We start from the raw sequence: 55,954 nt of genomic DNA on the forward strand, positions 1-55,954 counted from the left end.
GCTCGGACTCCTTCGAGGCGTTCCTCGGCGAGCACGAGCTATCGGTCTCGTTCGCTGACGGGGAGTTCCGCACGGAGCTCTCGATCACGGACTCGGACGGGGAGAGCGTCGAGGTGGTCGTCGCCGACCTCGACGTTCGCGGGACGGCCGACGACCGCCAGAAGGGGACGATCCCGGTCCACGTCCCGAGCGACGAGGCGTTCAACCCGACCGCGCTCGACCCCGATACGGTTCGCTTCGGAACGCCCGAGGCAGTCAACGCGGGCGAGGGAGCCACGCCCCGTTCAGACGAGATCGCGGGCGACGGCCGAAAGGGATGTCTGTTCCACTTCGATGCCGACGAGAGCGCCCTCGAGGGCGGCGTGGCGATGCTGTCCGGACGGACCGAGGACGGCCGGCTCGTCGTCGGCTTCGATCGGTACTGACCCTTTTCGATCCCCCGGCCCCGCCGTATCACCGCCCGATATTATGGAATGATTTATAATGCAGAGGTCCTACGATAAAACGAAGCCATGCGAGAAGAGAACATAGATCACTCGGCGGGTAGCGACGGCGACGTCTCGGGTCTCGACCGGCGACTGTTCCTGGGCATGCTGGGAGCGCTCGGGGCCGGCGGAAGTCTAAGCGGGGTAGCCGGGGCCGACGACGGGGGCGAACCGGGGGACGACTGGGAGGCGGCAGCCGACGACCGCATTCACGAGCATCGGACTGCGGAGCTCGAGGTATCGATCGCCGACGGCGACGGCGACGCCGTCGAGACGGAGGTGGACGTCGAGATGCTCGAACACGAGTTCACCTTCGGGACGGCCGTGGACGCGAACCGGCTCCAGGAGGAGGGCGAGGACGCCGACCGGTATCGCGAGGTCGTGACGGAGCTGTTCAACACCGCCGTCCTCGAGAACCACCACAAGTGGCGCTTCTGGGAGGACGACCAGGAGCTGGCGGACGAGGCCACCGAGTGGGTACTCGAGGAGGGGCTCGACATCCGGGGCCATGCGGCCCTCTGGGCGGCCGTCGACTCCTGGGCGGTGCCGCCGGACGTCGTCAGCGCGATGGGCGTCGAGTGGGAGGACAACGACGTCACTGATCCCGAGTTCGATCCTGAACACGTCGAGGAGCGCTCGTTCGAGCACCTCGAGACGATCATCGAGCACTACGGCGAGGACATGCTCCACTGGGACGTCGTCAACGAGGTGATCCACGAGCCCGAGATGATCCAGGCGATCGACGGCGAGGACGTCGACCCCGTCGAGGCGCCCGTGCTGGCCGAGTGGTATCGCACCGCGACGGAGGTCGCCCCCGAGGCCGTCGACCTCGACGTCAACGACTACAACACGCTCGCGGGCCCCTACGAGGACACCCGCGACGACTACGAGCGCCAGATCGAGTTCCTCGCCAACGAAGAAGGAGCCGACCTCGACGGGGTCGGCATGCAGTGTCACTTCAGCGAGGCCGAGACGCTGACGCCCGAACAGACCATGGAGGGGCTCGATCGGTACACCGGGTACGGCGCGGACCTCCGGATCACCGAGTTCGACATGGCCGACGAGGAGTGGGACGAGAAGGAGAAGGCGGAGTTCTTCGAGGGGTTCCTCAGGACGATATTCAGCCACCCCGACGTCGAGGACTTCCTCATGTGGGGCTTCTGGGACGACGAGCACTGGCTGGACGACGCACCGCTGTTCTTCGAGGACTGGGAGGAGAAACCCAGCTACGACGTCTACACCGACCTCGTCTTCGGGGAGTGGTGGACCGACGAATCGGGCACGACGGCGGACGGCTCGGGCTCCTTCGAGCCGTTCCTCGGCGAGCACGAGCTGACGATCTCGTTCGAGGACGGCGAGTTCCGAACCGAACTTTCGATCACGGACTCGGACGGGGAGAGCGTCGAGGTGGTCGTCGCCGACGTCGACGTCCGCGGCGCGGCGGGCGGGCGCCGCCAGGGAACGCTCCCGGTCCACGTTTCGGGCGGCGAGGCCTTCGACCCGAGGACGCTCGACCCCCAGACGATTCGCTTCGGGACCCCCGAGGCGGTCGACACGGGCGAAGGAGCCACGCCCCGCTCCGAGGAGCTCTCGGGTGGCCGGAACGGCTGTATGATCCACTTCGACGCCGGCGAGAGCACTCTCGAAGGAGGCGTGGCGATGCTTCACGGACGGACCGAGGACGGCAAGCTTGTCGTCGGCTTCGAGCGCTACTGATCGGGGAATCGCCCGACCAACCGCCGACCGACCCTCACCGAGCCCCACGTCAGAAACACTAAGACGGATGGCTCCGAGGGTGGTGGTGTGAGACGATCTACCCAACGGGAGGCCGGCGACCAGCCGGCCTCGGCCAAGAACCGGGTCGAGGAGCTCCTCGAACGGATGACCGTGGAGGAGAAGGCCGCGCAGCTGGGTTCGGTGAACGCCGACCGCGTGATCGAGGACGGCGAGGTCGACCGCGAGGCGGCGGCCGAGTGGCTCGAACACGGGATCGGTCACCTGACCCGGATCGGCGGCGAGGGGAGCCTCTCGCCGGCCGACGCGGCGCGCGTGACGAACGATCTGCAGGACCTTCTGGAGGAGGAGACTCGCCTCGGGCTCCCGGCGATCCCCCACGAGGAGTGTCTGAGCGGCTATATGGGTCCGGAGGCGACGACGTTCCCCCAGATGATCGGGATGGCGAGCACGTGGAACCCGGAGCTGCTCGAGGACGTCACCGAAACGATCCGCGGCGAGCTCCAGGCGCTCGGGACGACCCACGCGCTCTCGCCGGTGCTCGACGTGGCCCGCGACCTCCGCTGGGGGCGCGTCGAGGAGACGTTCGGCGAGGACCCGCTGCTGGTCGCGTCGATGGCCTGCGCGTACGTCTCGGGGCTGCAGGGCGAGGGCCGCTCCGATGGGATCTCGGCCACGCTGAAACACTTCGTCGGCCACGGGGCCACGGATGGAGGAAAGAACCGCTCCTCGCTCAACGTCGGCCCCCGGGAGCTCCGGGAGGTCCACCTGTTCCCCTACGAGGCGGCGATCAGCGAGGCCAACGCCGAGTCGGTGATGAACGCCTATCACGACATCGACGGGATCCCGTGTGCCAGCTCCGAGTGGCTGCTCACCGACGTTCTCAGGGGCGAGTTCGGCTTCGACGGCACCGTCGTCTCCGACTACTACAGCGTCAGGCATCTGGTGACCGAACACGGAACCGCGAACACCAAGCCCGAGGCCGCGACCCAGGCATTAGAGGCCGGCCTCGACGTTGAGCTGCCCTACACCGACTACTACGGCGAGTTCCTCGTCGAGGCCGTCGAGAACGGCGACCTCTCGGAGGCGACCCTCGACGAGTCCGTCCGCCGGGTGCTCCGCGAGAAGGCCCGCAAGGGCGTCCTCGACGACCCGACCGTCGACGCCGAGGCTGCCGCCGACGCGTTCCACACCGACGAGGCCGCAGAGGTCAATCGGAAAGCCGCGTGCCAGTCGATGACGCTGTTGAAGAACGAGGACGACCTCCTGCCGCTCGACGTCGACTCGGTGGCGGTCGTCGGCCCGAAGGCCGACGCGAAGAAGGAGCTGCTCGGCGATTACGCCTACGCCGCCCACTACCCCGAGGAGGAGTACGAGTCCGATGCCACGACCCCGCTTTCGGCGCTCGAATCGCGCGACGGGCTCGACGTGCACTACGAAGAGGGCTGTACGATCTCCGGACCCTCGACCGAGGGGTTCGATTCGGCCGTCGACGCCGCGAGCGACGCGGACGTGACGCTCGCGTTCGTCGGCGCCCGCTCGGCGGTCGACTTCTCGGACGTCGACGCCGAGAAGGAGAACAAACTGAGCGTGCCGACCAGCGGCGAGGGCTGTGACGTCACCGACCTCGGCCTCCCCGGCGTGCAGGAGGAGCTGGTCGATCAGCTCCTCGAAACCGACACGCCCGTGGTCGTCGTGGTCGTCAGCGGCAAGCCCCACTCGATCGAGGAAATCGCAGAGGAGGCACCAGCAGTGTTGTACGCCTGGCTGCCCGGCGACGAGGGCGGGCCCGCCATCGCGGACGTCCTCCTCGGCGAGCACAACCCCGGCGGCCGGCTGCCCGTCTCGCTGCCGAAATCCGTCGGCCAGCTCCCCGTCTACTACAACCGGAAGGCCAACACCGCGAACAAGGGCTACGTCTACACCGACAGCGAGCCCGTCTACCCCTTCGGCCACGGGTTGAGCTACACCGAGTTCGAGTACGCAGACCTCGAGCTCTCCGAGGAAAGCGTCCCGCCGCTCGGCACCCTTACCGCGAGCGTCACCGTAACGAACACGGGCGAGCGGGCCGGCAGCGAGGTTGTCCAGCTCTACACCCACGCGGCGAACCCGAGCCAGGCTCGACCCGTCCAGGAGCTGACCGGCTTCGAGCGCCTCTCGCTCGATCCGGGCGAGTCCGCACGCGTCTCCTTCGAGCTTTCACCCACTCAGCTGGCCTTCCACGACGAGTCGATGGACCTCGCCGTCGAGGAGGGCCCCTACGAGGTCAGGATCGGCCGCTCGGCGAGCGATATCGTGGCAAGCGAGGAACTGGAGGTGAGTGCGTCGAAAGTCGTGCCGAAGACGGCCCGGCGATACTTCGCCGAGACGACCGTCGAGAGCGAGTAGGCCGAACGGAGTTCCTTTAGATCTCGACCCGTTCGCCGCTCTCGGCGCTCTCGTAGACGGCCGCGAGCGTCCGCATGTCGACCAGTCCGTGTTCGGGCATCCCCTCCGGCTCGCGACCCGCGAGCAGGCAGTCCGCGAAGTAGTCGAACTCCTCCTCCATCTGGTCGACCCCCGGGGTGTCGACCTCGACGGTCGTGTTCCCGACCGTCAGTTCGAGGTCGCTCTCGCCGTGGAAGGCGGGCTCGATCAGGATCGTCCCCTCGCTGCCGGTGATCCGGAGGTGGCTGCTCATGTGGGCGTTCTGGCTCGCGGTACAGGTCGCGTAGACGTCGTCCTCGAGGGCGACGGTGAAGGCCGCGACCTCGTCGGGGACCTCCGAGAAGTACTCGTGGTCGCTGTGCATGGTCGACTGTGCGGCGACCGGGTCGCGATCGAGGACGAACCGGGTCGTGTTGATCGAGTAGATCCCCAGGTCCATCACGCTCGTCCCGTAGCCCGCGAGCTCGGGGTCGAGGCGCCACTGGTCGGCCCCCCAGCCGACGATCCCCTGGGACATGTCGCCATGGACGTGGACCGGTTCGCCGATCGCGCCGGCCCGCACCAGCTCCCGGGCCCGCCTGATGGTCGGCTCGGTGTGCATCCGGTAGGCGACCATCGCCGTGGCGTCGCCCTCACGGCAGGCCTCGACGATCGCCTCGCTCCGCTCGACCGACGCCTCCATGGGCTTCTCACAGAGGACGGCCTTCCCGCGCTCGGCGGCCGCCTCGACGTGTTCGAGGTGTTTCGCGTTCGGGGTGCAGACGTAGACCGCGTCGTAGGCGTCGCTCGCCTCACCGTCCTGAAACTCCTCGTAGGTCAGCCCGGCCTCGACGGTCTCATGTTCGTTCACCACCTCCTCTGCCTTCTCCGCCGAGCCGCTGACGACGACCGTCGTCTCGCAGAACGTCGACTCCTCGACGGCCGGCATCGCCTCGTCACGGGTCCACCAGCCCAACCCGACCATCGCGAACCGGACCGGGCCCTCCTCCTCGTCCGATTCCTGCCAGTCGCGGTGTGAGAACGAGTCGAGATACGAGCGGACGTCGTCTGGTTCCATGTGCCTCGGTTGCGCGAGCGAGCTAATAAATCACGGTGATGGCCGGCGTCGGGGATGGCACTTCCCGAAACCTACGCGAAGGCCTCCGACTCCTCGAGCACCGCCGATCCCTCGAGATCCCAGCCCTCGAGATAGCCTTCCTCGGCGACGATCAGCTCCGCGAACATTTCGCGGGCGTCCTCCGTCCCGAGGGTACGGACCTGCTGATCGATGAGAAAGCCCTCGAACGCCGCGTCGACGTCGCCGGTTCGGGAGGCCTCTATGACCGTCTCGATCGTGTCGACGTGTCCTCGAATCAGGCTCTCGACGGGCCGGGGAAAGCCGCCCGCGGCGATCGGTTTCACCTCGCCGGCCCGGATCAGCGCGTTGGTCTCGACGACGGCGTCCTCCTGGAGGCCGTCGACCTGGCCGACGTTCGGGAGGTTGACGTTCGTGGTGTAGGTCCCCTCGCCGACGAGCGCGCGCAGGATGTCGACGAACGTCTCGTTTGACTCGGTGAGCTCGAACTCTTTTTCTCCCTCCAGCCACGCCTCGACGTCGGTGGTCTGGTCGGACTCGGCGGGCGTCCAGTGTTTCGCGCGGTAGTCGCTGCCCGTGCGTTTGACCCCCCAACGGTTGAGCTCCTCCCGACCGCCCTGCATGAACCAGGTCGCGTACTCGATCAGGTGGCGGTCGCCCGCGGCGGGCAGGACGCCGAACCGGCGAAAGAGCTCCCAGGTCACCTGCCAGTTGTCGACGAAGACGCTCTCGCCCTCGATCTCCTCGGGCGTGAACCGCCGGTGGCCGTGTTCGCTATCGCGGAGCTCCTCGAGGACCGGCCAGAGATCGACGCCCTGACAGCGCGCCTCGTCGACCCACGTGAAGTGGTTGATCCCCTTGACGTTGACCGAGACGTCCGATCGCTCGGCGTCCATGTCGAGCTCCTCGCGGGCGTAGCGCGCCAGCCGGTGGCGCGTGCCGAGCACCTCGTGACAGAGGCCGATGGCGTTGATCCCGGGGTACTCGTCGTAGAGCGCGCGGGTGACGAAGTGGACCGGGTTGGTGTAGTTGAACACCCACGCATCGGGACAGTGCTCGGCGATCGCCGCGGCGAACTCGCGGTACTGGGGGATCGTCCGCATCGCCCGGAGGATCCCGCCGGGACCGATCGTCGCCGCGACCGCCCCGTAGATGCCGTACTCCTTCGGGACGTCCAGATCGTGGACGAACGTCTCGGCGGGGTCGTACTGCGTGGAGATGATGACGACGTCGGCCCCCGTGAGCGTCGTCTCGAGGGTATCCGTCGCCTCGTAGCTCCATTCAGCGACCGCACCGTCCTGCTCTTGGACCCAGTTCCCGAAGCGGGCGTTCCGCTCGGCACTCTCCGGATGGGCGTCGTAGAGCCGGACCTCGCCGTCGAGCTCCGACTGCGCGAGGTCCTGGATGAGGTTCGGCGCCCACTGGCGGCTGCCGCCGCCGATGTAGGCGATGGTCACGTGATCCGAACTGGGCGCTGTCCGCACCTGTGTCGAGGCGAGTGTCATCGACTATCACTCACGCCCGGCCGGTAAATAAGTACGGGCCGCGGTAGTCCGCAGGGGAGAGTCCCGGCGGCCGGGATTCCACAAGAGTTTTCGTAGCACGATTGAACGGGGGAGTATGGCACACCAGTCGGAGTGTACGGTCAGCGTCGCGGACAAGTCGGCGGTCGTGATCGGCGGCTCGACCGGGATCGGCCGGGCGATCGCCCGCAGCTTCGCCGAGGAGGGCGCTGACGTCATCGCGACCAGCCGCAGCGAGGAAAACGTCGAGGACGCCACCGAGGAGCTGCGCTCGCTCGGCGCGACGACCACCGCCGTCACCTGCGACGTCCGTGACGACGACTCCATCGAGAACCTGTGGGAGGTCGCCGAGGAGACGCTGGGCGGCGTCGACGTGCTCGTCAACTCGGCGGGCTCGGTCGCGCGCGCGCCGGTGACGGAGATGACCGACGAGCAGTGGGCCCAGGACATCGACGTCTGTCTGACCGGCGTCTTCAGGGCCTGTCGGGCCTTCGGGCAGGGGATGAACGAGGGCGGGAGCATCGTCAACATCTCCTCGATGTCCGCGGGTCAGGCCCGCGAGAACCGCGGGGCGTACTGTGCGGCCAAAAGCGGCGTGAACGGGCTGACCCGCGCGGCCGCCGCCGACCTCGCGCCCGAGATCCGCGTCAACGCGATCGCCCCCGGGTTCGTCAAGACGGAGATGGCCGGCGGCGCGTTCGACGAGGGCACCGAGACCCGGGAGGCGATCGACGAACGCACGCCGATGGAGCGGGTCGCGACGCCCGACGAGATCGCCGGCGCGGCGGTCTACCTCGCGAGCGACGCCGCCTCCTTCACCACGGGTGAGATCATCACGATCGACGGCGCCTACGACGACAGCGCGTTCTAACTCCGGTGTTCCGTTCGCAGGGTGGCGGGTGACCCGGTATCGTTATATCCGCCGGCGAGAGTCGATCGGTATGGCAGAGCGCCCACCAGAAGCGAGTACCGAGCGGTTCGACGAGCTCCCGATGCGCGTCGGCCTCGGGCAGTTCATGCAGCCGACGCGCGAACGCCTCCGGTACATCTCCCAGCTCGGCGTCGAGCACGTTCTGTTGAACATGTACGCGACGCCGCTTCTGAGCGACACGGAGGTCCCGCTCACCGGCGAGAAGGAGTGGGCGTTCGACGAGCTCGTCCAGCTGCGGAACCGGGTGGAGGACGCCGGCCTCAGGCTGAACGCGATCGAGAACATTCCGATCAGTTTCTACGATGACGTGATGCTCGGCGGGCCGGGACGCGACGAGCAGCTCGAGCACGTCAAGAACACGATCCGCAACATGGGTCGGGCGGGGATTCCCGTGCTCGGCTACCACTGGTCGCCCAGCGGCGTCTGGCGCACCTCGACCTCCCGCAGAGTGCGCGGCGGGGCCGAATCGACGGGGCTGGACGCCGCGGAGCTTGAGAACGCGCCCCTGAGCCACGGCCGCGAGTACACCGAGGAGGAGCTCTGGAAGAACTACGAACGCTTTCTGGAGGCAGTGCTCCCGGTCGCCGAGGAGGCAGATGTGACCCTCGCGCTCCATCCGAACGACCCGCCGCTCGAGCGCGTCGCCGGGATGCCGTTCCTGTTCCGGGACTTCGAGAGCTTCCGGCGCGCGATGGAGCTCGTTCCGAGCGAGAACCACGGCCTCGAGTTCTGTCTCGGCACCTGGGCCGAGATGGGCGAGGACCTCTTCGAGGCCATCGAGCACTTCGGCGGGCGCGACGAGCTGGTCTACGTCCACTTCCGGAACGTCGAGGGGACGATCCCCTCCTTCACGGAGACGTTCATCGACGAGGGCGACTACGACCCGTACGCGATCCTCGAAGCGCTCGACGAGGCCGGCTTCTCCGGGATGATGATTCCCGATCACGTCCCGCGCCTGGAGGGCGACGACGACTGGAAGGACCGCGGGCGGGCCTACACGGTCGGCTACATGAAGGGGATGCTCCGCGGGATCCGCTGACGACCCTTCCGCTCCGAACCCTCGATACACCATCCCTCCATCGAAACGATGGGTGCTCGAGTGAACTCTTACCCGGACATACAGAACGAAGTTCTGCCGATCCCATTCTCGACGCGCTACGCTCTACCCACACCGACGGCCCGTGCATTACAAACGCACGTTTGTCAGTCCACGGAGTCGCTACCGGAACCCCAGTGAGCGTCCGGTAACAAACCTCCGGAGACACGGGGACGTGCGAGGGGTAACGGATCGAACGTGTCCGGTCGGTTCCGGTCTCGGAACCGCGTTCTATACTGCAGAACGACCGGGGGGAAGGAAACGAGGGTTCGAGAGTGGAGTCGTCGCGACGGGACCGTGCTATCCGTCGAGGTTCCCCTTCGAGTCCCAGATGTCGGTCACGAGGTCGGCGAACACCCGCGTTCGAGCGCGGGCGCCCTCGCTCGCCTCCTCGTCGGGCGGGCTCCGCTTCACGTCCTCGACGAAGGCGTCCGTGTACTCCCACTGCTCGAGCTCCTGGCGGACGTCGAGCGTGATCGTGTCGTCGGCGTCGGTCGCCAACCAGGAGACCGCGCTCTGTCGGGAGGTGTACTCGAGCGTGTACGTCTCCCCGCCGATGTGTTCCACGATGGTGTCCATCGGCCCGACCTCGACCCGGTCACCCTCCCGGGCGAGGTAGAACGTCCCCCCGTCGATCCGCGCCCCGTAGCGTGCGTCGCTCATGATCCCATCACCTACGTGTGGCCCCTCGCTATATCTGTCTTCGGCTACGGTCACTTCTCGGGCCGTCGAGGCCGAAGCCGGCGATGCGTGTTCCCGATCCGAACCGACCCGACTCGAACGCCTTCGATCGTGACACCCGCTACCCTGCAAGATCAACCCCGTCGTCGGTGATCGATCGCGCTGCCCGGGGGACAGGAAATGTATGGAGCTTACAGCAGTGGCTAGTAGTCCGTTCTACACAGATGGTATTAAGTGTGGTGATACACCACACCGTGACCGCTTCGGACGGGCGTCGAACGGGGACGAGCGCGCGCCGGGCGAGGTCGGGTAGTCCGGTCCCCCGACGCCGGTCCGCTACGCCCATGAGTGCAAGCCACACCACTAAGCGCCCCGCCGGGATCGTGCTAGACGGGATCAGCATGTCCGATGACAGCACGCGGACCGACGAGACGAGGATGACGACCGATCACGGGACGATCAGGAACTGGATCGAGAGCAACGACCTGGCCGTCGCACGGACGGCCGAGACGGCCCGGAACCGGTCGGGCGGTCTCACCGTCGTCACCGAAGGGCGGACCGACGACTCGATCAAGGAGGTCTCCTGGGACGAGTTCTTCGAGACCTTCGAGGACGAGGGGCTGGCCTTCGTCTATCGGACGGAGACGATGGGCCCCGAGGAGCAGCTCTACTACGAGTTCGTCCCCCGCGAGGACGCGGAGGGCGCCACCGACGGGACGAGCACGACCGAGGCCACGGGGCTCGATACCCTCGCGAAACTGGAGGGAAGGACGACCGGCGCGGAGTCGCCGACGGGTGAGGAGCCGTTGGGCGCCGGCGAGGTCGACGAAGAGGAGATCGTCGCGGGCGAAACGACGAACCGGCGGGAGACGCAGGACGACGGACTCGGCGAGGGAACGGATCCCGTTGGCGAGGACGTACCCGAAACCGAGCCGAGTGATGAGGAACCGGGCGACGGGAACGACACGTCGACTGCCGAGGAGTCCGACGGGGACGAAGCGGCCGGAATCGAGGGCGACGACGCCGATCCGTCGGGCAACGAAGCAACGGAGCAACGGGAGAGGGACGAGGACGATAGCTGATCGGCGATCGCCTCGACGGATCGTATGAAGGCGATCTCACGCTCGAAAGGCACCCCGTCGAGCCTCCAGGGGACCTACTCAGCTAGGTGGCTCATCATCATCTCGGCGCTCGAGCGGTTCGTCGCGACCGGGACGTCGTGAACGTCACAGACCCGCAACAAGGCCATGATGTCCGGCTCGTGTGGCTTTGCGGTCAGCGGGTCACGGAGGAATATCACGCCGTCGCAGTCGCCCGTAGCGACCGCCGCCCCGACCATCATGTCGCCGCCGTGTGATCCCGATTCGACCCGTTCGACCCCGAGTCCGGTCTCCTCCTCGAGCCGTTCGCCGGTCGAACCGGTCGCCAGACAGTCGAACCCGTCGAGTAGCTCGATGTGTTCGTCGACGAGGTCGATCAGGGCGGCCTTCCGTTCGTCATGAGCGATGAATGCGATGCGCATCGTCCGTTCGTTCGGGATTGGCGGACGTCAATCCACCCGTTGCACCGATCGGGTTCACGGCCGTCCGTCAAGCCACACGTCCGACGGCCTTCGAAACGACGCGCAGGTACAGTGGGAGTACCGAGCACCCGAACAGTCCCCCGTCCCGTTCTCGTTACCAGCCGAAATCCACGGGGCGGCAACACGACCGGGGGAGCGTCGGAGACCTACCCCGACTGCCGGATCTCCCGCCGAACCCGTTCGACCACGTCATCGATGTCGCCCGTGTTCTCGACCGAGATCACGGTGGTTCGAGTCGCCAGCAGATCGCACACCCGGGCACAGCTCTCCCGGTGGTGCCTCTGGAGCTCGGCGGGGTCGTCCGGTCCCCACTCGTTGGTGACGACCCTCCCGCGGCGGCGCTGTCGCTCGAGACAGACGTCGTCGGGGGCCTCGACGTGGATCAGTACGTCGGGAACCGGCACGGCGTCGAAGTACTCCTCGAGGGAGAACGAGTCGGCTGGCCGCCGCCACAGAACGGAGACGGCCCGCTGGACGAACCCCTCGTCCAGACAGAGGGCCTCGTCGTCCCCGATGGCAGTCATACCCAGCTGGTACTGCTCGGCGATCGGCTGACAGAGGGGGCGTATCCGCTCCGCGTCGTGGGCCACGGCCGCCTCGGCGACCGACAGGAGATGCGGGAAGTCGGGGTAGTTCTCGAGGAACTCCGACAGCGCGCGGTATCTGAGTCGGTACTCAAGGAACTCGCTCTCGACGACCGAGCGGGGACGCGAGGGCATCGCCTGGTACGCTATCCGCCCTTTGAGGCCCGACCGCTTCCGGAAGACGGTGCCGATAGCCTCGTCCGTGTCGCCCCCGAAGAGACCGGGGTCCTCCGTCAGCGCCGCGTGGATCACCGATTTCCCGGCGCCGGGCGGGCCGACGAACTCGATATGGACCGCGTCCGCACCCCCTGGTTCCCGAGCCGACGATCCGCTCTCGGCAGGGGGACGGACCATCGAACCCGCCGACGCATCGGCGGCTCCGGCCGATCGGTGCCGTTGGAACGGGACGGCCGCGGACAACACGACCACCCCGCCACCCAACCCCCCGACGAGGAACAGCCGTCCCGGCTCGCCGACGGGCGTCCCGGTGAGGTGCTGGAGGGCGACGTACCCGCCGACGAACACGTCTATGAGGAGGGCCCCACAGAGCACACCGCCGGCGACGACCCAGCGACCGGCCCGGTTCAGGGGCCGCGTCGAGAGCCAGTGTCCCGCATAGAGGATGATCGCCGCCGGCACGACGATCAGCGCGAGCTCGAGGAGCCAGATCGTCATCGGTTCCGGGTGGACGGCCTGGTAGACGACCCCGATCAGTCCGAGGCCGAGTGCGAAGGCCAGCAGGACCCCTGACGGCGCATCGTATCGGGTCGCCGTCCGTTCGAGGCTGTCCGTTGCCACGCCAGGCGTTCGGCGTCGAGGTATAAAAACCCGAGCGATGCAGTAGCCAGGGTGCCGGACGGTCGCCGAGAAAACGTTCCGGAAGGTGATACGAAACGTCTCGGTAGGTTTAATTCGAAACCCCCTCATGCAGGGATATGGGTGTCCGAAACGAGTTCTGGGCGATCTATCGGGAAGCGCTTCCGGTGTTGCTGGTCGCGCTCGGCGGCGGCCTCTTCGCCGGGCTAGTGCTCGAGGAGATCCTAGAGAGCGTCGAGCGCTTCCCGGGCCTGCTCGTGATGGTACCGGTGTTCTTAGCCACGCGAGGGAACGTCTACGGCGCGCTCGGCGGGCGGATCGCGAGCGGCCTCCATCAAGGGCTGATCGAGCCGCGGTTCGAGCGCGACGAGCGCCTCGTCAACGCCGTCGTCGCCTCCTTCATCAACGGGATCGGCATCTCCGTCGTGATCGGCGTCATCACGTGGCTCGCGCTTCTGGTGCTGGGCTGGGAGTCCGCCGCGCTCTACGAGTTCGTCGGGATCATGCTGATCGCCGGCACGCTGACCTCGATCGTCATGATCGTCGGGCTGCTGGTGTTGATCTTCGCGGGCTACGAGTACGGCTACGATCCCGACAACCTCGTCGGCCCGGCGGTCACGACGCTCGGTGACATCTTCGGCATGCTCTTTCTCCTGCTCTCGGTGGGCCTCGTCGAGGTGATCCTCTGATGGTCGTCCCACAGGGCTCGCTCGGGACGTGGGAGACCAGTAGCATCGTCGGGAACATGTTCCCCCTACTGGTGGTGCTCTCGATCATCGTCCTCTGGGCCGGCATCACCCTCGAGGACGCCGAGGAGCTGCTCGAACAGTACGGCATCCTCGCGGTGATGGTCCCGACGATGGTCGACATGGGCGGGAACCTCGGGGCGATCCTCTCCTCGCGCCTCTCCTCACGTCTGCACCTCGGGACGACGGAGTTCGACCCCCGCGATCGGGTGCTGTGGGCGAACGTCGCCGCGGTCCTCGCGCTCGCGGCGACGATCTTCACCGCGCTCGCCGTCGGCGCATACCTGCTGGGGGCGTTCCTGGGAATCGGACTGCCGCTGACCACCCTGCTGATCATCTCGCTGATCAGCGGGATGTCCGTCGCCGTGATCGCGGTCGTCTTCAGCTTCGCGGCGACCTACGCCTCCTACCGGCTGGGGGTCGACCCCGACGACACCACGATCCCGATCGTCACGAACGTCGTCGACGTCTTCGGGATGGTCATCTTCATCGGCGTCTCGGCGCTCGTGCTCGGCTTCTGAGTCGTGGACCGAGGAATCATCGGGTGTGACGGGTGGCTCGCTACCCGGTCAGCACTTCGAGCCTCGCGCCGCCCGCCTCGCCCTCCTCGATCGCGAGCTCCCAGCCGTGCGCGTCGACGATGTCTCGGATGACCTTGAACCCGAAGCGGACGTCGCCCTCCGAGGGGTCCCCCTCGAGGAACCGCTCGCGGTGGTCGGGGTCGATCCCGGGGCCGTCGTCCTCGACGTAGAACCCTCCGTCGATCGCCCCGACGCGGACGGTGACGCCCGGTCCGCCGTGTTCAACGCTGTTTCGGAACGCGTTCTCGAACAGCCGCTGGAGCCACCCGAGCTCGGCGGTTATCTCCCGGTCGGTCTCGATCCGAAGCGAGGCGTCCTCCGTCTCGACCGAGGACCACGCCTCGCGCGCCAGCCGGGCGATCGTCCCCTCCTCGAACTCGTCGAACCCCTGTCCGGTCCGCGCGAGCGCGAGCAGGCCCTCGACGATCGTCACCACCCGTTCGATGCTGTTCTCGACGGGCGTGAGGTGCTCCATGTCGCCCGTCTCGCGCACGAGCTTCGCGTACTCCGATGCGATGTTGAGCGGGTTCCGGAGGTCGTGCGCCAGGACGCCGGCGAACTCCTCCAGCCGCTCGTTTTTCGCCTGTATCTGTCGTTCGCGGCCGACTCTGTCCAGCGTGCTCTGGATCATCCCGCCGAGGATCGTCGCGAACTTGCGGTCGTGGTCGTCGAACGCGCGGGGTTCGGTCGAGCCGGCGAGCAGCACCCCGTACTCGCCGACCGGGACGGCGATCTCGCTCTCGATGGCGCTGTCGGGGTTGTGGGCGTCGGGATCGGCGCCGACGTCCTCGACCATCCGCACCTCGCCGGTCGCGTACGCCCGCCAGGCGATCCCCGACCCGCGCTCGATCGCCGCCGGGTCCCCGAGCAGGTCGGTCGTCTCCTCGGTCGTCACGACCGGCCGGAGCACGCCCTCCTGCTTCTCGTGCTCCAGGAGGGCCGTGACCGGGAGATTGAGGGCGGAGTTCGCGGTGGAGACGGCGACCGAGCCGATCTCCTCGGTCGTCCGACACTCAAGCAGTCGGGGCCCGGCCTCGGCCAGCGCCCGCATGCTCTCCTCGTGTTTCTTCTGTTCGGTGATCTCGGTGGCGATCCCGTAGATTGCGTACGGCTCGCAGTCGCCGTCGAACAGGGGGACCCGCGTGTTCAGGTAGACCCGGCGCTCGCCATCGAACTCGAGCTCCTCGACGTGCTCGACCGGCTCCTCGCGCCGGAAGGCCTCGTTGTCCATCGCTTCGATCCGTTCGGCGTTCGCGTCCGGGTGGACGTCCCCTGTCCGCTTGCCGAGCGCCTCCTCCCGGGAGTGACCGACGACGCGCTCGAAGGCCGGGTTGACGTACTGGTATCGCCCCTCCGAGTCCTTCATGTAGATCACCGCCGGCGTGTTCTCGAGGATCGCCCGCAGGTGATCGCGCGTCCTGTTCAGCTCGTCGGTCCGCTCCTTGCGGTCCGTGATGTCGGTCGTGACGCCGACGACCTCGGAGACCTCGCCCGAAGGGGTATGCACCGGGAAGATCCGGGTCTCGACCCACCGACACTCGCCGTCGGGCCTGAGGACGCGGTGATCGAACCGGATCGACTCCCCGTTCCGGACGCGCTCGTCCCGACCCGCCATGACCTCCGCGACCCGAGCGCGGTCCTCGGGGTGGACCCACTCGAGGATCACCGTGGGATCCTCCAGGACCTCCGCGACGGGACGCCCGTAGATCCCCTCGAACCCGGAGCTCATGTAGTCGAACCCGGACTCGCCGCCCGACCACACGGCGACGTCGTCGAACTGGTCGACGAAATCGCGGAAGTCGGCGCGCTCGACCAGCTTCTGCTCGGACGTGTGATCCATCCGGGTACATACTGTATTCATACTGACATAACGTTGTCGGGTACGACCGACCCGGTAACACTCACGTCAGCGCGAACTCAAGTCCCCGGGGCCCGTAGCGACCGACGATGGCAGATCCCACGCCCACGCCGGGCATCCACCACGTGACCTGTGTCGCCGGCGACCCACAGCGAAACGTCGACTTCTGGGTCGAGACGCTCGGCCTCCGGCTCGTCAAGCGCTCGATCAACCAGGACGACCCGAGCACGTACCACTTCTTCTTCGCGGACGCCGAGGGAACGCCCGGGACGAGCATGACGTTCTTCCCCTGGGCGGACCTCCCGCCGGGGTCGGTCGGCGCCGGGCAGGTCTCCCGGACCGCCTTCCGCGTCCCCGAGGGGAGCCTCGGGTACTGGGAGGAGCGCTTCGAGGAGTACGGCGTCGACTACGACGACCGCATCGAGCGGTTCGGGGAGACCGTCCTCCCGTTTCGCGACCCCGACGGGCTGCCGGTCGAGCTGGTCGAGGTCGAGGTCCCCGCGGACGATCCCACGGTCCCCTGGACGGAGTTCGTCCCCGAGGAGGCCGCGATCCGCGGGTTCCATTCGGTGACGCTCGCGCTTTCGGACCCCGGTCCCACCGAGGAGCTGCTGGGGACGATGGGACTGGAGGAGGTCGGCTCCGAGCAGGACGCAGGCGGCGAGCGGACCCGGTTCGCCGCCTCCGGGCCCGTGGGGAAGTACGTCGACGTGCTCCCGACCGCCCGGAACGGGCAACAGGGCCACGGCACGGTCCATCACGTCGCCTTCCAGACGCCGAGCGACGAGGAGCAGGAGGCGATGCGGAGCGCCGTCCAGTCGGCAGGGCTGCGCCCGACCCAGCAGATCGACCGCCACTGGTTTCGCTCGGTCTACTTCCGGGAGTTCGGCGGGATCCTCTTCGAGCTCGCCACGAGCGGGCCGGGGTACACGAGCGACGAACCCCTGGAGGAGCTCGGCGAGCGGCTCGTGCTTCCCGGACGATTCGAGAGCCGGCGCCAGCGGATCGAGGCGGGGCTCCCCGATATAGAAATACCGCGCCCCGAGTCGGCCGGAGCCGGCGAGTAGCGGGTTCCGCGCGCGTTCGGACGGGGTCGGACGAGGTGGACCGGCGGAGCTGCCCGTGATTTATACACCCGGTCACTGCATGGCCAACGGTTTCACCGGGGGAACCGATATCTCCGGAAATGGCACTGGGTAGCATACGACAAGTATGGGGTCGATACCGATCGATACCGATCGTCTACCGGATCGGGGCGGCGTTCTTCCTCGGTTCGATCGTCGGCCTGGCGGTCGGCGAGCCGGTGACCGTCCTCGAGCCGCTCGGCGACCTGTTCGTGCGGCTGCTCGAGATGATCGTCGTTCCGATCATCGTCTTCACCCTGCTGATGGGTATCAGGGAGCTCTCGCCCGCGTCGCTCGGCAAGATCGGCGGCCAGGTCGTGGCGATCTACGCGGTCACCTCGATGATCGCGGTGACGATCGGGCTGGTCATCGCGAACGTCATCCAGCCGGGGGAGGGGCTGACGCTGACGGACGCGGAGTTCGAGGCCGACGAGGCGCCCAGCTTTCTAGAGGTGTTCCTCGGGATCGTCCCCGAGAACCCGATCGAGGCGATGGCGACCGGCGACATCCTGGCGACGATCTTCTTCGTGATCGTCTTCGGGCTCGCGCTCGTGTTGCTGCGCGAGGGCACCGACGAGCAGAGCGTCGCGGAGGGCGTCGAAACGTTCTTCAATATGGCCGAGGCCGGATCGAAGGCGCTGTTCAAGGTCGTCTGGGGGATCATGGAGTACGGCGTGATCGGCATCTTCGCGCTCATGGCCGTCGCGTTCGCCGAGGCCGGGGTCGAGGTGTTCAGCACGTTCGCCATGCTGGCGCTGACGCTGCTGATCGCCGTCGCGATCCACGTCACGGTCGTCTATCTCGGTGTGATGATCCTCGTGTTGACCCAGCAGTCGCCGATCGCCTTCCTCGTCGGGATCAAGGACGCGCTGATGACGGCGCTGAGCATCAGTTCCTCGAGCGCGACGCTGCCGGTCTCGATGTCGAACGCCGACGACAACCTCCACGTCAACGAGGGGATCTACAGCTTCTCGCTCCCGCTCGGCGCGACGATCAACATGGACGGGACGGGGATGTATCTGGGGATCGTCGCGGTCTTCGCGGCGAACGTCGTCGGCGCCTCGCTCACCATCACCGAACAGGTCGTCGTCGTCGCGATCGCGGTGCTCGCGGGGATCGGAACGGCGGGCGTCCCGAGCGCGGGCCTGATCCTGATGACGCTCGTGCTCACCCAGGTGGGGCTACCGGTCGCGGTCGTCGGCTTCATCGCGGGGATCGACCCGCTGCTCGACCGGCTTCGCACCATGACCAACGTCACCGGCGACCTGGCGGTCGCGACGCTCGTGGCCCACTGGAACGGTGCGGTCGACTTCGACCGCGGCGTCTGGGCGAGCGGCGACGGGACCCCGGCGGTCGCGCCGAGCGACGACTGACCCGCCGTCCCCATCGCCCGGGCGTCTCCCGGCCGTTCGGGGCCCTCGGCGCGTGCCGACCGGCCGAGAAGACATTTAATTCTGGTAGCAGATATATTAATATCCTCCAGGATGTATCCCCCTTCATGGATACGCGCAAGGTCCAGCGACTGGGGCCCTCGACGCTCGCGATGACACTACCTGCGGAGTGGGCGAGGGAACACGGCGTCGAGAAAGGGGACGAGGTGACGCTGCGACGCGGCAGCAAGGGCGCGCTGACCGTGATGCCCGAGTCCGCCGATCAGGAGGAGAGCGAGGCGATCATCCACGCCGACGAGCTCGACGCCCAGGCCGTCGAACGGGCGATCGTCGCCCAGTACGTCCTCGGACGCCGCATCATCCACGTCCAACAGGAGGAGGGAGCGCTCTCTTCGGACCACATCAACGCCGTCTACGAGGCAGAAACCCAGCTCATGGGGCTGGGGGTCATCGAGGAGACTCCCGAGGACATCTCGATACGCTCTTCGGCAGATCCCGAGGACTTCACGCTCGACAACCTGCTCAAACGCCTCGAGAACACCGGCAGCACGATGCGCGGCGAGGCCGTCAAGGCGCTCGCGATGGGCAATCCCGACCTCGCGCGGCGAGCGTTGAACCGCGAACGACAGGCCAACAAGATCTTCGTCCTCCTGCTTCGATTGATCTTCACCGCGTATCAGAACCCGACGCTGGCGCGGGCGGTGGGGTTAGACGACGGCTTTGCCCTGATCGGCTACCGCTCGATCGCGAAGAACCTCGAGCTCACTGCCGATAACGCCGAGGACATCGCCGAGATCGTCCTCGAATCGGAGGACCACTCGCTTGCCGTCGACAGCGCGACGATGCGCCGGATCCGGGAGTTCACCGACCAGGTCGACGAGATCACGGCGCTGGCGGTCGAGGCGGCCGTCGAACGCGATTACGACCTGACGATCCGGGTCCGCGAGCTGTTCAAGGAGATCTCGGATCGGGAGGACGAGATCCTGAGCGACCTGCCCGAGATGGACAACGAGGACCTCCTGCAGGTCCGGGAGGTGCTGGTGAGCCTCCAGCAGACCGCCCAGTTCGCCATGCGCAACGCCGAGATCGCCGCAAACCTCGCTCTCAACGAGGAAAGCGAACACGTCGCGATCGAGTGAGCGCCCCTGCGAGCCGTGCGTCCGAGGTCGGGCAGTTCGTCCTTATACCCGTATTACGCTATGGTATACACATAGGACGATAGCCGTTAGAGTTATGTTCTATCGCGATCCGTGTTATCTCATGTCATGATAACACGGCGCGGCCCGACGATACCTTGAGGCATCGACGAAAGACCACCTTGCCATGTGATCCCGTTGCGCCCGCCCGTGGCGGACCGAAACGGGCACCCTTCGACGACCCACCCCCGTGAGCGGGGTCGTCGTTCCGGCCCCAACAGATCCCCCGGACTCGATGTTCGGTCGTTTAAGTGGTTCTCGCGATAAGGGGTGAAGTAAGAAGTCTGCTGCGGGAAGAACTGTCCGATCCCTTTCGACCGGCTCCCGGCGGACCGCGCCGGCTGAACGCTTATTGGCTATAAGGTCGTAACGGGACTATATAATGTCCTCAGATCAGGGTACGACCGCCGGCGTCGACATCGAGAAGATCGGTGGGATCGACGCCACGTCGGTCGAGTTCACGCCCGGCGTCACCGTCCTCGCGGGCCGAAACGCGACTAACCGAACCTCGTTTCTCCGATCGCTGATGGCCGCCCTCGGTAGCGAGCGGGTCTCGCTCAAGGGCGACGCCGACCAGGGGTCGGTCTCGCTCGATCTCGGCGGAGAGAGCTACACCCGCACGTTGACGCGCACGGACGGCGGCGTCGCGTTCGCCGGCGATCCCTACCTCGACGATCCGCAGCTCGCGGACCTGTTCGCGTTCCTGCTCGAGTCCAATCCGGCCCGGCGCGCCGTCGTCCGGGACGATGACCTCCGGGAGCTCATCCTCCGGCCGGTCGACGTCGACGCGATCGAGGCCCGGATCAGCCAGTTCCAGGCCGAGAAGCGCAGCATCGACGATCAGCTCTCGGAGCTCTCCGAGGCCGAACGCGAGCTGGGCTCGCTGGAGGAGGAGCACGCACGCGTCACCAACCGGCTCGAGACCGCCGAGGCGGATCTCGAAGAGGCACGCGAGTCGCTGACGACGGTCCAGCGCTCCGACTCCGAGGGGACGGGCTCGGACCGGCTCGACTCGCTTCGCGAGACCCAGTCCCAGCTCGAGGACGTCACCTACGACCTCGAGACCGAGGAGGAGAGCGTCTCCTCGCTGGAAGCTGAGCGGGAGGAGCTCGAAGCGGAGCTCGAGGAACTCTCGACCGTCGACGAGGACGAGCTCGACGACCTGGCCGGTGAGATCGAACGGGTCCGGGGCCGGAAACGCGAGCTCGAGGAGATCGTCTCCCAGCTCCAGACGGTCATCCAGTTCAACGAGCGGATCACCGACGAGGGGGTCACGGATCTCCTCGGCGAGGAGGAACGGGAAGGGACGCGGACGGAGGCCGACGGCGGGTCGGTGACCGATCAGCTGCTCGCGGACCAGTCGAACGAGGTGACCTGCTGGACCTGTGGCTCGGAGGTCGGCACCGAGGAGATCGAGTCGACCGTCTCGCGCCTCCAGGAGCTCCGCCAGGAGAAGGTCGAGCGGCGCAACGAACTCGATCGAGAACTCGAGGAGCTCAAAGCTCGACGCAAAGAACACGCCGCGACCAGGGACGAACGGACCGAACTCGAACGATCGCTTGAAACAACCAAGACGGAACTGGCGGATCGAACCGATCGGATCGATGAGCTCGAATCGCGACGGGAGGAGCTGCTCGAGGAGGTCGAGGAGCTGGAGTCGGCCGTCGAAACCGACGAAGAGGACGAGGAGCTCCTGACCGCCCAGAAGGAGGTCACGCAGCTCGAACTCGAGCGCGACCGGCTGACGCGCCAGCGCGACGCCCTCGAGGACGACATCGAGAAGTTCGAATCCCGCCTCGAGGAGCGCGAGCAGCTCGAGGCCCGCCGCGAGGAGATCAACGCGGAGCTCGAAGAGCTTCGGACGCGCATCGAGCGCGTCGAGCGCGAGGCGATCGAGGCGTTCAACGAGCATATGGAGACCGTCGTCGAGCTCCTCGATTACAGGAACCTCGCGCGGATCTGGCTGGAGTATCGCTACCCGGAGGGGAGCGACGACGCGAGCTTCGAGCTCCACGTGACCCGCCAGACGGACGACGGGACGACCTACGAGGACTCGGTCGAACACTTGAGCGAGAGCGAGCGCGAGGTGACCGGGCTGGTGCTCGCGCTGGCGGGCTATCTCGTCCACGACGTCCACGAGGAGATGCCGTTCCTCCTGCTCGACTCCCTGGAGGCGATCGACTCCGGGCGGATCGCACGGCTGGTCGAGTATCTCGAGGAGTACGCCTCCTACATCGTCGTCGCACTGCTCCCCGAGGACGCGAGCGCCCTCGACGACGGCCACCAGCGGATCGAGGAGATCTGACGGGGGACGCGACCGTTACGGGACGCGATCAAGGCCGGCTTCTCGGGCTGGGCGATGAACGACGGCTGCCAGTACCGCGGCGACTACGAGGTGACGGTCCCGCTCTCCGATCACCGTGACTTCGCCGAGCTCGTCGAGGCCGTCCGCGGGGTCGATCGGGAGGTCGTCTACACGCAACACGGTTCCGCCGAGGAGCTCGCGACGCATCTCACGACGGAGGAGGTATCCACTGGTGCGCAATCAGCGCTCGCTCAGTGACTTCTGAACTCCGATTCCGGGAGTTCGATCGCGGCTGGATGATGGGGGGTCGAGCGGAGCCCGGTGGACGCTACGACCCGCTCTCCCGGTGCTGGAGGACGATCGGTGCGAACAGGGAGACGACGGCCAGAAGCAGGATCGCCATCGCGATCGGGCTCGTGTAGATGATCGCCCAGCTCCCGTCCGAGAGCTCGAGCGATCGACGCAGGTTCTGCTCGGCGATCGGCCCCAGGATCAGCCCCAGCACCATCGGGGCCAGCGGGTAGCCGTCCATTCGGAGGACGAAGCCGAACACCCCCGCGGCGACCATCACCCACATGTCGAGGAGACTGCCCTGGAGCGCGAACGCGCCGACGACACAGAACACGAGGATGCTGGGCCAGAGATATTTCGCCGGGAAGTTGATGACGCGGACCCAGAGGTGAGCCCCCAGGAGTCCGAGGACGAGGATCACGACGTACACCACGAAGAATCCGATGAAGATCGAGAAGACGAGCCCCGGTTCGTTCTCGAACAGCCCCGGGCCCGGCTGGATCCCGTGAACGAGCAGGGCGCCGATCAGGATGGCCGTCACCGAGTCGCCGGGGATCCCCAGCGTCAGCGTCGGGATCAACGCGCCGGCGGTGCTCGAGTTGTTCCCGGCTTCGGCGGCGGCGACGCCTTTGGGGTTCCCCTCCCCGAACGCCGGGACCGCGTCCTTCGTCCATCGTTTGGCCTCGTTGTACGTCACGAACGAGGCGATGTCGCCGCCCGTCCCCGGGATCGCCGACGAACGACCCGATCACGCTCGACCCGATCGTGACGTTTCGTATCTCCTTCAGGTCCGCGATCGAGGGCGTGATGCCGGTGATCTCCTGTTGGACGTCGATGGCGCCGATCCCCTCCCGATACCGGTCGGTCCTGTGCGGGCCGAAGAAGTTCCCGTTTCTGCGGGGAAGCCGACGCTTCGACCGATGGATCGGCGAACGGGAGCCGGGAAAACGTCTATGTGGCCTCGGCGGGATCGACGTCCAATGACCGACGCGGACAGGGAGAACGACCCGGAGGTCCCCAGTCTCAGCGAGATCTACCGCGACGCGTGGAGCGATCCCACGTGGCGCCGGCAGCTGATCGGTCTCACCCTGCTGACCGTCGTGATGGTCGTCGCCCTGCTCTACTACGCGATCTGACCGGAACGGGAGACGGGTGGGCCGTCATGCGGACCCCTCCCGTTCTTTCCCTCGTTCCACGGTGTCGTCCCCGGATCGCGCTCAGTGCAGCCGATCGAGCCATCGCCGGCCGGTTCGGAGGTCGTTCGGGACCTCCTCGCCGAACGCACACCGCGTCGCCCTGGCCCCACACGGGCTGCCCATCCAGACGTCGATCATCGGCGAGCCACCCTCGAAGATCGTGGCGCTCGCCGTCGTCAGCTGCCCGAACGCGTGTGGCTCGTCCGTCTCGGGCTCGGGATGGCGACAGATCGACTCGTCGCCGGGTCCGTTCGCGTGATCCCGGGCGACCGCCCGCACCTCCTCGCGGTCGGGTCGCTCCCCCTCCAGCAGCTCCAGCGCGCGCTCACGGCGCTTCCTCGAGCTCTCGGTCCGGGTCGACGCCGAGTTCACGAAGTGGTTCGTCCTGACCACGACGGGGCCGTCCTCGACGGTGATCCGCTCGGTCACCGGGTCGACCTCGAGCAGGGCGCTGTCGGTCGCGTCGGCCAGGAACAGCGTCTGCCCACACAGCAGACGGGTCGGATGGGACTCGAGCAGCTCCCGCGCGTCGCCGACCGAGGCACACTCCTCCAGGATCCGGCGGATGACGGTCCCGTTCCGGAGCTGGTCCTCGGGCTCGACGTCGTCGCGCGCGCTGTCGATGTAGGTGTTGGCCGCGACCAGTCCCCGGTCGTTGACGCCCTTGAACGTCGAGATCGTCCCACAGGTGTCGACCGTCAGGAAGCCGTGGTAGTCGTCGATCGGCGGCTGCTCGATGATCGACTTCGGCCGCGTCCCCCGGCCCGCGATGTCCCGGTTCTTGAGGACGAGCGGCCCGGCGCCCTCGTCGGATCGCTGTGGGGCGACGAGCGCGTTCGTACACCCCTTCGGGTGTTTCTCGGACCGGCCGGGGCCGTCGGCCAGCTCCTCACAGAGCTCCGCGTAGGCGAAGACGTAGACGTCGTAGACGGCGGAGTCGACGTCGAGGACCTCGTCCATCGCCCGATACGCCCGGAGGTGGCGATCGGGCAGGCTCTCCCGACTGCGGCCGGCGTACTCGAGCAGCGGCTCGAGGTCGGTACCCTGCTCGTCGATCACGCGCTCGAGCTCGTCGATGGCCCACTCGACGGCGTCGCGTTCGGTTTCGGCCCGGCGCCGGGCCTGTTCGGCGAAACTGTCGACTTCCTCCACGACGGTCGCGTCGGCGGGAACGTCGACGCCCGTATCGTTCATGTAGTGTGACGACGGACTCGAGGGGATTGACTCTTGGCCCGGTGCATGCGACCTCGCCGTCGGAGGCGTTCGAGGACGTATCCGGGGACCGGCATTCCGGAGCCGAGAGAGGGCGCCGCCGGCCGTTCCGATCGATGGACGCCGCTGGACGACGCAGGCGGCTCGTAGAATCCCGCTTACTTCTCCCCTTGTCGCGAGAATCACTTAAACGAGTTCGGCGACGTCGGACTTCGGGAGCGCCAGAGGAGATCGATGCCCGGCCAGAACAGTAAGGATCGCCGAGCGAGAACGGTCGCGTATGATCCGACGACGCACCATCGACATCGTCGACGAAGAGAGCGCCAGACACCCGGAGGACGGACTGACGGCCATCGACGGCATTCGGGACGTCCGTATCGATCGGCGGGAGGGAACGCTCGACGTCGCGGTCGAACAGTCCATGCGCGACGACGAGCTGGTCGGCGCCCTCCGCGGCGCCGGCTACCGGATCACGGTGTGACCGGTTCCCGATCGTGGGGCGACGGGCAGTAGAGCTTTGGCCCGATCCGACGAAGGGCCGACCATGGCGGTGTATGCGATCGAGAACCTGGACGACGCATGGGCTGCGGCCCGGCGTTCGTCGCCGGGCTCCTCCTGCAGGTCCCGCTGCGGACCTACCTCCGGTACTACGCGCTGTTGATCCTCGGGGACACGAACGAACGGCTCGACCCGATCCCCGAGCTGCGGGCCCGGATACGCGGGGCGGACGATCCGGGACACGAGTAGGCACGGCAACCCGTACTTAAACCTCTACATCCGTAAAATACAGACACGGATAAAGGCCTGTATATTAGATATACGTTGGTGTTTTTCCTAATATATGAACGAAAGGCCATAAATAGGAGGTAAAACAGAGGGGCGGGGAAGCTTTTAACATGTATGTGAAGAGTGCGGATGCGCGTCGTTCGACATCGACATCGGCAGGACCCCGTCGGTACGATGGGGAGACGGGCGGGGGTCCCCTCAGCTCCCCCGATAGGTCGTGTACCCGCCCGGCGACAGCAGGAGGGGGACGTGGTAGTGCTCCGTCGCGTCGGCGATGGTGAACCGTACCGGGACTATGTCCAGAAACGTCGACTCCCTCCCCTCGCGGTCGTAGTAGTCTCCGACGTCGAACAGGAGCCGGTAGGTTCCGGTTTCCATCCGATCGGGCGTCAGCAACGGCTCGTCAAGCCGGCCGTCGTCGTTGGTGGTCCCCCGACCGATCGTCTCAGCGCCCGAGTCGTCCAGGCGCTGGAGCGTCACGTCGACGCCGGAGGCGGGCCCCTCGCGGCTGGTGTCGAGGACGTGCGTGGTCAGTCCCGCGCTCATCGTTCCTCCAGGTCGCTTCGGTCCATCGAGAACTGCTGGTAGCCGGTCGGTCGGGGCGGCTCCCTGAGCACCTTGGCGTCGCCCTCGAGGTCGTCGCGGACCTCGATCCAGGTGCGGTTGTTGGCCTCGAACTCGACGGATTCGAGCTGGGGATACCGCTCGAGGACCCGCAGGCCGATCCGGTAGATCAGGTCCTGGATGGAGTTCGAGTCGACCTCGTCGAAGACGACCTGAGCGATATCACGGACCTGCTCGGCCGGCACGTATCGCTCGGGCTCTTCCCCCAGCGCGTCCTCCGGGTCCTCGTACTCCCAGAAGACGTCGAGCGAGATGTAGAGCGCGCGGTCCTCGCGTTCGGGGAGGGTGGTGTACTCGTCCTGAATGTAGCCGGTGAAGGAGTTGCCCTTCACCTTGACCAGTTCGATGTCCGTGACGCCGCTGGTCTGCTCGGCGATGGTCGGCTCGCCGTCGACCCGATCCAGGTAGACCTCGCCGAACGCCGATTCGTCGTCGGACACCCGGAAGACGAGATCGCTCGGCTCGAAGCCGTCCTCGCCGGGGACCGGGCGCTCGTCGAAGGGGAACTCGGTGGCTGACATCTTCACCCGCTCCACGTGCGGGTACGTATCGAGGAACTCCCGTCCCACGAAGTGGAGGAAGCCCTCGGCCGTCGCCCCCTCGTACTCCCCGGCCTGGTGGAGGACGAAGTTCTTCATCGAGTCCGTCGCCACCACCTTGCTGTTGTCGGCCTCGCTGAAGGAGGGCAGGAACTCCTCGCCCTCGAACTGGACGCGCACCTCCAGCCCGAAGAGGACGTTGTCCCGGCCCTCGAAGCTGGACTCCGGGATGGGACGGATCCCTTCGAGTGGGGTCGCGTAGGTCCGGTAGACGGCGACCTTCTCCTTGCCGTAGTTCATCGTTCTGCGCTCTGTACCCCGATCGTCGTCGCGTTCGTTGCTGTGACTCATGCGTGGTGACTCGATGTTCCGTCGCTCGTCGCAGGCGGGGTCGCTCCTCAGGGTCCCGACCCCCGTTCGTGCTCCCGTGGCTCCAGTAGCTCCTCGAGCCGGAGCGCCGCGATCTCGTGGACCTCCTCCAGCGCGGTTCGGAACTCCTCGGGCTCCGAGTGCTCGACCCGCTCCGTCATCGCGTCCTCGATCGCGTCGACCGACTCGTCCCGCACCGCCATGATGAACGGGAACCCGAACCGCTCGCGGTAGGTCTCGTTGAGCCGCTGGAACGCCTCGTACTGGTCCGGATCCAGACTGTCGAGGCCGGCGGAGGCCTGCTCCTCGCGGGACTCCTCGGTCATCTCGGTTCGCTCCCCGAGGTCGGGATGTGCCCGGAGGAGCTCCAACTGTCGCTCCCGCGACGCGTTTCGGACGGTTTCCTCCATGGCCCGTTGGAGGTCGCTGACGGACGAGAACGGCCGTTCGGGCCAGCTCCGCTCGGCCACCCACGGCGACTCCTCGTACACCCCGCCGAGGGCGTCGACGAACTCCGCCTCGTCGGCCCGGTTCAGCTCCTCTACCGTGAGTCTCGTCATCGCGTCTCAATTGGGGTGTACCCGTCACTTAAAACTTTTCGTCGGCTGGAGCTGTCGGAACCGGGTACGCCACAGCGGTTTCGGCGAACAGGCGTTGTGATCGCGCCCGACGGAACCGGTCGGCGTCGATACCGGGTCGGGACCGGGGCGGCGATCGGCCGCCGCGGGGGACGTTCCCGAGCCGACCCGAAAACACACGCTTCCGATAGCTTCAAACGAATCCCTGTGGTACCGTAGCACGTCTAGGCGAATGGATCAGCAGCTCCACCGGTACGTCGACGGGGACAGAGTTCGGGTCGACATCACGCGGACGGCGGAGTTCGGAGCCCTCCCCGACGAGGAGGGGCACGGGCGGACGGTGCTGACCGGGACCGAGGCCGACGGGCTGGCTCGGGAGTACTTCGTGGAGCGCCTCGAGGAGCGGGGGCTCGAGGTGCGCGTCGACGCCGTCGGCAACGTCACGGGGCGCTGGGTACCCGACGGTGCCGACCCGACCGCCCGCGCGGTCGCGACCGGGAGCCACCTCGACTCGGTCGTCTCGGGGGGGATCTTCGACGGGGTGCTGGGCGTGTACGCCGGTCTCGAGTCGGTCCGCGCGATGCAGGACGCCGGGCTCTCACCCGACCGTCCCGTCGAGGTCGTGGCGTTCACCGAGGAGGAGGGGGGGCGGTTCTCGGACGGCGTCCTCGGCTCCTCGGTCGCGATCGGCGCGCGCGACGTGGACGACGCGCTCGCGGCCGCCGACGGGGACGGCGTGACCCTCGAGGAGGCGCTGGCGAGGATCGGATTCCGGGGCGACGGCCGCCTGAACGCGGCGGCATGGGACTCGTGGCTCGAACTGCACGTCGAACAGGGCACCCGGCTGGAGGAGGCGCCGGCCTCGGCCGGCGTCGTGACGCATATCACCGGCACCATCCGGTGTCACGTCGATATCGTCGGCGAGGCGAACCACGCCGGAACCACCTCCATGGGCTCGCGTACCGACGCGCTGGCCGCCGCGAGCGAGCTGGTTCTCGACCTCGAGTCGACGACGAACGAGATCGTCCGACGGCGAAGCGAAACGGCCGTCGGGACCGTGGGCCAGTTCGAGGTCGAACCCGGGTCGATCAACGTCATCCCCGGTGCGGTCCGTCTGGGGATCGACGTCCGTGACGTCGAGTACGCCACCATGGAACGGATCGTCTCGGGCATTCAAAGCTGTCTGGACCGCCTAGAGGACCAACGGAACGTCGAGACGAGCTTCAGCCGCCCGTACGACATCGAACCGATCGCCATGAGCGATCGCTGCGTCGCGGCCCTGCATGACGCGGCCGCGGGGGTGGGGATCGACGCGATCGACCTCCACTCCGGGGCCGGACACGACACGATGCATATCGCGAAGGCGACCGATGCGGGGCTCGTCTTCGCCCCCTCCGAGGGGGGTTACTCACACAGCGCGGCGGAGTGGACCGACTGGGAGGACTGTGCGGCGGCGACGCGTCTGCTCGCCGTTGCCCTCCACGATCTGGCGACTGAATAGGAATGCCGCCCGGACGCCCGTCGTCTCACTCCACGAGGCGGACGGTCACGTCCTTCATCCCGGTTCGGAGCGTCTCCTGCTCCATCTCCCGGAGCTCCTCGCGCGGCGCGTCGATCGTCGCGACGTGGTTGCCGGCGAGCTCGCCCGCCGGGCTCTTGAAGCAGGTCGAGCCACAGGGGACGAGGATCTCCTGTTCGTTCCGGTAGCCGGGATACAGCAGGATGTCTCCGTAGGAGGGGTAGACGGTGTGGTTCTCGCGGGGGAGCTCCGGGAGCTCGATCTCGTCGATGTTGATCCACGTCGCGTGGCCGCTCCATCTGACGTGCATCAGCTCCGACTCCAGCGGGAGGAACTCGCGCATCGCCGCGACCGATTCGGGCGCCGCCTCCTCGTGTAGCTCCGCCGTGAACGTCCGCTCCTCGATCTCGAGTTCTAATGTGCTCATGGTTGGTGGTGGCGTGTAGCAGTCTCCGTCTCTGCCGTTCGCAATTATCTCTTTCGGCTGCCGACCGGTTCCGGGCCCGTCGGGCCCCATTGGCTCGGCGCCGTCGGTCGGTCGTCTCGGCCTCAGTCGTCGTCCCAGACGGGGCAGTCGCGCCGGACGAACTCGCCGTATCCGGGTTCGCCGACGAGCTCGCCGTCCCTCACGATCGGCTCGCCCCGCAGGTAGGTGTGGATCACCCGGCCGGTGACCTCGCGGCCCTCGTAGATCGAGTAGTCGGCGACCGAGGCGTTGTCGTCGGCCGAGACGGTGTACGTCTCATCGGGATCGAACAGCACGAGGTCCGCGTCGGTACCCGGCTCGAGGGCCCCCTTGCCGGGGAGGCCGAACGTCCGGGCCGGGTTCCGACACATCACGCGGACGAGAAACGGGTAGGAAAGCCCCCGTTCGTTCACCGCCTCGTGGTGGAACACCGGCAGGCTCGTCTGCAGGCCGTTCGCGCCGAAGGGATCCTCCCACCACTTGCCCTCCTCCTTCCGTGCGCGTGTCTGTGCGACGTGGTCGGTCGAGACGACGCTCAGCGTCCCGTCGCGCAGGCGCTCGAAGACCGCCTCGACGTCGTCCTCGGTGCGAAGCGGCGGCGCGATCCGCGGGAGGGTTCCCTGCTCCCGATAGACCTCGTCGGTGAGGGTCGTGTAGTGGGTACAGGTCTCCGCGCGCACGAGGCTCCCGTCGCCCTGGTGGCGCCCGAGCGCCTCGGCCGCCTTCCGACAGGAGGTGTGAACGCCGTAGTACTTGGTGCCGGTCTCCCGTGCGAGCCTGGCGAGGTCGTCGGCGGCCATCGCCTCCGCGTAGTCCGGTCGGGCGAGCGGGAGCCACTCCGGGTCGTCCCGGCCGGCCGCTCTGAACTCCGCCGTCAGCGACTCACAGACGCTGTCGTCCTCCGTGTGGGCGACGCCGACGGCGTCGAGCTCCCCCAATCGCTCGAACAGCTCGCGGATGAACCCGTTCGAGAGCCCGAACTCGTAGGTGGTGTAGACCTTGAAGGAGGTGATCCCCGACTCGACGAGCGCCGCGAGTTCGTCGAACACGTCGGAATCCTCCCGGAGAACCCCTCCATGAAGCCCGAAGTCGACCAGCGCCTCCTCGCCGCTCTCGCGCTTTCGCTCGACGCCCTCGCGCAGCGTCCCCTCCTCCTCCCACGGGCCGTCGTCGCCGGCGTACGCCTGCCAGGCGAAGTCGATCAGCGTCGTCACCCCGCCGAGCGCGGCGGCGGCGGTGGCCGTCTCGTAGCTGTCCAGCGAGACGTGGTCGTCGATGTGGACGTGGGGGTCGACGACCCCCGGCATCACCAACAGACCCGACGCGTCGACGGTCGTCTCGGCCTCCGGCATGGCTCGTTCGTCGCCGATACCGACGATGGTGCCGTCGTCTATCGCCAGGTCGCTGTCGAAGGTGCTTCGAGCGGTGACGAGCGTGCCGCCGGAGATCACCGTGTCAACGGGCATTGCCCGCCCTTCCGCGCGAAGCCACATAACTGGTCGTGCCGCTCTCCCATCACCATCGGCGTTCGTATATCTCGGACGCGACGGCAAGGCTGAAGTGGGTGTGATTGAGATACCATCCCATGCCACCGACCGATTCGGCGTCCACGCCGCGGACGCTCTCGACCGTGCTCAACTCGGTCGAGGTAATCCACGCGCTCATGCGTCTCGACGGGGCCGGGGTGACGGAGCTCGCGGACCATCTCGACCAGTCCAAAAGCACGACCTACACCTACCTCACATCGCTCGAGGAGGGTGGCCTCGTGGCGAAGGCCGACGACCAGTATCGGTTATCGTTCGATTTCCTGCTGTTCGGCGAGTACGTCCGCAACCGGAGCCCGCTGTACACGATCGGAAAGAGCCACATCGATGCTCTGGCCGCCGAGACCGGGCAGTACGCCCATCTCGTCGTCGAGGAGAACGGCCGGGGACTCAACCTCTATAAGTCGAAGGGTGAGCGAGCGATCGGGGACGACTACCAGGCGGCCAAGTTCCAGCAGCGCGACTACCTCCACATCACCGCCTCGGGCAAGGCGATCCTCGCCTATCTCCCCCGCGAGCGCGTCGAGGGGATCGTCGACCGCCACGGCCTGCCCGCCCGTACGGAGCGGACGATAACCAGCAGGGAGCGGCTGTTCGAGGAGCTGGCCGACGTCCGCGAACAGGGGTACGCACACAACGACGGCGAGGAGATCGAAGGGTTCCGGGCGGTCGGCGCGCCGATCAGGTCCCGCGACGGCTCCGTCCTGGGGTCGATGAGCGTCTCCGGTCCGGAGAGCGCCTTCGGCGACGAGTCGCGCCACCGGGAGGTCGTCGACGCGGTGGTGAGGACGGCGAACGTCATCGAGGTCAACGTCAACATGTCGAGCCGGAGCTCCGAGATCGTCGAGAACGGGGAGGGGTAGCGCCGCCGAACCAGACGGAACCCGCGGGGAAGCGGCTGCTCGGGCTCCCGTGGCCGTTCCGTCCCGCCCGGGACGCGGCGTTCGATCATGCCGGACGCCGCTCCTGCCCGACCGATCCATCGGGAGGAGATGGGTACTTACAGAAGTACTGGTGTAATAGACACGCCTGACCATCGGCGGGGTCGCGGGGACCGGGCACCCGTATGGTCGTGGAGTTCGTATATGTTGAACGGCACACCGTCCCGCCTGGGACGGGCCGATCGCCGCATCCGCCGTTCGGCCGTCGATACAGTCGTACGTGGCTACTGACAGCCCCACTACCAATGCAAAGGTTTAACACACTACATCGACACCTCTCGGTCGAAAAATGTCCAATGAAAGCGGCGATGGGATCGATTTAGCGTACGGTCTGGACGAAAAACCACCGTTGCCCAAGTCTATCCTCCTGGCATTGCAACACGTGTCCGTCATGATCGTCCCCTCGACCGCGGTCGCGTTCATCGTCGCGGGGGCCGCGGGGCTCGATGCCGTCGACACGACGTATCTGGTCCAGATGGTGATCCTGTTCGCCGGGGTGGCGACCGTCGTCCAGGCCTACACCGTCGGGCCCGTCGGCGCGAAGCTCCCCATCGTCATGGGCACCAGCTTCGCCTTCGTCGGGGCGATGAGCTCAATCGGCGCGGGCGCGGGCCTCGACACCGTCTTCGGCTCGATCGTCGTCGCGGCGATCGTGGTCCCGTTCCTGCTGGGCTGGCAGTTCAAGCGGCTCCAGGCGTTCTTCCCGCCGCTTGTCACCGGGCTCATCGTGGTCATCATCGGCCTGTATCTCATCCCCGTCGGGATGGAGTACTCGGCGGGCGGCGTCGATGCACCCGATTTCGGTGCGCTGCACAACCTCGCGCTCGCCGCGTTGGTGCTGGGGATCACTGTCCTGTTCAACCTGCTTCTGAAGGGGGTCTGGCGGATGATGAGCATTCTCATCGGGATCGGTACCGGCTACGCCGTCGCGATCGGCCTCGGCGTCGTCGACTTCGGGCCGGTCGCCGATGCCGCCTGGTTCGCAGTGCCCACGCCCGGCGAGTTCGGGTTCAGCTTCGAGGCCGTCCCACTGCTCACCTTCGCGTTCCTGTTTCTCGTCTCGGGGATGGAGACCATCGGCGACATGTCCGGCATCACCGCCGCCGAGGGACGAAACCCCACGGCCGAGGAGTTCCGCGGGGGGATCTTCGCCGACGGGTTCATCAGCGCCATCGGCGCCGTGTTCGGCTCGTTCCCGCAGACCTCCTTCTCCCAGAACGTCGGCATCATCAACTTCACCGGCATCATGAGCCGACACATCGTCGGCATCGGCGGGGTCATGCTGATCGTCCTGGGACTGGTCCCGAAGATCGGGGCGATCGTGACGACGATCCCCGACGCGGTGTTCGGCGGCGCGGTGCTGGTCATGGTGGGGATGGTGGCCGCGAGCGGCATGCGGCTTCTCTTCTTGAACATCGAGATGAACCGGCGGAACATGGTGGTCATCGCGACGGCACTCGGGCTCGGGCTGGGCGTCGAGACGGTGCCCGAGGCGCTCGCCGGACTGCCCGAGGGCGCACAGCTCTTCTTCGGGGAGGCGGTGATCATGACCGGCCTCGTGGCGCTGCTGTTGAACACGTTTGTCCCGGGCGACTCAAGCCCCCTGTTCGACGTGCCCGATACGGTCCCGCCCGTCTCCGAGCCGGTCGACGACGACTGATCGGCGGGACCGTCGGGGTTCACGACAGGGAGGAGAGACGGTTACTTGATCCCCGTCCGCTCGACGAGATTGTCGTCACACGAGAACGCCTGATGGCGGTACGCGGTCGTTCGCCGGCTACTCCTCGAGCTTCGCGCGTATCTTCTCGGCGGTGATCGGGAGGTCGCTCACCCGGACGCCGACCGCGCGGCGGATCGCGTTGCTCAATGCCGGCGGGACGCCGTTGACCGGGATCTCGGCCACCGATTTCGCGCCGAACGGGCCCGTCGGCTCGTGGGTCTCGACCAGGATCGACTCGAGGGGCGGCTGGTCGGCCGTCGTCGGCATCCCGTAGTCGCGAAAGCCGAGGACCTCCGGCGTGCCGTCCTCGTCGAACGAGAACCCCGCGGAGGTGGCTAGCTCATAACTCATGTGCATCGCGCCCTCGACCTGTCCCTCCGCGAGCGCCGGGTTGATGGCGACGCCACAGTCGACCGCGAAGACGAGCTTGTGGACCTCAAACTCGCCGGTCTCCTCGTTCACGGTCACGTCGGCGAACTGGGCGCCGAACGGCGGCGGGGACTCGTCCGTCGAGAAGCTCGCCTGTCCCATCACCTGCGCGCGCACCTCGTCGCCGTAGATGGACTCGTAGCCGACCTCCTCGAGCGTGACCGACTCGCCGGTCCGCTCGGAGCGAACCGCCCCGTTCTGCGTCTCGAGCGCGTCGGCCGGCTCCTCGAGCATTCGCGAGGCGAACTCGAGCAGCTGATCGCGCGCGTCCTCGGCGGCCGCCTTCACCGCGCTCCCGGTGACGTAGGTCGTCGAGGAGGCGTACGCGCCGTAGTCGAACGGCGAGACATCAGTGTCAGAGGGCTGGACGAGGACGTCCTCCGGGCGGGCCCCGAGCACCTCCGCGGCGATCTGGGCCATCGCGGTGTCGGCCCCGGGGCCGATGTCGACGGCCCCGGTCTGGAGGATGAACGAGCCGTCCTCGTTCATCTTGACGTGGGCCGCGCCGAGCTCGTCGCCGGCGACGCCGCTCTTCTGTGCGGTGAGCGCGACGCCGCAGGCCCGATGGAGGTGGTCCTCCTCGGGCTGTTCGATCTCGTCCCAGCCGATCGCGGCCTTCCCGCGGGCGATACAGTCATCGAGCCCGCACGAGCGGATCCGGCGGACGTGCTCGCCCTTCATCGTGATGCCCGAGACGGCCTCGAGGTCGCCCTCCGCGATGAGGTTCCGCGAGCGCAGCTCGATGGGGTCCATCCCCAGCTCGTGGGCGACCTCGTCCAGGTGGCCCTCGAGGGCGAAGTGTCCCTGGGGCGCGCCGTAGCCGCGGATCGCGCCCCCGACCGGGAGGTTCGTGTGGACGGCCGTCATCTCGAATCGGACGTTCGGCGTGTGGGCGTACAGCGGCAGGGGCTTCGTGCCGATGGAGCCGGGAACCGTCCGCCCGTGGGGGCCGTACGCGCCGGAGTTCGTCGTCGCCGACATGTCGAGCGCCTCGATGTCGCCCTCGTCGGTAACGACGCTTCGCAGACGAACGCGGGCGGGCCGGCGCGAGCGCAGCGCGTAGAACTGCTCGCGACGCGTCGTCTCCAGTTTCACGGGTCGGTCCGCGGCCTCCATCAGCGCGACCGTGATCGGCTCGATCAGCATCGACTGCTTGGCGCCGAACCCGGCGCCGATCCGCGGCTTCGACACTCTCACGTCCCGGATCGGGAGGTCGAACAGGTGTGCGAGCTGCCGGCGCGTGTGGTAGGGTACCTGCGTGCTCGAGACGAGGTGAATGCGGTCGTCCTCGTCGCGACGCGCGATCGTCGTGTGGGGTTCGGGGACGCAGTGGGACTGGTACGGCGTCTCCCACTCGGTCTCGGTGACGAGCCAGTCGTCCCTGGTCGCCACCTCCTCGAACGCCGCGTCGACGTCGCCGATCTCGCCCTCCTCGTGGGCCTCGACGTTCCGCTCGTAGTCCGCGCCGGGCTGGGCGTTCTCGATTTCGGCGGGGTCGTGGATCCGCGGCGCGTCGGGCTCGGTCGCTGCCTCGGGATCGAGGACGGGCTCCAGCTCCTCGTAGCTGACGTCGATCGCTCTGATCGCCCTGTCGGCGACGGCGCGGCTCTCGGCGGCGACGGCGGCGATCGGGTCGCCGACGAACCGCACCTTCCGCCGGAGGACAGTCAGGTCCCACGGGCTCGGCTCGGGGTACGACTGGCCCGCGGAGGTGTAGGTGGCGTCGGGCACCGCCTCGGAGTCGGGGGTGATGACGGCGTGGACGCCCTCCATCTCCTCGGCGGCGCTCGTGTCGAGCTCCGTTACGTACCCGTGGGCGATATCCGACCGGAGGACCGCCGCCTCGGCGAGCTCCGGGAAGTTCCGCGCGTAGTCGGCGGTGTACTTCGACTCGCCCGTGACGATCTTCCGGGCGTCGTTCTTCTCCTCGCGCTTCGAGATCGCTTGGCGTTCCTCCGCCGACTTCCGGTTGTTCGGCGTTTCGTCCCACTCCATCGGATGTTCGTCCTCGGCGGCCGTCGACTGTCGTTTCTCGTCGTCGTCCCGCGGTTCGTCAGTTCTGCTCATTCGTCCGTACCCCGAACCAGGCCGCCGTCCGTGGCGACGCCCTCCTCGCCCATCCGGCCGGCGGCGTCCTGGACGGCGTCGATGATCTTCTCGTAGCCGGTGCACCGACAGAGGTTCTCGGAGAGCGCCTCGCGGATCTCGGCCTCGGTCGGGTCGGGGTTCTCCGCGAGCAGGCTCCGCGACTGCATGATCATGCCGGGAATGCAGAAGCCACACTGGAGCGCGGCGTTGTCGACGAACGCCGCCTGGACGGGGTGGAGGTCGTCCTGGGAGCCGAGCCCCTCGATGGTCTCGATGTCCGTTCCGTCGATCGTCGCGACCGGCTTGATACAGGACCGTTCGGGCTCGCCGTCGACCGCGACCGTACAGAAACCGCAGTTGCCCGTATCACAGCCGCGTTTCGCGCCGGTGTAGCCGTTGCGCCGGAGGACGTCGAGAAGCGAGTCGGAGCGTTCGGCTTCGAACGTTCGTTCGACCCCGTTCAGCGTAACGTCTATTTCCATGGATATGGCACTATCGTGCGCGACGATAACACATATATGTGCCGGTCGGGTAGCTGATCCATGCACACAGCGGCGGATTCGTGGAGTACCACGACGCCCGAGCTGTTCGAGCGGATCCGGCACGCGGTCGAGGACGGTCGCCCGCTCGCGGTCGCGACCGTCGTCGACGTCGAGGCGGCCGCCTACCGGCGACCGGGCGGCAGGATGCTGATCGAGCCCGACGGGACGACCTACGGCGGGATCACCGCCGGCTGTCTCGAAGGGCCGTTACGGGAGGTCGCGGGCGACGTCCTCGAATCGGGGGCCGCGACCGTCGTCACCTACGACCTCACCGAGGACGACGGCTGGGGGCTGGGAATCGGCTGCAACGGCGTCATCGACGTCCTCGTCGAGCCCGTCGACGGCTCCTGGCGGCGAGCGGTCGACGCGTACGCGAACCGCGAGGCGTGTAGCCTCGTCACGGCGGTCGAGAGCACCGACCCGTCGATACCGATCGGAGCGCGGACCACTGTGGGAAGCCACGGATCGGGTTCCGACGACCAGCCCGTCGACGACCGGGCCTCGCTTCCCCCGTCGATCGTCGACGGCGTCGCGGCCCGTGGGCGGGCGTGTGCGGCCACGGGGGACGTCGATCGGATCCGGGTTCCGACGGAGGCGGGCGAGGTCGTGCTCGTCGTCGACGGCATCGAGCCGCCACACCGGCTGGTGGTGTTCGGCAGCCAGCCGGACGTCCGACCGGTGACGCAGCTCGCGGCTCGGGTCGGCCTCCGGGTGACGGTCGCGACGGCCCGCGGTGCCCGGGCGACCGACGACGCCTTCCCCGCGGCCGAGCGCGTGCTGTCGGTCCATCCCTCGGAGCTGGCCGACGTCGGGCTCGACGGGCGGACCTCCGTCGTCATCATGTCGCACAACTTCGTCGACGACGGGCTCGCCCTCGAGGCGGCGCTCGGGTCGGAGACGCCCTATATCGGTCTAATGGGGCCTCGCAAACGGTTCGAGGAGCTCCGGGCAGCGCTCGAGGAGGACGGCGTCGAGCTGTCGGCGGACGACCGCGAGCGGATCGCGACCCCGGTCGGCCTCGATCTGGGCGGCGGCGAGCCGATGGAGATCGCGCTGAGCATCGTCTCGGAGGTCGTCGCGGTCGGGAACGGTCGCGACGGCGGCCGACTCGTGGACGGGACGGGCCCCGTTCACGAGCGCCGTTCGGTCTCACGGGAGTGAAACGGACTGGGCCGGGCCCTCGCCGGCGCGGAGCCGGCTCAGTCGAGGGCGCCGAACCCCTCCTCGCGCATCAGTTCGGCGACCCGTTCCGGGTTCCGGTACGCCGCGAGGAGGGCGAACTCGCGGGCGTCCGTCTTCGCGACCTCGTTCGTGTCGAGCTGTTCGGCGAGCGCGCTCCTGAACTCGCCCTCCCGGTTCGCGACCTCGTCCCGAACGTGGATCTCCAGGCGAGTCCCCCGTTCGTCACCGACGTTGCTCCGCCGGACGAAGTACGGGTACTCCTCCGAGGGTGCGGACGCCGTCGCCGGTTCCTCCGCTGACGCTCGATTCGACGCCTGCCGTTCGGGCTGATCGCCCGTGTCGCCGGCGTGCTCGCTCGCGGGGCCTCCCGAGGACTGTCCCGGGTCGTCGGACCCTGATTCGTCAGTCTCCGACCGGGACTCGACTGATTCGTCCGTGCCGTTCTCCTCCTCCTCATCCTCACTCTCGCCACCCCCGCCGAAATCGAGGTTGCCGGAGCCGGACTTGAAGTTGGTCATACGGTCGCCCCCGTCGTGGCGACGTCCCGAAGGTCGATCGTTCGGTTCCCGTAGCCCTGGATCTCGAGCTCCAGTACGGGATCGACCTCGGCCTCGAACGTCTCGGTCGCGACGAACCGCGCGAGCTCGAACAGCTTCCGCAGGGTCTCGACCTCCCGATCACGGACGCGGCGCTGGCCCGGCTCGCTCACCATCTCCCCGTCCCGCTCGAACGTCTTCCAGCGCTCCTCGATCACCTTGAACGCCGATCCCCGCGCCTCCCACATCGCGTCCATGAGGCTCTCCCGGTTGCCGATGGTGACCGGCGTCGCGAACGACTCCGTGCTCTCGAAGCGGTCGCGATACTGCCGGTGGGCGTTGGTCTGCCCGACGCCCGACGGAACGACACAGGAGAGCCCGATCTCGATGTCAAGCTGGCGCTCCATGTTCCCGACGAGCTCCTCGAGCCCCTCCAGACTCAGGTTCCCCTTCCCGGCCGGCTTGACGGGCGCGATGAGCGTCCGAAGGGCGAAGATCGCGTTGTAGAGCAGGTCCTCCGCGCGCGCGTTCGGGTCGATGAGGACGGCGTCGTACTCCTCGTAGAGCTCCTCGCGCTCCCACAGCAGGTCGTACAGCAGTTCGAAGCGGGGGTACTCCTCGCGGCTCATGTTCTTCATCCCGATCTCATAGGAGATCTTCTGCTCCAGGTTCGAGGTGAAGTCGCCGAGCATGTCGTGGCTCGGAACGATGTCGACGCCCTCGGCCGTCGTTTCGATCAGGTCCCGGAACTCGCCGTCCGGCATGTCGAGGACGTGTTTCACCAGGTTGTCCGCGTCGGGATCGCTCCGACGGCTGCCGGCGTCGAAGAGGCTGGTCAGGTTCCCCTCCTGTGGATCGAGGTCGATGACGAGGGTGTTCTGGCCCATTCGCTCCAGCGCCACGGCCAGGTTCGCCGTCATCGTCGTCTTGTACGTCCCGCCCGATTCCGAGTAGACCACGGCCGTTATCATCTATGCGGGCGTTCACTACGCCGTATCATAAACCTGTGTCAGACATCAGTGTGGGATATCCGTTGTTGTTTTCTGTAACAGATGCTCGCTACAGATGACTGCACTCGTGTCTCCGCCTCCCGGTTCACCGCCTTGGGAGGGGAGGACGCTAAGCGGGAGTGAGCTCCGTTACAGACGTCTGTTACAGGCATCTATTGCAGTCAAACACCACAGAAATAAGTGACAGACGGTCGAAGCGCGTCGACGTTCCTTGGCGTCTCGTCGATACCGGATTTCCGTTCAGTACCAGTCGCCCGTCCGACTCGGCGAGGATGCGGGCCCGATACGACTCGAAGTCGATTACCGGCCGAGCCTTTCAGTTGGGTCCGGTTCCCGAGAACCCGTTCGTTCTGACGAGGTCATCTCCCCAAGCGCCTCTTCAGGGTCGGGGCCACCCCAAACGGTTCACGACGGTCGGTCGCTAGGGTGACTCATACAGGGAGCCAGGAACGGACGACCCCTCCCGGGAAGGGGGCGTGAATACGGTTTACACCGTCTATAAACTACATGCGGCTATACTAATACCGAGGGTATGCCGGCGAGAACGGGTTGGGGGCAGAAGCGGGTCGGCCTATCCCGTCGGCATATCGATCATAGAACACGATCGGGCGATCGGGTCGCTATCTCCGAGAATCGAGCGATCCTGGTGACTCACCGATGGAAACCGCCGCTGTCGCCGTGAATCTCACCTCCCGACTCGAGAGCTATCTACCATACCGTGTCACAGTGTGTCCTATCCGGTGGTTTCCTGATGAGCACTACCACCCAATAACCGGTCCTCGAATCGGACCCCGTGTCGTAGCGGCTCGGTCGCCGATCCATCCGCCCTGCTTCGGGCCTCGCCGTGGACCTCCCATACGAGTCGCTGGTCTGCGGGGCTTAGGTCGCTTATCGATTCGATTCTCTCGTCATCCCCTGCCGGTTGAGTCGTGCAGTCGGCACGGGAGAGGAGTTCCACGATAGAGTCAATAGTATCTTTACTACAATTATCCGTCAGAGCCTTCTGTAAGAGGTGGCTGAGACAGAGTCGGCGGTCCGCCCTTTGAAGGGCCCTTCCCCTGGTTACGATCCGGCTCCCAGTCGTGGAGATCGTCCGGAGAGGATCGAACCACCGAGAGGGAGGACATCGTGGGGGAAGCGAACGGGAGCGAGCTCCGTACTCGCACGCATGTTCGTTACAGATAGTCGTTACAGACACCTATGACAGGATGCAGTAGCGGTCCTATCGCAAGACATACCCGTACCTCCGCCGGTTCCGTCACCCTCGACGCAACGACCGCTACGAACCCGTACGAACGCGGGAGTAGGGGACCGGGTCGCCGGGACCCCTCGTCAGCCGGTTTCCTTGAGCACGGCGATCCGCTTCCCGCCCTCGTCGATCCGCGTCCCATAGCCGCTGGGGAGCTCTTCGGCCAACGTCTCCGCCGTCCGTTCGACGTCGATCTCGATCGCGGCCGCCGTGTTCTCGCCGTCCCAGATCGTCGGCTCGCTCACCGCTACACAGAGCGTGTCCGCCACGACCGATCTCAGCCATTCCTCGCTGACGTTTCTCATGGCACGTTATGACGCTCTACTCAGTAGCCTCTTTCCCATCTATTCATTCTAGATTTCGTGATAATAACGTATGGTCCGGGGCGGGGTCGGCCGCTGCGTACGGGCCACGTCGATCCGTTACGGGACGACCGCGACCCGATCGTCCCGTAGCGGATCGGCGCGAGCGGCCGTGTCGGGACGATCCCCAAACCTATATGCCGCGTGAATCGCCTCACTTGCAGTATGCAACGGAGAGCGTTTCTCGCGACTGTGGGCGGCGGTGTCCCAGTCGCGACGGCCGGCTGCCTGATCGGCGACGAGGGGGACGATGGGGAAGGGAATGGCGACGACGCGGACGTCACCGTCGGGATGATCTACTCGACGGGCGGCCTCGGCGACGAGTCGTTCAACGACATGGCCAACGTGGGGATCCAGCAGGCCCAGGAGGACTTCGACATCGAGTATCAGGACGCCGAACCGGACGCGCCCGCGGACATGAACGACATGCAGCGCCAGTTCGCCGGTAGCGACGACATCGACGTCGTGATCTGTATCGGGTTCGACCACGAGGCCGACCTCCAGGACAACGCCGAGGAGTTCTCGGACACGCAGTTCGTCCTCGTCGACGCGGTCGTCGAGGCCGAGAACGTCGCGAACTACGTCTTCCGCGAGCACGAGGGCTCGTTCCAGGTCGGCCACCTCGCGGGGCTGTTGACCGGGACCGAGTACGCCCACGCGGGCGGGGAAACCGATCCCGACGAGGCGGTCGTCGGCTTCGTCGGCGGCGAGGAGACCTCGCTGATCGAGCGTTTCGAGGCGGGCTACACCGCGGGCGCCCAGTACGCCGACGAGGGGATCGCGACGCCCTCGGCGTACGCGGGCAGCTGGAACGACCCGACGACGGGCCAGGAGATCGCGAGCAGCATGTACGACGGCGGCGCCGACGTCGTCTACCACGCGGCCGGCGGTACCGGCGGCGGGGTCTTCGAGGCCGCCCAGTCGGCGGGTCGCTTCGCCATCGGCGTCGACGACGACCAGTCGAGAAGCGCCGAGGAGTTCAGCGACGTGATCGTCGCGAGCATGATCAAACGCGTCGACATGGCGGTCCACGAGTCCGTCGAGGCGATCGTCGAGGACACCTTCGAGGGCGGCGAGACGAACGACCTCGGCCTCGAGGACGAGGGCGTCGGCGCGGTCATCGGCCAGGACTTCGAGGACGAGCTCCCCGAGGAGATCCTCGACGCGCTCGAGGAGTCCCGGGCGGCGATCGTCGACGGCGAGATCGAGGTCCCCGAGGACCCTGACGACGTCTGAGGAGTCGATGGCACGGAACCCCGAGACGCCGCGGTCCGGCGAGGAGCCCCCTGCCGTTCACCTGGAGGGGATCACCAAGCGGTTCCCGGGCGTCGTCGCCAACGACGACGTCGATTTCGCCGTCGAGCGCGGCACGATCCACGCGCTGATCGGCGAGAACGGTGCCGGTAAAACCACGCTGATGAACGTCCTCTACGGGCTCTACGAGCCGACCGAGGGCACGATCCGAATCGACGGCGAGCCGGTCGAGTTCGACGACCCGGGCGATGCGATGGCGATCGGGATCGGCATGATCCACCAGCACTTCATGCTCGTCGATACGATGACCGTCGCCGAGAACGTCGTGCTGGGCGACGAGCCCAAGAAGTGGGGCGGGCTCGCGACCGACACCGGCCGGGCGATCGAGGAGACGCGAACCCTCGCCGAGCGCTACGGTTTCGACGTCGACCCGACCGAACGGATCGAGGAGATCAGCGTCGGCGAACAACAGCGCGTCGAGATCCTGAAGACGCTGTATCGCGGCGCCGACGTCCTGATCCTCGACGAGCCGACGGCGGTGCTCACCCCTCAGGAGGTTGAGGCGCTGTTCGAGGTCCTCGAGGAGCTGATCGCCGAGGGTAAGACGATAATCTTCATCACGCACAAGCTCGGCGAGGCGCTCGACGCCGCCGACGAGATCAGCGTGCTCCGAGACGGGAAACTGGTCGGCACGGTCCCGACCGCGGAGGCGACCCAGGAGGAGCTCGCGAGCATGATGGTCGGGCGGGACGTCATCCTCGAGATCGAGAAGCCGCCCGCCGAGCGCGGTCCGCCGGTCCTCGAACTCGCCGACGTCGCCGTCGAGGACGATCGGGACGTGAGGGCGGTCGAGGAGGCGAGCTTCGCCGTTCACGCCGGCGAGGTCTTCGGGATCGCCGGCGTCGACGGCAACGGCCAGACCGAGCTGGTCGAGGCGATCACCGGTCTGCGCCCCGCCGAGTCGGGGACGATCACCTTCGACGGAACGGAGATCACCGCCCGCTCGCGACGCGAGCGGATCGGGGCCGGCATGGCCTACGTCGCCGAGGACCGCCAGAAGCGCAGCCTGGTCATGGAGTACGATCTGCGGCGAAACGGGATCCTCGGCTGCCAGCGGCTCCCCGAGTTCTCCGATGGCTGGCGGATCGACTGGGAGCGAACCGACGGCTACGTCGCCGACGTGATCGAGGAGTACGACGTCCGACCGCCGGATCCGGACGCGACCGCCCGCTCGCTGTCGGGCGGTAACCAGCAGAAGTTCATCGTCGGCCGGGAGTTCGAGCGCGACCCCTCGCTCGTCGTCGCCTCCCAGCCGACCCGCGGCGTCGACATCGGGAGCATCGAGTTCATCCACGACCGGCTGCTCGACCTCAGATCCGACGGAAAGGCCGTCCTGCTGGTCTCCTCGAAGCTCGACGAGGTCAGACGCCTCTCCGATCGCCTCGCGGTGATGCACGACGGCAGGGTCGTCGCGGTCGTCGACCCCGAACGCGTCACCGAGGAGGAGCTCGGGCTGCTCATGGCGGGCGAGGTTCCCGCCGGGCTTGACCCCGACGGGGCACGGATCGAGGGGGAGAGAGCATGAGCGACTGGCGCGAGCGCGCGGACGCCTCGCTCGACTGGCTCGTCGACAGCTCGGCGACCCAGCGCATCGCCGTCAGCTTCACCGCGCTGCTCTTCGCCGTGCTCGTCGGCGCCGTGCTCGTGTTCGTCTCGGGCTTCGTCGCCGACTGTCCCGATCCCTTCATCCTGCTCCCGGGGCTCGGCTACGGTTGTTACAACCCGGTCGAGGTCTACTGGACCATGATCACCGGGGCGTTCGGCTCGCTCGGCGCCCTCGGACGCACGCTCCAGGAGACGACCCTCCTGCTGTTCACCGGGCTCTCGGTGGCCGTCGCCTTCCGGGCGGGACTGTTCAACATCGGCACCCAGGGTCAGATGGTGCTCGGGGCGCTCGCGGCCGCGCTGACCGTCCTCTTCCTGGGCGAGTTCGTCCCCGCGAACGCCCTCGGGACGCTGCTCGTGATCCCGGTCGGGGTCGTCGTCGGCGCGGTCGTCGGCGGCGTCTGGGGGGCGATCCCGGGGCTGATGAAGGCCTACGCCGACGCCCACGAGGTGATCACGACGATCATGCTGAACTTCGTGGCCATGGGGATCGCCTTCTGGGCCGTCCAGAACCACGTCGGGAACCTCGAGACCGACTCGGTCCAGACCCACACGATCCCCGAACTCGCGCGCCTACCGGCGCTGATCGACGGCTCGCGGTTCTCGATCTACGCGCTGGTCGGCGCGCTGCTGGCCACCGTCGGGATCTACCTGCTGTACACCCGCACCGTGCTCGGCTACGAGCTGCGCACCAGCGGCATCCAGGAGGCCGCGGCCGAGTACGGCGGCGTGAACGCGAAGCGCAACATCGTCACGAGCATGACGCTGTCGGGCGCGCTGGGAGGGATCGCCGGGGCGATCTACGTGACGATGGTGCAGTACCGCTGGCAGGCCGGCATGCCGGCGCTGGGCTTCGACGGCATCGCCGTCTCGATCCTCGCGGGCAACAACCCGCTGGGCGTGATCCCCGCGGCCCTGCTGTTCGGCGGGATGAAAAGCGGGAGCGTCGCGATCGACATCTCGCTGGGCGTGCCCAACGAGCTCGTCGAGGTGCTCCGGGGGCTGATCATCCTCTTCATCGCCATGCCGGAGTTCTTCCGCATGATCGGGAAACGGGCCGGCTACGGAGAGAGGGGTGAGCGATTCGAAGAATCGCGATCCACGTCGGAGGGAGGATCCGACGGAGGTGAGCAGTCATGAACGCCCCCTCGGTCACCCGACGACAGGGGCTCGCGATCGGCGCGGTCCTCTTCGGCCTGCTCGCGCTGGGCTTCGTCGTCGACGGCGGGCGCGGACTGATCGCGGACGTCTCCGGCGTGGTCAGCGCCTCGTATCTCGCCTCCGCGTTCCGGCTGACGGTCCCGATCGCGTTCGCGGCGATGGGCGGGATCTTCGCCGAGAAGAGCGGCGTCATCAACATCGGCCTGGAGGGGCTGCTCATCATCGGCGCGTTCGGCGCGGTCGCGAGCATGTGGGCGCTGTCGGGAACGCCCCTCGGAACGAACGTCTGGGCCGCGTTCCTGCTCGGCGTGCTCGCGAGCACGTTCGTCGCGCTGCTGTTCGCGATCGTCTGCATCGAGTTCAAGGCCGACCAGATCATCGCCGGCCTGGCGGTCTGGCTGATCGCGCTCGGCTTCGCGCCCTTCGCGAGCATCATCATCTGGAACCAGACCAACAGCCCGAGCGTCGACACGTTCGAGGTCTGGGCGCTCCCGCTCCTCTCGGCGCTGCCGAACGTGGGGTCGCTCTTCGCGGTCACGCCGCCCGTGTTGTTGCTCCTGCTGGCGGTCCCCTTCTCGTGGTATCTCCTCAACCGGACGCCCTTCGGCATGTGGATCGAGGCCAGCGGCGAGGACCCGAAATCCCTCGACACCGCCGGCGTCGACGTCAACCACGTACGCTATGCGGGCGTCCTGCTCTCGGGGATCTACTGCGGGATCGGCGGCGCGGGCCTCGCGCTCAACACCGGCCAGTTCGTCGGCAGCGGCGATACGATGATCGACGGCCGCGGCTGGATCGGGCTGACGGCATACCTGATCGGCAACTACAACCCCGTCAACGCCTTTCTCGCGTCGTTCCTCTTCGCCGGCCTCGACGCACTGCAGCTCCAGCTCCAGCAGATCGCCGGCTACGACGTCTCCTCGACGCTCGTGGGCATCATCCCCTACGTGGCCGTGCTGATCGTGCTCACGTTCGTCGGCCGGACCCGGATGCCCTCCGCGGCGGGCGAGGACTACGAGTCCGACGAGTAGGGACGATGTTCGTACCCGCCCCGGATCCGATGAGACTTTTCCGTTCGGATCCAACGACCGCCATGAGCTCCGACCCCCGACGACTGCTGGTGGACACCGACACCGCGGGCGACGACACCCAGGCGATCCTGCTCGCGGCGCTCTCCGATCGCGTCGAGCTCGAGGGGCTGACGATCCCCGCCGGGAACGTCCCGTTCGACTACCAGGTCGAGAACGCGAAGTACACCCTCGAACTGGCCGGCGCGAGCGACGTGCCCGTCTACGAGGGCGCACGCTCGCCGCTGCTCAAGGGCTACGAGTCCGCGGAATACGTCCACGGCGAGGGTGGGCTCGGCGGTGAACTGTTCCCCGACACCGGGATTCCCTCGGCCGACGAGCACGCGGTCGACGCGATCGTCCGAACCGCCAGGGAGCACCCCGGCGAGGTGACGCTCGCGTGCATCGCGCCGCTGACGAACGTCGCGCTCGCCTACCAGCGCGAGCCGGAGCTCCCCGCGCTCCTCGATGAAATATGGGTCATGGGCGGGGCGGTCAACACGCTCGGCAACATCACGCCCGCCGCGGAGTACAACTTCTGGGTCGACCCCGACGCCGCGCGGATCGTCATGGACGCCTTCGAGACGACGCTGGTCGACTGGGGCGTGACCGTCCGCGATTCGCTGTTCGATGCCGAGACCTTCGAGGAAGTCGCGGCCATCGACACTCCACTGGCGGACTTTTTCCTAACGATCACCGACGCCGTCAGGGAGTTCAACAGCCAGTCGGAGAACGACGCGCTCGGCGCGGACGTGACGACCCAGCCCGACTCGATGACGCTCGCGGCGCTGCTCGAACCCGACATCGTCGAGCGTGCCGAAACCTACTACGTGGAGGTCGACGACCGCGAGGGCCCGACGCGGGGCTACAGCCTCGTCGACGAGCTGGGCGTCACCGACGGCGAGCCCCGAACGCGCGTCGTCGAATCGGTCGACGGCGAGCGCTTCGAGCGGATGCTGCTCGATACGTTCCGCCACGGGGATCCCCACCGGTCGCTATGAACCTCCGAGTGTAGTGGTTACCCCTCCCTGCAGGCACGTTCGCCCTCAGTCGAGCCGGACGCGCTCGCCGGTCTCTGCGGACTCGTAGACGCCCTCGAGCAGCTCGATGTCGGCGATCCCGACGTCGCCGTCGGGCTCGGGGTCGGTCCCGGTCAGGACCGAGTAGCCGAAGTGGTCGAACTCCTCGGTGACCTCGTCGACCGACGGGGCACCGATCGTCACGTCCCAGTCCCCGCGATCGACGGTGAGCTCGCGATCGACGTTGAACCAGAAGGCGGGCTCGATCCGCAGCGTCCCCTCGGTGCCGGTGACCTCGACCCAGTCGTTGTACGAGCCGGTGAAGTTCGCGGAACACGATGCGGTGACGCCGTTCTCGAACTGGACCGTGTAGACCCCGCGCTCGTCGACGCCCTCGTCGAAGGCCTCGTGCTCCGAGACGGTCTCGCCCTGCACCGAGACGGCCTCGCTATCGGCGAAGAAGTGGGCGGCCGTCGCGGTGTAGACGCCCGCGTCCATCAGCGATCCCCCGCCCGCGAGCTCGCGGTCGATGCGCCACTGGTCGGGCCCGCCCATCTCCAGGACCTCGAAGGAGAACTGCGCGTGGACCTCGGTGACCTCGCCGATGACGCCCTCGCGGATCAGCTCGCGGGCGCGCGCCGGAAGTCGGGCTCCAGCCGGGGGCGGTAACCCACCATCAGCGGGACGCCCGCCTCCTCACAGGTCTCCTGGAGGCGCTCGGCGCGCTCGACGGTCTTCTCCATGGGCTTCTCGCAGAGCACGGCCTTCCCGAGGTCGGCGGCCGTCTCGACGTACTCGAGGTGGCGGCCCGTCGGCGTCGCGACGTAGACCGCGTCGTAGGCGTCCTCGGCCTCGCCGTCGTGGAACGCCTCGTAGGAGAGGACGTGCTCGACGCCGTTCTCCGCGGCGAGCTGCTGGCTCGCTTCGGGCGAGCCCGTGACCAGCACCGTCGTCTCGGAGAACTCGCTCTTCTCGATACCGGGGAGGGCCTGTTCACGGGCGAACCAGCCCAGGCCGATGACGGCCAGTCGTACCGTCCCGTCGGGCGATTCCTCCTGCCAGTCACGGCGATCGAACTCGTCGAGATAGGATCGCATCATCCCTCGATCGGGGAGTCGCGGGAGAAAGGGTAACGCTCCCGGCGAGGTGTATTCCGAGGGGCAGCGTTTTCCGGGGTGAGCCCGCCCGGCCGATCCCGGCGTTCGGGATCGCCCTTCGGTGGCCTCAGCGATGGTTCTCGGACACGATCGTCCCGGTCGGGTCGCCGTCGCACCGGGATTCGCGGCCGGCTCCCGTGGCATTCAATTCACCGTCCTGAGTGCGAGAATATACGAAAATTTGACAACAATCCCGGTCCGAGAAATGACGTGAACGATCTGACGGGGTTCCAGCGCGATCTCCTCTGCGTCATCGCCGGACTCGACGAACCGCATGGCCTGAAGCTCAAGGACGTTCTCGAGGAGTACTACGACAGCGAGGTGCACCACGGACGGCTGTATCCGAACCTCGATACGCTCGTCGAGAAGGGACTGGTCAAGAAGGGCGAGCTCGATCAGCGGACGAACATGTACGTCCTCACCGACCGGGGGCGCCGCGAGCTCGAGGCGCGCCGCGAGTGGGAGGACCAGTACATCGACGACCTGAGTACCGAGGCGGGGACGACCGACTAGCGGCCGACGCCTCCCGAGCGGATCGGGGAACGGCTTCGCAACCGGCAGCATCCGCTTTGACCGATATGTCTATGGGGAGCAGCCGGCGATACGTCCACGAAACCATGTCCGGGGAGGGAAACGGGAAGGAGAAGGCCGTGGCGGTGTGTGACGGCTGCGGCCAGCTCATGCCGGTTCGGGTCCGGGAGAGCGGGGCCATCCACCCGATCGGCAACGAGGAACAGTGCTGTGCCACGAACTCCTATCGGGTCCTCGAAGCCGACACCCAGCCCGGGAGCGCGGCCGTCGACTGGGAGGAATAGCGCCGTCGGCCGGGCCGCCCCCTTTCTACACCGCTCGGCGGGGCTCCACGGCCGTCCGACACGTTCGAACGGGTTCGTCGTTCGACCGATCGGTGATTTCAACAGGCCGGAGCCGCTACGGCCACCCGTGCCTCGTCAGGGGCACGACTATAGAGCGCAGTCCCGTCCTCCGTTTCGGATCCGGTTCGCCGCGAGCACGATCGACGGCTAGCGGAGCGTTACCCAGGTGATGATCGCGAGCGCGAGGAACTCGAGCGCGGACGCGAGCAGGAACACCCGCTGCATCGCGGTCGCGGTCGCGTACATCATCTCCATCATATACCACATGTAGAGGACCGTCACGTTCTCCAGGAAGAGCGCGACCCCGAAACTGAGAAAGCCGAGGGTCAACCCCGTCCGGTACTGGCGGTAGTTGCGAAGCCAGACGTAGAGGAGCACGCTGAGCAGGCCGATCGAGAGCAGCGGGATCAGTCCCCCGAGCATCGTCCAGAGTGCCATATGGTTCAGTGGTCGCCACCGCCGGCCTCGGTCGTCCCGCCGATCGGCACGATCGGGTCGAAGCGTACGTGTCACCCACGAAATCTTCCGCCCTCAAATACATTTCGGCCCGCAGCCCTCGGCCGTTTCGTCGCCGTTCTCTCAGCAGAGGACCGAAACGAACACTCCCCTCCCCACCGACCCGGGCACGGTGACTCGAGCAGGTTCGGTCGACCGGGCGGCCGGGTGTCCCCGCCGATTCGCCCGGCCCCTCGACCGGATCGGTTGTTTTCATACTCTATAGAATGAATTAATTAGAAAATTTGATATGTACAGTGGTAGTGACTGTCATGCATGGTCAACGCCACGCGCGGCGAGATCCGGACGGGCTGGGGACTCTCGTCGGCGCTGATACTCGTCGCTGCGGTGCTGGTCGGGATCCGGTGGCCGCCCGTCGCGGTCTGGGCGGCGGTCCCGATCGGCTGGCTGCTGGTCCTCGGGGGGCTCGTCGCGATCAGGCGCGTCCCGATGCGGGTCGCGGAGCTCTGGGTCGGCCTCGGGATCGCCGCGTGGGCCCTGCTCTACGTCGTCCGCACGTTCGGTGGCTGAGCCGTGGACAGGGTCCCGCGGAGCGATCGGACGGTCTATCGGGTTCAGACGGTCCTGCTTCGCACCGTCGGGACGCGGCGCTGCGTCTTCGACCGGGGGACCGCCGCCCGCTTCGACACGTCGTCCGAGAGGGCCTCGACCTCCCATTCGAGCCGGTCGGCGTACCGGAGCCTGAGCCGCCTCGCGCGCTCCCGCGAGAGCCGGGAGACGTGCTCGCACTCCTTCGCGATCGGCCGGTAGTCCGCGGGGTCGAACCCCATCCGCTCCAGATACTGCGAGACGGCGGGTGCGTCGAGTCCGTCGTCGATGGCCGCCCGGGTGTGCTCCTGAAGCCGGTCGAACTCGGGAACCGTCACGCTCTCCCCCGTGACGCCGGGCCGGCCGCCGATCTCGAGGCCCCGATCCACCACGCTGTCGACGGCGTTCCTGACGTCCGTCACGAGCCGCAGGATCTGGCCGGGCAGCGCCACGTCCGGCGCCCGCCACTCGATCGTCCCGAACTCCTCGCGCAGCCGGACGGGCGTCCAGGTCGAGTCCTCCGGGGTGAACTGCTCCTCGAACGCCGCCGGATCGACGCCCTCGGCCATCGCTTCCCGCCGGAAGCGCTCGAAGCTGTCGGCGACCCGTTCGTCCCACTCCGCGGTATCGTCGACGTAGGGCCGGAGCCGGCCGAGTTCGGGGTGGTCGCCGTAGCAGCCCCGGCGGTAGACGTGGGGGCGCGCACAGTTGGCCACGGCCTCACCCCGGTGGTGTCCCGAGCTCGCGACGAGCGCGAACGCGGGATCCAGCGCGGTCAGCAGGTTCAGCTGGTCGGTCTCGGCGCCGGCGATCTGATCGATATGCAGGTGCGTCCCCGCACAGCGGGTGGCGTCCGCGAACCGTTCGCCGAGCACCCGACGCTGTATCTCGGTCCGCGGGCCGTCGCTGGTGCTGATCGAGCCGGCGTTGAGCGGTGTGCTCAGCGGGACGAGGCGTCGGTCCTCCTCCCGGGCGACGTCGATCGCCTCCCGGAGGCGCGCCGTGACCTCCGCTTCGAGTTCGGCTACGCCGTCGCAGGGGTCGGTGACGACCTCCAGCAGGGGGTCCGCGCTCTCGGCGTCGAGGTCGTCGATACGGTCGAGTACCGGTGTTGCGGGCGCGAGCGCGCCCGTGCTATCAATGGTCCAGTATTCGAGTTCGAGGCTGAGTTGCATGATGTGACGGTGTACAGCACGTCGGGCGGTCCTGCCTCAGTACGTCGCCGACGGGGATCGCTCCCGAAAAGCGTCGGTGAGTCGTCGTCCGTGTCCCGGGATGGGACGCATACCCGCATATCGGCTCCCCTTTCGTATGCAGGGAGACGTCCTCTCCGTACGGAAGACGCCCGTCTCACGGCCCGTACTCGGAATCGCTCCCGGGAACGGGAGCGAGGGGAACGGTTTCCGACCGTTTCCGGGCGACAGCGACCGATCCCGGTCGGGCGACCGGTCTCCATGGCAAGGTCTTAGTCTTCGGGGTAACCGGTTGGTCCATGGCGGATACTTCGGCGGACGTTCAGCGGACCCTCGCCACCTCGACGGCCCCGGGCGACGAGTTCCGGGCGCTCCCCTGGCCACGCCAGCGGGAGGTGTTCTTCCAGCTCCCCGACTCCGTTCGACGGAGCGTCGTCGAGGACCTGACGCGCGAGCAGCTCCAGGGCTTCGTCCGACGGCTCGACCCGGACGAGGCGACCGACGTCCTCGCGCTCGCCGACGAGGACCGCCAGGAGGAGATCCTCCGCCGGCTCGACGACGACCGCCGGGAGCGCATCGAGTTCCTCCTCGAGTTCGACCCCGAGAGCGCCGCGGGGCTCATGCATCTCGACTACGTCACGGTCGGGAGCCAGCGAAGCTTCGAGGAGGTGACCGAGCGCGTGCGTCGGTACGAGGACCGAACGGACCGGTTCCCCACGGTCTTCGTCATGGAGGGGGGACGGCTCCTGGGCGAGCTACCCGGACAGGCGTTGGCGACGACGACCGGTTCCGAAGCGATCACCGACTACGTCCACGACACGCCGACCGCCGACTTCGACGACGAGCAGGAGGAGGTCATCGAGGTGTTCCGGGCGAACCCCGAGAGCTCGGTCGCGGTCCTCGATCGCGAGGAGGGAGAGGATACGGTTCTGGGAGTCATCTACGCGGAGGACCTCCTCCGGGTCCTCGAGAAGGAGGCGAGCAGGACCCTCTACGAGTTCACGGGCGTCACCGAGGAGGAGAGCATCCTCGACGGCCCCCTCTCGAAGGTCCGGAACCGGTATAAGTGGCTGATCGTCAACCTCGGGACGGCGTTTCTGGCGGCGGCCGTCGTCGGGCTGTTCGAGGACACCATCGCCGCGTTCACGCTGCTCGCCGTCTACATGCCGGTCGTCGCCGGGATGGGCGGGAACGCGGGAACGCAATCGATGGCGGTGACGGTCCGCGGGCTCGCGTTCGATCAGGTCTCGCTGTCGACCGGCGGGCGCGCCGTCCTCAACGAGATCATCGCCGGGGCCGCCAACGGGGCGATCACCGGGCTGTTGGTCGCGGCGATCGCGACGGTGTTCAACCAGAGCCCGCTGTTGGGTCTCGTTCTCGGCACTTCGATGGTGCTGAACCTCGTCATCGCCGGGTTCTTCGGAACGATCATCCCACTGCTCCTCGACCGGGCCGGGACCGATCCGGCGACCTCGGCGACGATCTTCATCACGACCGCGACGGACGTGCTCGGGTTCTTCATCTTCCTGGGGCTGGCACAGGTGATCCTCGGTATCTGAGGGGGGCGAGCCGCTCCCCGGGAAAAACCGTCCCGTCCTGTCCCTTCAGTCGGCACGCCGGTGGAGCCAGAGGGCACAGCCGATCGCGACGAGGCCGGCTGCGGCGCCGATCCCGAAGGCGGCGCGGTAGCCCGTCGTCGTGTATACCCGGACGCCGTCGACGTACTCGCCGGTCCAGTAGACGTCGAGCGCCCAGCCCATGAGCGTCGGGAACGACGCCGCCCCGAAGAACGACGCCCCGTTTATCGTCCCCAGCGCGATGCCGCTCGCCCTGTCGTCGTAGCGGGCCTGGATCATCGGGTAGGTCAGCACGAACGCCCCCAGCAGGCCCCCGAGGACGAAGAAGGCCGCCCCGACCAGGACCAGCGGCGGGTCGCCGACTGCCGCGATCGCGCCCAGGGCCGCCGTGTGGACGATCGCGCCGGCGACGATGAACTCGGTCCGGCGATCCGTCCGATCCGAGAGCCGGCCGAACACCGGGGGGCCGACGACGGCGCCGACGCCGCCGAGCAGCGTGATCGTCGACGCGATCGTCACCGAGACGTCATGGACCTGCACGACGTAGGGGATCCCCCACAGTCCGATCAGCGTCAGGTTCACGCCCCCGGTGCAGTAGAGGAGCACCGATACCGCCCACGTCCATCGGTCGGCGACGATCCGGCCGGTGAACCGACGGATCTCCGCCACCGACAGCCGGGGCTGTTCGGGGACGTCCTCGATCGGCGCCAGCCCCGCCCGCTCGGCCGAATCGCGGACGAGCGCCGCGGTCGCGACCGCGACACAGAGACCGAACAGCCCGAGGGCGAGCACCGTTTGCCGCCAGCCGGCGGCGTCGACGGCGAGCGCGAACGGGGTCGTCGCGAGGACGCCGCCCAGCCCGCCGACGGCGAAGCTCAGCCCGTTCATCGTCGCGAACTCGTCGATCCGATACCAGTTCGCACAGAACCGCAGCATCGAGACGAAGATCACGCTCCCGCCGAGACCGACGAGAAATCGTCCGCCGAGGGCGGCGCCGTAGCTGCCCGCGAGCGCGAACCAGATCGCGCCGGCGTTCATCACTGCCGCCCCGCCCGCGGCGGTGAGCCGCGGCCCGACGCGGTCGACGAGGATCCCCGTCGGGATCTGCATCACCGCGTAGACCAGGAAGAAGACCGCATGCAGGGTGCCGAGCTGGGCGCCCGTCGTCCCGAGCGCGTCCATCAGCTCCGCCGAGATGACCGCCGTCGAGAGCCGGTAGACGTTCACCAGCAGGAACGACAGCGCGAGGATCCCCCACAGTACCCATCGCCGGCGTGCAGGGCTCGCCCAGACCGTCCGTATCGCTCCCACGATCACCGTCGGGGGTTCCCGACCGGGGCTAATGAATACACGCCATCCGCCCGCGAGCGGGTCCGAGAATCCCTCGTGGTCGGGCGGGTATGAAAACGGCAAAGGGCTCGCCCCGCCACCTCGGCGTATGAGCCTCGAGGAGTACTGGGGCATCGGCCCCAAGACGAGCGAGCTGCTGGCCGAGGAGCTAGGCGTCGAGGACGCGATCCGCGCCATCGAGGCCGGCTCCGTCGGGACGCTCGTCGGGGCCGGCGTCGCCCGCGGCCGGGCGACGCGGATCCTCCGGCGGGCCCACGGCGAGGCCGGCCTCGACACCCTGGCGACCGGCGACGCCCGCTCGGTCTACGACGAGCTGCTCTCGCTGGCCGCCGAGTACGCCGTCACCGACGGGGCCGCGGACCGGATTCGCGTCCTGACGCCGCTCTCCGACCGGGCGGCGGCCGCAGAGCGCCTCGACGAGGTCCTCGCCGCCCGCGACGCCTGGGAGTCGCTCGACGAGGGGGAGCGCCGGCGCGTCCTCGAGGCGTTCGAGGAGTACGACGCGGCCGGCGGGACCGACCGCGCGGCCGTCGAGGCGGTGCTGGCGCTCCGGGAGGCGGAGCTAGAGGGCGAGGCGTTCGACGTGCTGGCGGGGCTGGACGGGGCGGACCTCCGGGAGGCCGCCGGCGCGCTCGGCTACCTCCGCGAGACCGACGGCGGGCTCGAGGTGCTTTCGGGCGCCGACGAGGAGCTCGACCGCGCCCGGGAGCGGCTCGCGGCGGCCGAGGAGCTCGAGGGGTCGGCGCTCGACGTCATCGAGTCGGTGCGGGAGGCCGGCACGCGGGACCTCGAGGAGTTCCGGGGCGCCGTGATCGAGTACGTGGCCGGGGAGAGCGGGATCGACCGGGGGACGATCCGGGCCGCGGCCGTCGAGGACGCCGTCGACAGCGCCGATTTCGTCTCGGGCACCCTCCGGGCCCTCGTCGAAGAGCTCGAGGCCGACGCCGAGACCCGCGAGCGGGAGGTGGCGGGCTCGCTCCGCGCGGCCGTCGAGGACGCCGGCAGCGACGTCGAGACGGCCGTCGAGGCGGTCTCGGACGTCGCGTTCAGCCTCTCGCTGGGCCGGTTCGCCGCCGAGTACGACCTGCGTCGTCCGGAGCTCGTCGAGGACGGGATGGCCGTGCGAAACGCCCGGAACCCGTTCCTTCCGGGCGAGGTCCAGCCGGTGACGTACGCGGTCGGGCCCCACGAGATCCCGGAGTCAGAGTCGCCCCGGCCGCCCGTCGGCGACCGGGTCGCCGTGCTGACGGGCGCGAACTCCGGCGGGAAGACGA

The 55,954-nt window shown here is 67.6% G+C and carries 53 protein-coding genes and 1 pseudogene (2 of these 54 cut by a window edge); 31 read left to right on the forward strand and 23 right to left on the reverse strand.

The features are described from left to right. From WOA58_RS15630 to WOA58_RS15640, 3 genes are all read left to right on the forward strand, one after another. Positions 1-425: the end of an endo-1,4-beta-xylanase gene (locus WOA58_RS15630; protein WP_340605203.1), read on the forward strand. It extends 1,306 nt beyond the left edge of the window; the window shows 425 of its 1,731 coding nt (coding positions 1,307-1,731); its start codon lies beyond the left edge, outside the window; its stop codon occupies positions 423-425. 87 nt (positions 426-512) lie between these two features. Beyond that, on the forward strand, positions 513-2,201 hold the full coding sequence (locus tag WOA58_RS15635; RefSeq protein ID WP_340605204.1) for an endo-1,4-beta-xylanase: 1,689 nt from the start codon (positions 513-515) through the stop codon (positions 2,199-2,201). 165 nt (positions 2,202-2,366) lie between these two features. After that, on the forward strand, positions 2,367-4,607 hold the full coding sequence (locus WOA58_RS15640; RefSeq protein WP_340605276.1) for a glycoside hydrolase family 3 N-terminal domain-containing protein: 2,241 nt from the start codon (positions 2,367-2,369) through the stop codon (positions 4,605-4,607). Between the two features lie 16 nt (positions 4,608-4,623). Here WOA58_RS15640 and gfo6 read toward each other — a convergent pair whose 3' ends face one another. Together gfo6 and WOA58_RS15650 are read right to left on the reverse strand one after the other, a co-directional pair. Further along, positions 4,624-5,703, reverse strand: a complete 1,080-nt coding sequence (gene gfo6, locus WOA58_RS15645; protein WP_340605205.1) for a D-xylose 1-dehydrogenase Gfo6 — start codon at positions 5,701-5,703, stop codon at positions 4,624-4,626. Positions 5,704-5,774: 71 nt separating this feature from the next. Continuing rightward, the gene (locus tag WOA58_RS15650) at positions 5,775-7,226 is read right to left on the reverse strand and encodes a family 4 glycosyl hydrolase (RefSeq protein ID WP_340605206.1); all 1,452 of its coding nucleotides are present in this window, start codon (positions 7,224-7,226) and stop codon (positions 5,775-5,777) included. Positions 7,227-7,341: 115 nt separating this feature from the next. On the opposite strand from WOA58_RS15650, the gene WOA58_RS15655 reads away from it, so the two are divergent. Together WOA58_RS15655 and WOA58_RS15660 are read left to right on the forward strand one after the other, a co-directional pair. Further along, positions 7,342-8,115, forward strand: coding sequence for an SDR family NAD(P)-dependent oxidoreductase (locus WOA58_RS15655; RefSeq protein WP_340605207.1), 774 nt, complete (start codon positions 7,342-7,344; stop codon positions 8,113-8,115). Between the two features lie 70 nt (positions 8,116-8,185). Further along, on the forward strand, positions 8,186-9,214 hold the full coding sequence (locus WOA58_RS15660; protein ID WP_340605208.1) for a mannonate dehydratase: 1,029 nt from the start codon (positions 8,186-8,188) through the stop codon (positions 9,212-9,214). A 357-nt stretch (positions 9,215-9,571) separates the two neighbouring features. Here WOA58_RS15660 and WOA58_RS15665 read toward each other — a convergent pair whose 3' ends face one another. Then, positions 9,572-9,934 carry a hypothetical protein gene (locus WOA58_RS15665; protein ID WP_340605209.1) on the reverse strand — a complete coding sequence of 121 codons (363 nt, stop codon included), beginning with the start codon at positions 9,932-9,934 and terminating at the stop codon, positions 9,572-9,574. Positions 9,935-10,296: 362 nt separating this feature from the next. On the opposite strand from WOA58_RS15665, the gene WOA58_RS15670 reads away from it, so the two are divergent. Then, positions 10,297-11,034, forward strand: a complete 738-nt coding sequence (locus WOA58_RS15670) for an ICP22 family protein (RefSeq protein ID WP_340605210.1) — start codon at positions 10,297-10,299, stop codon at positions 11,032-11,034. 74 nt (positions 11,035-11,108) lie between these two features. Here WOA58_RS15670 and WOA58_RS15675 read toward each other — a convergent pair whose 3' ends face one another. Beyond that, complete coding sequence (locus tag WOA58_RS15675) at positions 11,109-11,474, reverse strand: methylglyoxal synthase (RefSeq protein WP_340605211.1); 366 nt, start codon at positions 11,472-11,474, stop codon at positions 11,109-11,111. 206 nt (positions 11,475-11,680) lie between these two features. Further along, on the reverse strand, positions 11,681-12,916 hold the full coding sequence (locus WOA58_RS15680; protein ID WP_340605212.1) for a hypothetical protein: 1,236 nt from the start codon (positions 12,914-12,916) through the stop codon (positions 11,681-11,683). Positions 12,917-13,053: 137 nt separating this feature from the next. On the opposite strand from WOA58_RS15680, the gene WOA58_RS15685 reads away from it, so the two are divergent. Both WOA58_RS15685 and WOA58_RS15690 read left to right on the forward strand, forming a co-directional pair. Continuing rightward, complete coding sequence (locus tag WOA58_RS15685) at positions 13,054-13,623, forward strand: magnesium transporter (protein ID WP_340605213.1); 570 nt, start codon at positions 13,054-13,056, stop codon at positions 13,621-13,623. After that, on the forward strand, positions 13,623-14,201 hold the full coding sequence (locus WOA58_RS15690; protein WP_340605214.1) for a magnesium transporter: 579 nt from the start codon (positions 13,623-13,625) through the stop codon (positions 14,199-14,201). Before WOA58_RS15685 ends, WOA58_RS15690 begins: the two co-directional genes overlap by 1 nt. 40 nt (positions 14,202-14,241) lie before the next feature. On the opposite strand, the gene WOA58_RS15695 is transcribed toward WOA58_RS15690, so the two are convergent. Beyond that, on the reverse strand, positions 14,242-16,101 hold the full coding sequence (locus WOA58_RS15695; protein ID WP_340605215.1) for a PAS domain-containing sensor histidine kinase: 1,860 nt from the start codon (positions 16,099-16,101) through the stop codon (positions 14,242-14,244). A gap of 107 nt (positions 16,102-16,208) precedes the next feature. On the opposite strand from WOA58_RS15695, the gene WOA58_RS15700 reads away from it, so the two are divergent. From WOA58_RS15700 to WOA58_RS15720, 5 genes are all read left to right on the forward strand, one after another. Next, positions 16,209-17,186 (forward strand): ring-cleaving dioxygenase, encoded by a 978-nt coding sequence (locus WOA58_RS15700; protein WP_340605216.1) that lies wholly within the window; start codon positions 16,209-16,211, stop codon positions 17,184-17,186. A gap of 119 nt (positions 17,187-17,305) precedes the next feature. Beyond that, positions 17,306-18,616, forward strand: coding sequence for a dicarboxylate/amino acid:cation symporter (locus tag WOA58_RS15705; RefSeq protein ID WP_340605217.1), 1,311 nt, complete (start codon positions 17,306-17,308; stop codon positions 18,614-18,616). Between the two features lie 125 nt (positions 18,617-18,741). Next, positions 18,742-19,773 (forward strand): phosphate uptake regulator PhoU, encoded by a 1,032-nt coding sequence (locus WOA58_RS15710; protein ID WP_340605218.1) that lies wholly within the window; start codon positions 18,742-18,744, stop codon positions 19,771-19,773. Positions 19,774-20,212: 439 nt separating this feature from the next. After that, a complete protein-coding gene (locus WOA58_RS15715) occupies positions 20,213-22,135 on the forward strand; it encodes an archaea-specific SMC-related protein (RefSeq protein WP_340605219.1) in 1,923 nt (640 codons plus the stop codon). 54 nt (positions 22,136-22,189) lie between these two features. Beyond that, positions 22,190-22,393, forward strand: a complete 204-nt coding sequence (locus WOA58_RS15720) for a hypothetical protein (RefSeq protein ID WP_340605220.1) — start codon at positions 22,190-22,192, stop codon at positions 22,391-22,393. 70 nt (positions 22,394-22,463) lie between these two features. Here WOA58_RS15720 and WOA58_RS15725 read toward each other — a convergent pair. Further along, positions 22,464-23,286 (reverse strand): annotated as a pseudogene (locus tag WOA58_RS15725) (tripartite tricarboxylate transporter permease); the annotation flags it as partial. Here WOA58_RS15725 and WOA58_RS15730 point away from each other — a divergent pair. Beyond that, a complete protein-coding gene (locus WOA58_RS15730) occupies positions 23,192-23,410 on the forward strand; it encodes a hypothetical protein (protein WP_340605222.1) in 219 nt (72 codons plus the stop codon). The pseudogene WOA58_RS15725 and the gene WOA58_RS15730 sit on opposite strands and share 95 nt — an antisense overlap. Next, positions 23,407-23,562 carry a hypothetical protein gene (locus WOA58_RS15735; RefSeq protein WP_340605223.1) on the forward strand — a complete coding sequence of 52 codons (156 nt, stop codon included), beginning with the start codon at positions 23,407-23,409 and terminating at the stop codon, positions 23,560-23,562. The genes WOA58_RS15730 and WOA58_RS15735 overlap by 4 nt, the downstream gene beginning before the upstream one ends. An 81-nt stretch (positions 23,563-23,643) precedes the next feature. Here the strand turns inward: WOA58_RS15735 and WOA58_RS15740 are convergent, their stop codons facing one another. Further along, entirely contained in the window at positions 23,644-24,816 is a 1,173-nt protein-coding gene (locus tag WOA58_RS15740) for a C45 family peptidase (RefSeq protein WP_340605224.1), read from the reverse strand. 298 nt (positions 24,817-25,114) lie between these two features. On the opposite strand from WOA58_RS15740, the gene WOA58_RS15745 reads away from it, so the two are divergent. Both WOA58_RS15745 and WOA58_RS15750 read left to right on the forward strand, forming a co-directional pair. Beyond that, positions 25,115-25,315, forward strand: coding sequence for a hypothetical protein (locus WOA58_RS15745; protein WP_340605225.1), 201 nt, complete (start codon positions 25,115-25,117; stop codon positions 25,313-25,315). A 98-nt stretch (positions 25,316-25,413) separates the two neighbouring features. Next, positions 25,414-25,581 (forward strand): DUF7544 domain-containing protein, encoded by a 168-nt coding sequence (locus WOA58_RS15750; RefSeq protein ID WP_340605278.1) that lies wholly within the window; start codon positions 25,414-25,416, stop codon positions 25,579-25,581. A gap of 237 nt (positions 25,582-25,818) precedes the next feature. Here WOA58_RS15750 and uraH read toward each other — a convergent pair whose 3' ends face one another. Genes uraH through uraD form a run of 3 tightly spaced genes read right to left on the reverse strand, consistent with a single transcriptional unit; the run spans position 25,819 to position 27,712 of the window. Next, entirely contained in the window at positions 25,819-26,166 is a 348-nt protein-coding gene (gene uraH / locus WOA58_RS15755) for a hydroxyisourate hydrolase (RefSeq protein ID WP_340605226.1), read from the reverse strand. Beyond that, entirely contained in the window at positions 26,163-27,134 is a 972-nt protein-coding gene (gene pucL, locus WOA58_RS15760; protein WP_340605227.1) for a factor-independent urate hydroxylase, read from the reverse strand. The genes uraH and pucL overlap by 4 nt, the downstream gene beginning before the upstream one ends. A 47-nt stretch (positions 27,135-27,181) precedes the next feature. Beyond that, positions 27,182-27,712 (reverse strand): 2-oxo-4-hydroxy-4-carboxy-5-ureidoimidazoline decarboxylase, encoded by a 531-nt coding sequence (gene uraD, locus WOA58_RS15765; protein WP_340605228.1) that lies wholly within the window; start codon positions 27,710-27,712, stop codon positions 27,182-27,184. Positions 27,713-27,962: 250 nt separating this feature from the next. Here uraD and WOA58_RS15770 point away from each other — a divergent pair, with 250 nt between their 5' ends. Beyond that, positions 27,963-29,231, forward strand: a complete 1,269-nt coding sequence (locus WOA58_RS15770; protein WP_340605229.1) for a Zn-dependent hydrolase — start codon at positions 27,963-27,965, stop codon at positions 29,229-29,231. Between the two features lie 25 nt (positions 29,232-29,256). Here WOA58_RS15770 and WOA58_RS15775 read toward each other — a convergent pair whose 3' ends face one another. Beyond that, entirely contained in the window at positions 29,257-29,676 is a 420-nt protein-coding gene (locus WOA58_RS15775) for a DUF3830 family protein (protein ID WP_340605230.1), read from the reverse strand. Between the two features lie 122 nt (positions 29,677-29,798). Beyond that, a complete protein-coding gene (locus tag WOA58_RS15780) occupies positions 29,799-31,181 on the reverse strand; it encodes a dihydroorotase (RefSeq protein ID WP_340605231.1) in 1,383 nt (460 codons plus the stop codon). 119 nt (positions 31,182-31,300) lie between these two features. Here WOA58_RS15780 and WOA58_RS15785 point away from each other — a divergent pair, with 119 nt between their 5' ends. Both WOA58_RS15785 and WOA58_RS15790 read left to right on the forward strand, forming a co-directional pair. Continuing rightward, positions 31,301-32,122, forward strand: coding sequence for an IclR family transcriptional regulator (locus tag WOA58_RS15785; RefSeq protein WP_340605232.1), 822 nt, complete (start codon positions 31,301-31,303; stop codon positions 32,120-32,122). A 367-nt stretch (positions 32,123-32,489) separates the two neighbouring features. Continuing rightward, on the forward strand, positions 32,490-33,860 hold the full coding sequence (locus tag WOA58_RS15790; RefSeq protein WP_340605233.1) for a uracil-xanthine permease family protein: 1,371 nt from the start codon (positions 32,490-32,492) through the stop codon (positions 33,858-33,860). A 117-nt stretch (positions 33,861-33,977) separates the two neighbouring features. Here WOA58_RS15790 and WOA58_RS15795 read toward each other — a convergent pair whose 3' ends face one another. Together WOA58_RS15795 and WOA58_RS15800 are read right to left on the reverse strand one after the other, a co-directional pair. Then, complete coding sequence (locus WOA58_RS15795) at positions 33,978-36,416, reverse strand: xanthine dehydrogenase family protein molybdopterin-binding subunit (RefSeq protein ID WP_340605234.1); 2,439 nt, start codon at positions 36,414-36,416, stop codon at positions 33,978-33,980. Then, on the reverse strand, positions 36,413-36,919 hold the full coding sequence (locus tag WOA58_RS15800) for a (2Fe-2S)-binding protein (protein WP_340605235.1): 507 nt from the start codon (positions 36,917-36,919) through the stop codon (positions 36,413-36,415). Before WOA58_RS15800 ends, WOA58_RS15795 begins: the two co-directional genes overlap by 4 nt. A 60-nt stretch (positions 36,920-36,979) precedes the next feature. On the opposite strand from WOA58_RS15800, the gene WOA58_RS15805 reads away from it, so the two are divergent. Further along, complete coding sequence (locus WOA58_RS15805; protein ID WP_340605236.1) at positions 36,980-38,140, forward strand: XdhC family protein; 1,161 nt, start codon at positions 36,980-36,982, stop codon at positions 38,138-38,140. Between the two features lie 38 nt (positions 38,141-38,178). Here WOA58_RS15805 and WOA58_RS15810 read toward each other — a convergent pair whose 3' ends face one another. The 3 genes from WOA58_RS15810 to WOA58_RS15820 form a co-directional block, all read right to left on the reverse strand. Next, entirely contained in the window at positions 38,179-38,679 is a 501-nt protein-coding gene (locus tag WOA58_RS15810) for an acyl-CoA dehydrogenase (protein ID WP_340605237.1), read from the reverse strand. After that, positions 38,676-39,668, reverse strand: a complete 993-nt coding sequence (locus tag WOA58_RS15815; protein ID WP_340605238.1) for a ParA family protein — start codon at positions 39,666-39,668, stop codon at positions 38,676-38,678. Before WOA58_RS15815 ends, WOA58_RS15810 begins: the two co-directional genes overlap by 4 nt. A gap of 1,371 nt (positions 39,669-41,039) precedes the next feature. Then, on the reverse strand, positions 41,040-41,261 hold the full coding sequence (locus tag WOA58_RS15820) for a hypothetical protein (RefSeq protein WP_340605239.1): 222 nt from the start codon (positions 41,259-41,261) through the stop codon (positions 41,040-41,042). 222 nt (positions 41,262-41,483) lie between these two features. Between WOA58_RS15820 and WOA58_RS15825 the strand changes: the two genes are divergently transcribed. From WOA58_RS15825 to WOA58_RS15845, 5 genes are all read left to right on the forward strand, one after another. Then, entirely contained in the window at positions 41,484-42,554 is a 1,071-nt protein-coding gene (locus WOA58_RS15825; RefSeq protein ID WP_340605240.1) for a BMP family lipoprotein, read from the forward strand. Positions 42,555-42,561: 7 nt separating this feature from the next. Next, entirely contained in the window at positions 42,562-44,157 is a 1,596-nt protein-coding gene (locus WOA58_RS15830) for an ABC transporter ATP-binding protein (protein WP_340605241.1), read from the forward strand. After that, a complete protein-coding gene (locus WOA58_RS15835) occupies positions 44,154-45,377 on the forward strand; it encodes an ABC transporter permease (RefSeq protein ID WP_340605242.1) in 1,224 nt (407 codons plus the stop codon). The genes WOA58_RS15830 and WOA58_RS15835 overlap by 4 nt, the downstream gene beginning before the upstream one ends. After that, the gene (locus tag WOA58_RS15840; protein WP_340605243.1) at positions 45,374-46,429 is read left to right on the forward strand and encodes an ABC transporter permease; all 1,056 of its coding nucleotides are present in this window, start codon (positions 45,374-45,376) and stop codon (positions 46,427-46,429) included. Before WOA58_RS15835 ends, WOA58_RS15840 begins: the two co-directional genes overlap by 4 nt. 62 nt (positions 46,430-46,491) lie before the next feature. Beyond that, a complete protein-coding gene (locus tag WOA58_RS15845; RefSeq protein ID WP_340605244.1) occupies positions 46,492-47,466 on the forward strand; it encodes a nucleoside hydrolase in 975 nt (324 codons plus the stop codon). Positions 47,467-47,511: 45 nt separating this feature from the next. On the opposite strand, the gene WOA58_RS15850 is transcribed toward WOA58_RS15845, so the two are convergent. Together WOA58_RS15850 and WOA58_RS15855 are read right to left on the reverse strand one after the other, a co-directional pair. Beyond that, a complete protein-coding gene (locus WOA58_RS15850; RefSeq protein WP_340605277.1) occupies positions 47,512-48,108 on the reverse strand; it encodes a Gfo/Idh/MocA family protein in 597 nt (198 codons plus the stop codon). After that, complete coding sequence (locus tag WOA58_RS15855; protein WP_340605245.1) at positions 48,105-48,581, reverse strand: Gfo/Idh/MocA family oxidoreductase; 477 nt, start codon at positions 48,579-48,581, stop codon at positions 48,105-48,107. The genes WOA58_RS15850 and WOA58_RS15855 overlap by 4 nt, the downstream gene beginning before the upstream one ends. 270 nt (positions 48,582-48,851) lie before the next feature. Between WOA58_RS15855 and WOA58_RS15860 the strand changes: the two genes are divergently transcribed. Together WOA58_RS15860 and WOA58_RS15865 are read left to right on the forward strand one after the other, a co-directional pair. Beyond that, positions 48,852-49,154 carry a PadR family transcriptional regulator gene (locus WOA58_RS15860; protein ID WP_340605246.1) on the forward strand — a complete coding sequence of 101 codons (303 nt, stop codon included), beginning with the start codon at positions 48,852-48,854 and terminating at the stop codon, positions 49,152-49,154. A 104-nt stretch (positions 49,155-49,258) separates the two neighbouring features. Then, positions 49,259-49,456, forward strand: coding sequence for a hypothetical protein (locus tag WOA58_RS15865; protein ID WP_340605247.1), 198 nt, complete (start codon positions 49,259-49,261; stop codon positions 49,454-49,456). A 207-nt stretch (positions 49,457-49,663) separates the two neighbouring features. Here WOA58_RS15865 and WOA58_RS15870 read toward each other — a convergent pair whose 3' ends face one another. Further along, entirely contained in the window at positions 49,664-49,954 is a 291-nt protein-coding gene (locus tag WOA58_RS15870) for a hypothetical protein (protein WP_340605248.1), read from the reverse strand. Between the two features lie 333 nt (positions 49,955-50,287). Here WOA58_RS15870 and WOA58_RS15875 point away from each other — a divergent pair, with 333 nt between their 5' ends. Beyond that, positions 50,288-50,542: a hypothetical protein gene (locus WOA58_RS15875; protein ID WP_340605250.1), complete on the forward strand. Its 255-nt coding sequence runs from the start codon at positions 50,288-50,290 to the stop codon at positions 50,540-50,542. Positions 50,543-50,586: 44 nt separating this feature from the next. On the opposite strand, the gene WOA58_RS15880 is transcribed toward WOA58_RS15875, so the two are convergent. Further along, positions 50,587-51,735 (reverse strand): glutamate-cysteine ligase family protein, encoded by a 1,149-nt coding sequence (locus WOA58_RS15880; protein WP_340605251.1) that lies wholly within the window; start codon positions 51,733-51,735, stop codon positions 50,587-50,589. Positions 51,736-52,052: 317 nt separating this feature from the next. Between WOA58_RS15880 and WOA58_RS15885 the strand changes: the two genes are divergently transcribed. Beyond that, a complete protein-coding gene (locus WOA58_RS15885; RefSeq protein WP_340605252.1) occupies positions 52,053-53,312 on the forward strand; it encodes a magnesium transporter in 1,260 nt (419 codons plus the stop codon). 45 nt (positions 53,313-53,357) lie between these two features. Here WOA58_RS15885 and WOA58_RS15890 read toward each other — a convergent pair whose 3' ends face one another. Then, a complete protein-coding gene (locus WOA58_RS15890) occupies positions 53,358-54,641 on the reverse strand; it encodes an MFS transporter (RefSeq protein WP_340605253.1) in 1,284 nt (427 codons plus the stop codon). 127 nt (positions 54,642-54,768) lie between these two features. On the opposite strand from WOA58_RS15890, the gene WOA58_RS15895 reads away from it, so the two are divergent. Beyond that, a protein-coding gene (locus WOA58_RS15895) for a DNA mismatch repair protein (RefSeq protein WP_340605254.1) crosses the window boundary here: on the forward strand, positions 54,769-55,954 show its 5' portion. It continues 572 nt past the right edge of the window; the window shows 1,186 of its 1,758 coding nt (coding positions 1-1,186); the start codon lies at positions 54,769-54,771; its stop codon lies off the right edge, out of view.

Source organism: Halalkalicoccus tibetensis, from assembly GCF_037996645.1.
GTDB lineage: Archaea > Halobacteriota > Halobacteria > Halobacteriales > Halalkalicoccaceae > Halalkalicoccus > Halalkalicoccus tibetensis.

Coding starts and splice junctions, on each gene's coding strand:
- WOA58_RS15635 (WP_340605204.1), top strand. CDS start 513: ATGCGAGAAGAGAACATAGATCACTCGGCGGGTAGCGACGGCGACGTC.
- WOA58_RS15640 (WP_340605276.1), top strand. CDS start 2,367: ATGACCGTGGAGGAGAAGGCCGCGCAGCTGGGTTCGGTGAACGCCGAC.
- gfo6 (WP_340605205.1), bottom strand. CDS start 5,703: ATGGAACCAGACGACGTCCGCTCGTATCTCGACTCGTTCTCACACCGC.
- WOA58_RS15650 (WP_340605206.1), bottom strand. CDS start 7,226: ATGACACTCGCCTCGACACAGGTGCGGACAGCGCCCAGTTCGGATCAC.
- WOA58_RS15655 (WP_340605207.1), top strand. CDS start 7,342: ATGGCACACCAGTCGGAGTGTACGGTCAGCGTCGCGGACAAGTCGGCG.
- WOA58_RS15660 (WP_340605208.1), top strand. CDS start 8,186: ATGGCAGAGCGCCCACCAGAAGCGAGTACCGAGCGGTTCGACGAGCTC.
- WOA58_RS15665 (WP_340605209.1), bottom strand. CDS start 9,934: ATGAGCGACGCACGCTACGGGGCGCGGATCGACGGGGGGACGTTCTAC.
- WOA58_RS15670 (WP_340605210.1), top strand. CDS start 10,297: ATGAGTGCAAGCCACACCACTAAGCGCCCCGCCGGGATCGTGCTAGAC.
- WOA58_RS15675 (WP_340605211.1), bottom strand. CDS start 11,474: ATGCGCATCGCATTCATCGCTCATGACGAACGGAAGGCCGCCCTGATC.
- WOA58_RS15685 (WP_340605213.1), top strand. CDS start 13,054: ATGGGTGTCCGAAACGAGTTCTGGGCGATCTATCGGGAAGCGCTTCCG.
- WOA58_RS15690 (WP_340605214.1), top strand. CDS start 13,623: ATGGTCGTCCCACAGGGCTCGCTCGGGACGTGGGAGACCAGTAGCATC.
- WOA58_RS15695 (WP_340605215.1), bottom strand. CDS start 16,101: ATGGATCACACGTCCGAGCAGAAGCTGGTCGAGCGCGCCGACTTCCGC.
- WOA58_RS15700 (WP_340605216.1), top strand. CDS start 16,209: ATGGCAGATCCCACGCCCACGCCGGGCATCCACCACGTGACCTGTGTC.
- WOA58_RS15705 (WP_340605217.1), top strand. CDS start 17,306: ATGGCACTGGGTAGCATACGACAAGTATGGGGTCGATACCGATCGATA.
- WOA58_RS15710 (WP_340605218.1), top strand. CDS start 18,742: ATGGATACGCGCAAGGTCCAGCGACTGGGGCCCTCGACGCTCGCGATG.
- WOA58_RS15715 (WP_340605219.1), top strand. CDS start 20,213: ATGTCCTCAGATCAGGGTACGACCGCCGGCGTCGACATCGAGAAGATC.
- WOA58_RS15720 (WP_340605220.1), top strand. CDS start 22,190: ATGAACGACGGCTGCCAGTACCGCGGCGACTACGAGGTGACGGTCCCG.
- WOA58_RS15735 (WP_340605223.1), top strand. CDS start 23,407: ATGACCGACGCGGACAGGGAGAACGACCCGGAGGTCCCCAGTCTCAGC.
- WOA58_RS15740 (WP_340605224.1), bottom strand. CDS start 24,816: ATGAACGATACGGGCGTCGACGTTCCCGCCGACGCGACCGTCGTGGAG.
- WOA58_RS15745 (WP_340605225.1), top strand. CDS start 25,115: ATGATCCGACGACGCACCATCGACATCGTCGACGAAGAGAGCGCCAGA.
- WOA58_RS15750 (WP_340605278.1), top strand. CDS start 25,414: ATGGGCTGCGGCCCGGCGTTCGTCGCCGGGCTCCTCCTGCAGGTCCCG.
- uraH (WP_340605226.1), bottom strand. CDS start 26,166: ATGAGCGCGGGACTGACCACGCACGTCCTCGACACCAGCCGCGAGGGG.
- pucL (WP_340605227.1), bottom strand. CDS start 27,134: ATGAGTCACAGCAACGAACGCGACGACGATCGGGGTACAGAGCGCAGA.
- uraD (WP_340605228.1), bottom strand. CDS start 27,712: ATGACGAGACTCACGGTAGAGGAGCTGAACCGGGCCGACGAGGCGGAG.
- WOA58_RS15770 (WP_340605229.1), top strand. CDS start 27,963: ATGGATCAGCAGCTCCACCGGTACGTCGACGGGGACAGAGTTCGGGTC.
- WOA58_RS15775 (WP_340605230.1), bottom strand. CDS start 29,676: ATGAGCACATTAGAACTCGAGATCGAGGAGCGGACGTTCACGGCGGAG.
- WOA58_RS15780 (WP_340605231.1), bottom strand. CDS start 31,181: ATGCCCGTTGACACGGTGATCTCCGGCGGCACGCTCGTCACCGCTCGA.
- WOA58_RS15785 (WP_340605232.1), top strand. CDS start 31,301: ATGCCACCGACCGATTCGGCGTCCACGCCGCGGACGCTCTCGACCGTG.
- WOA58_RS15790 (WP_340605233.1), top strand. CDS start 32,490: ATGTCCAATGAAAGCGGCGATGGGATCGATTTAGCGTACGGTCTGGAC.
- WOA58_RS15795 (WP_340605234.1), bottom strand. CDS start 36,416: ATGAGCAGAACTGACGAACCGCGGGACGACGACGAGAAACGACAGTCG.
- WOA58_RS15800 (WP_340605235.1), bottom strand. CDS start 36,919: ATGGAAATAGACGTTACGCTGAACGGGGTCGAACGAACGTTCGAAGCC.
- WOA58_RS15805 (WP_340605236.1), top strand. CDS start 36,980: ATGCACACAGCGGCGGATTCGTGGAGTACCACGACGCCCGAGCTGTTC.
- WOA58_RS15810 (WP_340605237.1), bottom strand. CDS start 38,679: ATGACCAACTTCAAGTCCGGCTCCGGCAACCTCGATTTCGGCGGGGGT.
- WOA58_RS15815 (WP_340605238.1), bottom strand. CDS start 39,668: ATGATAACGGCCGTGGTCTACTCGGAATCGGGCGGGACGTACAAGACG.
- WOA58_RS15820 (WP_340605239.1), bottom strand. CDS start 41,261: ATGAGAAACGTCAGCGAGGAATGGCTGAGATCGGTCGTGGCGGACACG.
- WOA58_RS15825 (WP_340605240.1), top strand. CDS start 41,484: ATGCAACGGAGAGCGTTTCTCGCGACTGTGGGCGGCGGTGTCCCAGTC.
- WOA58_RS15830 (WP_340605241.1), top strand. CDS start 42,562: ATGGCACGGAACCCCGAGACGCCGCGGTCCGGCGAGGAGCCCCCTGCC.
- WOA58_RS15835 (WP_340605242.1), top strand. CDS start 44,154: ATGAGCGACTGGCGCGAGCGCGCGGACGCCTCGCTCGACTGGCTCGTC.
- WOA58_RS15840 (WP_340605243.1), top strand. CDS start 45,374: ATGAACGCCCCCTCGGTCACCCGACGACAGGGGCTCGCGATCGGCGCG.
- WOA58_RS15845 (WP_340605244.1), top strand. CDS start 46,492: ATGAGCTCCGACCCCCGACGACTGCTGGTGGACACCGACACCGCGGGC.
- WOA58_RS15855 (WP_340605245.1), bottom strand. CDS start 48,581: ATGCGATCCTATCTCGACGAGTTCGATCGCCGTGACTGGCAGGAGGAA.
- WOA58_RS15865 (WP_340605247.1), top strand. CDS start 49,259: ATGTCCGGGGAGGGAAACGGGAAGGAGAAGGCCGTGGCGGTGTGTGAC.
- WOA58_RS15870 (WP_340605248.1), bottom strand. CDS start 49,954: ATGGCACTCTGGACGATGCTCGGGGGACTGATCCCGCTGCTCTCGATC.
- WOA58_RS15875 (WP_340605250.1), top strand. CDS start 50,288: ATGGTCAACGCCACGCGCGGCGAGATCCGGACGGGCTGGGGACTCTCG.
- WOA58_RS15880 (WP_340605251.1), bottom strand. CDS start 51,735: ATGCAACTCAGCCTCGAACTCGAATACTGGACCATTGATAGCACGGGC.
- WOA58_RS15885 (WP_340605252.1), top strand. CDS start 52,053: ATGGCGGATACTTCGGCGGACGTTCAGCGGACCCTCGCCACCTCGACG.